The organism is Superficieibacter electus, assembly GCF_002915575.1.
GTDB classification, from domain to species: domain Bacteria; phylum Pseudomonadota; class Gammaproteobacteria; order Enterobacterales; family Enterobacteriaceae; genus Superficieibacter; species Superficieibacter electus.
Map to the genome: position 1 here is coordinate 1 of NZ_PQGD01000023.1, position 57,671 is coordinate 57,671.

50 protein-coding genes, 2 pseudogenes and 1 other annotated feature (1 of these 53 running past the window's edge) are annotated in these 57,671 nt (G+C 51.3%); of the genes and pseudogenes, 36 read left to right on the forward strand and 16 right to left on the reverse strand.

Going from position 1 to position 57,671, the window contains the following annotated elements; all coding sequences use genetic code 11:
• Positions 1-242: 242 nt before the first annotated feature.
• Complete coding sequence (gene rsmC, locus CHU32_RS22500; protein WP_103678376.1) at positions 243-1,271, reverse strand: 16S rRNA (guanine(1207)-N(2))-methyltransferase RsmC; 1,029 nt, start codon at positions 1,269-1,271, stop codon at positions 243-245.
• A 103-nt stretch (positions 1,272-1,374) separates the two neighbouring features.
• Here rsmC and CHU32_RS22505 point away from each other — a divergent pair, with 103 nt between their 5' ends.
• From CHU32_RS22505 to CHU32_RS22540, 8 genes are all read left to right on the forward strand, one after another.
• A complete protein-coding gene (locus CHU32_RS22505) occupies positions 1,375-1,788 on the forward strand; it encodes a DNA polymerase III subunit psi (protein ID WP_103678375.1) in 414 nt (137 codons plus the stop codon).
• On the forward strand, positions 1,757-2,203 hold the full coding sequence (gene rimI, locus CHU32_RS22510; RefSeq protein WP_103678374.1) for a ribosomal protein S18-alanine N-acetyltransferase: 447 nt from the start codon (positions 1,757-1,759) through the stop codon (positions 2,201-2,203). Before CHU32_RS22505 ends, rimI begins: the two co-directional genes overlap by 32 nt.
• A 14-nt stretch (positions 2,204-2,217) precedes the next feature.
• Positions 2,218-2,895: a pyrimidine 5'-nucleotidase gene (gene yjjG / locus CHU32_RS22515; RefSeq protein ID WP_103678373.1), complete on the forward strand. Its 678-nt coding sequence runs from the start codon at positions 2,218-2,220 to the stop codon at positions 2,893-2,895.
• Between the two features lie 94 nt (positions 2,896-2,989).
• Positions 2,990-4,579, forward strand: coding sequence for a peptide chain release factor 3 (prfC, locus tag CHU32_RS22520; protein ID WP_103678372.1), 1,590 nt, complete (start codon positions 2,990-2,992; stop codon positions 4,577-4,579).
• 396 nt (positions 4,580-4,975) lie between these two features.
• Positions 4,976-5,593, forward strand: coding sequence for a molecular chaperone OsmY (gene osmY / locus CHU32_RS22525; RefSeq protein WP_103678371.1), 618 nt, complete (start codon positions 4,976-4,978; stop codon positions 5,591-5,593).
• Positions 5,594-5,718: 125 nt separating this feature from the next.
• Positions 5,719-5,880 (forward strand): DUF1328 domain-containing protein, encoded by a 162-nt coding sequence (locus tag CHU32_RS22530; protein WP_007373037.1) that lies wholly within the window; start codon positions 5,719-5,721, stop codon positions 5,878-5,880.
• A 124-nt stretch (positions 5,881-6,004) separates the two neighbouring features.
• Positions 6,005-7,084, forward strand: coding sequence for a patatin-like phospholipase family protein (locus CHU32_RS22535; protein ID WP_103678369.1), 1,080 nt, complete (start codon positions 6,005-6,007; stop codon positions 7,082-7,084).
• A complete protein-coding gene (locus CHU32_RS22540) occupies positions 7,081-7,860 on the forward strand; it encodes a TatD family hydrolase (protein WP_103678368.1) in 780 nt (259 codons plus the stop codon). Before CHU32_RS22535 ends, CHU32_RS22540 begins: the two co-directional genes overlap by 4 nt.
• On the opposite strand, the gene CHU32_RS22545 is transcribed toward CHU32_RS22540, so the two are convergent.
• Both CHU32_RS22545 and CHU32_RS22550 read right to left on the reverse strand, forming a co-directional pair.
• A complete protein-coding gene (locus tag CHU32_RS22545) occupies positions 7,849-8,718 on the reverse strand; it encodes a YjjW family glycine radical enzyme activase (protein ID WP_103678367.1) in 870 nt (289 codons plus the stop codon). The two genes, CHU32_RS22540 and CHU32_RS22545, sit on opposite strands and share 12 nt — an antisense overlap.
• Positions 8,690-10,240: a YjjI family glycine radical enzyme gene (locus CHU32_RS22550; RefSeq protein WP_103678366.1), complete on the reverse strand. Its 1,551-nt coding sequence runs from the start codon at positions 10,238-10,240 to the stop codon at positions 8,690-8,692. Before CHU32_RS22550 ends, CHU32_RS22545 begins: the two co-directional genes overlap by 29 nt.
• A 250-nt stretch (positions 10,241-10,490) precedes the next feature.
• Here CHU32_RS22550 and deoC point away from each other — a divergent pair, with 250 nt between their 5' ends.
• The 4 genes from deoC to deoD all read left to right on the forward strand — a co-directional run bounded on the left by deoC (position 10,491) and on the right by deoD (position 14,869).
• The gene (gene deoC / locus CHU32_RS22555; protein ID WP_218113794.1) at positions 10,491-11,270 is read left to right on the forward strand and encodes a deoxyribose-phosphate aldolase; all 780 of its coding nucleotides are present in this window, start codon (positions 10,491-10,493) and stop codon (positions 11,268-11,270) included.
• A 150-nt stretch (positions 11,271-11,420) separates the two neighbouring features.
• Positions 11,421-12,743 carry a thymidine phosphorylase gene (gene deoA, locus CHU32_RS22560; RefSeq protein ID WP_103678364.1) on the forward strand — a complete coding sequence of 441 codons (1,323 nt, stop codon included), beginning with the start codon at positions 11,421-11,423 and terminating at the stop codon, positions 12,741-12,743.
• Between the two features lie 50 nt (positions 12,744-12,793).
• Positions 12,794-14,017, forward strand: coding sequence for a phosphopentomutase (gene deoB / locus CHU32_RS22565; protein ID WP_103678363.1), 1,224 nt, complete (start codon positions 12,794-12,796; stop codon positions 14,015-14,017).
• 132 nt (positions 14,018-14,149) lie between these two features.
• Entirely contained in the window at positions 14,150-14,869 is a 720-nt protein-coding gene (gene deoD, locus CHU32_RS22570) for a purine-nucleoside phosphorylase (RefSeq protein WP_049841829.1), read from the forward strand.
• 166 nt (positions 14,870-15,035) lie between these two features.
• Here deoD and lplA read toward each other — a convergent pair whose 3' ends face one another.
• Complete coding sequence (gene lplA / locus CHU32_RS22575) at positions 15,036-16,052, reverse strand: lipoate--protein ligase (RefSeq protein WP_103678362.1); 1,017 nt, start codon at positions 16,050-16,052, stop codon at positions 15,036-15,038.
• A gap of 135 nt (positions 16,053-16,187) precedes the next feature.
• Here lplA and serB point away from each other — a divergent pair, with 135 nt between their 5' ends.
• The 7 genes from serB (at position 16,188) to CHU32_RS22610 (ending at position 25,958) form a co-directional block, all read left to right on the forward strand.
• Positions 16,188-17,156 carry a phosphoserine phosphatase gene (gene serB, locus CHU32_RS22580; RefSeq protein ID WP_103678361.1) on the forward strand — a complete coding sequence of 323 codons (969 nt, stop codon included), beginning with the start codon at positions 16,188-16,190 and terminating at the stop codon, positions 17,154-17,156.
• Positions 17,157-17,165: 9 nt separating this feature from the next.
• Positions 17,166-18,548: a DNA repair protein RadA gene (radA, locus tag CHU32_RS22585; protein ID WP_103678360.1), complete on the forward strand. Its 1,383-nt coding sequence runs from the start codon at positions 17,166-17,168 to the stop codon at positions 18,546-18,548.
• A 78-nt stretch (positions 18,549-18,626) separates the two neighbouring features.
• Positions 18,627-19,859 carry a multifunctional transcriptional regulator/nicotinamide-nucleotide adenylyltransferase/ribosylnicotinamide kinase NadR gene (gene nadR / locus CHU32_RS22590; protein ID WP_103678359.1) on the forward strand — a complete coding sequence of 411 codons (1,233 nt, stop codon included), beginning with the start codon at positions 18,627-18,629 and terminating at the stop codon, positions 19,857-19,859.
• Between the two features lie 389 nt (positions 19,860-20,248).
• Positions 20,249-21,025, forward strand: coding sequence for an ABC transporter permease (locus tag CHU32_RS22595; RefSeq protein ID WP_103678358.1), 777 nt, complete (start codon positions 20,249-20,251; stop codon positions 21,023-21,025).
• A complete protein-coding gene (locus CHU32_RS22600) occupies positions 21,022-21,690 on the forward strand; it encodes an ABC transporter ATP-binding protein (protein ID WP_103678357.1) in 669 nt (222 codons plus the stop codon). The genes CHU32_RS22595 and CHU32_RS22600 overlap by 4 nt, the downstream gene beginning before the upstream one ends.
• 13 nt (positions 21,691-21,703) lie before the next feature.
• A complete protein-coding gene (locus CHU32_RS22605; protein ID WP_103678356.1) occupies positions 21,704-25,147 on the forward strand; it encodes an HAD family hydrolase in 3,444 nt (1,147 codons plus the stop codon).
• A gap of 208 nt (positions 25,148-25,355) precedes the next feature.
• A complete protein-coding gene (locus tag CHU32_RS22610) occupies positions 25,356-25,958 on the forward strand; it encodes an acyltransferase (protein ID WP_103678355.1) in 603 nt (200 codons plus the stop codon).
• An 87-nt stretch (positions 25,959-26,045) separates the two neighbouring features.
• Here the strand turns inward: CHU32_RS22610 and CHU32_RS22615 are convergent, their stop codons facing one another.
• The 5 genes from CHU32_RS22615 to ettA form a co-directional block, all read right to left on the reverse strand.
• Positions 26,046-27,302 carry a capsule biosynthesis protein gene (locus CHU32_RS22615; RefSeq protein WP_103678354.1) on the reverse strand — a complete coding sequence of 419 codons (1,257 nt, stop codon included), beginning with the start codon at positions 27,300-27,302 and terminating at the stop codon, positions 26,046-26,048.
• A gap of 17 nt (positions 27,303-27,319) precedes the next feature.
• Positions 27,320-29,329: a capsular polysaccharide biosynthesis protein gene (locus CHU32_RS22620; protein ID WP_103678353.1), complete on the reverse strand. Its 2,010-nt coding sequence runs from the start codon at positions 29,327-29,329 to the stop codon at positions 27,320-27,322.
• A gap of 21 nt (positions 29,330-29,350) precedes the next feature.
• Positions 29,351-31,021 carry a polysaccharide biosynthesis/export family protein gene (locus CHU32_RS22625; RefSeq protein WP_133159291.1) on the reverse strand — a complete coding sequence of 557 codons (1,671 nt, stop codon included), beginning with the start codon at positions 31,019-31,021 and terminating at the stop codon, positions 29,351-29,353.
• Positions 31,022-31,051: 30 nt separating this feature from the next.
• Complete coding sequence (locus tag CHU32_RS22630; RefSeq protein ID WP_425444907.1) at positions 31,052-32,221, reverse strand: capsule biosynthesis protein; 1,170 nt, start codon at positions 32,219-32,221, stop codon at positions 31,052-31,054.
• A gap of 443 nt (positions 32,222-32,664) precedes the next feature.
• Positions 32,665-34,332, reverse strand: a complete 1,668-nt coding sequence (gene ettA / locus CHU32_RS22635; RefSeq protein WP_103750933.1) for an energy-dependent translational throttle protein EttA — start codon at positions 34,330-34,332, stop codon at positions 32,665-32,667.
• A gap of 199 nt (positions 34,333-34,531) precedes the next feature.
• On the opposite strand from ettA, the gene sltY reads away from it, so the two are divergent.
• Both sltY and trpR read left to right on the forward strand, forming a co-directional pair.
• The gene (gene sltY / locus CHU32_RS22645) at positions 34,532-36,469 is read left to right on the forward strand and encodes a murein transglycosylase (RefSeq protein ID WP_103678350.1); all 1,938 of its coding nucleotides are present in this window, start codon (positions 34,532-34,534) and stop codon (positions 36,467-36,469) included.
• 91 nt (positions 36,470-36,560) lie between these two features.
• Positions 36,561-36,890, forward strand: coding sequence for a trp operon repressor (trpR, locus tag CHU32_RS22650; RefSeq protein WP_103678349.1), 330 nt, complete (start codon positions 36,561-36,563; stop codon positions 36,888-36,890).
• Positions 36,891-36,906: 16 nt separating this feature from the next.
• On the opposite strand, the gene CHU32_RS22655 is transcribed toward trpR, so the two are convergent.
• Positions 36,907-37,830 (reverse strand): Rpn family recombination-promoting nuclease/putative transposase, encoded by a 924-nt coding sequence (locus CHU32_RS22655; protein ID WP_103678348.1) that lies wholly within the window; start codon positions 37,828-37,830, stop codon positions 36,907-36,909.
• Positions 37,831-37,985: 155 nt separating this feature from the next.
• Positions 37,986-38,501 (reverse strand): inosine/xanthosine triphosphatase, encoded by a 516-nt coding sequence (gene yjjX / locus CHU32_RS22660; RefSeq protein ID WP_103678384.1) that lies wholly within the window; start codon positions 38,499-38,501, stop codon positions 37,986-37,988.
• Between the two features lie 52 nt (positions 38,502-38,553).
• Between yjjX and gpmB the strand changes: the two genes are divergently transcribed.
• The gene (gene gpmB, locus CHU32_RS22665) at positions 38,554-39,201 is read left to right on the forward strand and encodes a 2,3-diphosphoglycerate-dependent phosphoglycerate mutase GpmB (RefSeq protein WP_103678347.1); all 648 of its coding nucleotides are present in this window, start codon (positions 38,554-38,556) and stop codon (positions 39,199-39,201) included.
• On the opposite strand, the gene robA is transcribed toward gpmB, so the two are convergent.
• Positions 39,198-40,067, reverse strand: a complete 870-nt coding sequence (gene robA / locus CHU32_RS22670) for an MDR efflux pump AcrAB transcriptional activator RobA (RefSeq protein WP_103678346.1) — start codon at positions 40,065-40,067, stop codon at positions 39,198-39,200. The two genes, gpmB and robA, sit on opposite strands and share 4 nt — an antisense overlap.
• Before the next feature lie 209 nt (positions 40,068-40,276).
• Between robA and creA the strand changes: the two genes are divergently transcribed.
• From creA to creD, 4 genes are read left to right on the forward strand one after another with little or no spacing between them, the layout of a single operon-like run.
• Positions 40,277-40,750 (forward strand): protein CreA, encoded by a 474-nt coding sequence (gene creA, locus CHU32_RS22675; RefSeq protein WP_103678345.1) that lies wholly within the window; start codon positions 40,277-40,279, stop codon positions 40,748-40,750.
• Between the two features lie 12 nt (positions 40,751-40,762).
• On the forward strand, positions 40,763-41,452 hold the full coding sequence (creB, locus tag CHU32_RS22680) for a two-component system response regulator CreB (protein WP_103678344.1): 690 nt from the start codon (positions 40,763-40,765) through the stop codon (positions 41,450-41,452).
• Complete coding sequence (gene creC, locus CHU32_RS22685) at positions 41,452-42,876, forward strand: two-component system sensor histidine kinase CreC (protein ID WP_103678343.1); 1,425 nt, start codon at positions 41,452-41,454, stop codon at positions 42,874-42,876. The genes creB and creC overlap by 1 nt, the downstream gene beginning before the upstream one ends.
• Before the next feature lie 57 nt (positions 42,877-42,933).
• Entirely contained in the window at positions 42,934-44,307 is a 1,374-nt protein-coding gene (creD, locus tag CHU32_RS22690) for a cell envelope integrity protein CreD (protein ID WP_103678342.1), read from the forward strand.
• A 34-nt stretch (positions 44,308-44,341) separates the two neighbouring features.
• Here creD and arcA read toward each other — a convergent pair whose 3' ends face one another.
• The gene (arcA, locus tag CHU32_RS22695; RefSeq protein WP_103678341.1) at positions 44,342-45,058 is read right to left on the reverse strand and encodes a two-component system response regulator ArcA; all 717 of its coding nucleotides are present in this window, start codon (positions 45,056-45,058) and stop codon (positions 44,342-44,344) included.
• A 99-nt stretch (positions 45,059-45,157) separates the two neighbouring features.
• Between arcA and yjjY the strand changes: the two are divergent.
• From yjjY to CHU32_RS22735, 7 genes and pseudogenes are all read left to right on the forward strand, one after another.
• Positions 45,158-45,295: pseudogene (gene yjjY / locus CHU32_RS22700) on the forward strand (YjjY family protein); the annotation flags it as partial.
• Positions 45,296-45,694: 399 nt separating this feature from the next.
• Positions 45,695-46,381, forward strand: coding sequence for a tRNA/rRNA methyltransferase (locus CHU32_RS22710; protein ID WP_103678340.1), 687 nt, complete (start codon positions 45,695-45,697; stop codon positions 46,379-46,381).
• A 211-nt stretch (positions 46,382-46,592) separates the two neighbouring features.
• Positions 46,593-46,658, forward strand: a complete 66-nt coding sequence (thrL, locus tag CHU32_RS22715) for a thr operon leader peptide (protein WP_103678381.1) — start codon at positions 46,593-46,595, stop codon at positions 46,656-46,658.
• Positions 46,594-46,714: a sequence feature (Thr leader region), on the forward strand. (Overlaps the previous gene by 65 nt.)
• A 25-nt stretch (positions 46,715-46,739) precedes the next feature.
• Positions 46,740-49,202: a bifunctional aspartate kinase/homoserine dehydrogenase I gene (gene thrA, locus CHU32_RS22720; protein ID WP_103678380.1), complete on the forward strand. Its 2,463-nt coding sequence runs from the start codon at positions 46,740-46,742 to the stop codon at positions 49,200-49,202.
• 1 nt (position 49,203) lies between these two features.
• Positions 49,204-50,133 carry a homoserine kinase gene (gene thrB / locus CHU32_RS22725; protein WP_103678339.1) on the forward strand — a complete coding sequence of 310 codons (930 nt, stop codon included), beginning with the start codon at positions 49,204-49,206 and terminating at the stop codon, positions 50,131-50,133.
• Between the two features lie 3 nt (positions 50,134-50,136).
• Positions 50,137-51,423 (forward strand): threonine synthase, encoded by a 1,287-nt coding sequence (thrC, locus tag CHU32_RS22730; protein ID WP_103678338.1) that lies wholly within the window; start codon positions 50,137-50,139, stop codon positions 51,421-51,423.
• Positions 51,424-51,633: 210 nt separating this feature from the next.
• Positions 51,634-51,933, forward strand: coding sequence for a DUF2502 domain-containing protein (locus CHU32_RS22735; protein WP_103678337.1), 300 nt, complete (start codon positions 51,634-51,636; stop codon positions 51,931-51,933).
• A gap of 24 nt (positions 51,934-51,957) precedes the next feature.
• On the opposite strand, the pseudogene yaaA reads toward CHU32_RS22735, so the two are convergent.
• Both yaaA and CHU32_RS22745 read right to left on the reverse strand, forming a co-directional pair.
• Positions 51,958-52,730, reverse strand: a pseudogene (gene yaaA / locus CHU32_RS22740) (peroxide stress protein YaaA).
• A gap of 78 nt (positions 52,731-52,808) precedes the next feature.
• Entirely contained in the window at positions 52,809-54,239 is a 1,431-nt protein-coding gene (locus tag CHU32_RS22745; protein ID WP_103678336.1) for an alanine/glycine:cation symporter family protein, read from the reverse strand.
• 203 nt (positions 54,240-54,442) lie between these two features.
• Here CHU32_RS22745 and tal point away from each other — a divergent pair, with 203 nt between their 5' ends.
• Complete coding sequence (gene tal, locus CHU32_RS22750) at positions 54,443-55,396, forward strand: transaldolase (protein WP_103678335.1); 954 nt, start codon at positions 54,443-54,445, stop codon at positions 55,394-55,396.
• A gap of 48 nt (positions 55,397-55,444) precedes the next feature.
• On the opposite strand, the gene CHU32_RS22755 is transcribed toward tal, so the two are convergent.
• Complete coding sequence (locus CHU32_RS22755; protein ID WP_103678334.1) at positions 55,445-56,359, reverse strand: Rpn family recombination-promoting nuclease/putative transposase; 915 nt, start codon at positions 56,357-56,359, stop codon at positions 55,445-55,447.
• A gap of 192 nt (positions 56,360-56,551) precedes the next feature.
• On the opposite strand from CHU32_RS22755, the gene mog reads away from it, so the two are divergent.
• Together mog and CHU32_RS22765 are read left to right on the forward strand one after the other, a co-directional pair.
• Positions 56,552-57,139, forward strand: coding sequence for a molybdopterin adenylyltransferase (gene mog / locus CHU32_RS22760; RefSeq protein WP_103678333.1), 588 nt, complete (start codon positions 56,552-56,554; stop codon positions 57,137-57,139).
• A gap of 117 nt (positions 57,140-57,256) precedes the next feature.
• Positions 57,257-57,671: the beginning of an MFS transporter gene (locus CHU32_RS22765; protein WP_103678332.1), read on the forward strand. Its footprint extends 887 nt past the window's final position; the window shows 415 of its 1,302 coding nt (coding positions 1-415); it begins with the start codon at positions 57,257-57,259; its stop codon lies off the right edge, out of view.

The window sequence follows — 57,671 nt, forward strand, 5'->3', positions numbered from 1 at the left end:
GGGGGACTTGAACCCCCACGTCCGTAAGGACACTAACACCTGAAGCTAGCGCGTCTACCAATTCCGCCACCTTCGCATACCATCGATACTCAAAAAGTATCGTTACCACGGAGGCGCATTCTAGTGGTTTTCAACTTTTCGTCAATAGTTAATTATGGCGCGCGGGCTGATTGCTGCAAAAATGGCCGTTTAAAGACGGTGGCGGAAGGCCGGATAAGCGCTATCCGGTCTTCCTGGCCAGGTTACTTTTTCGCCTGGCGCGTCATGATCGCGCGGTAGACTTTAAAGCGACCCGTCTGAGCAAGTACCTCGTGAAAGCCGAAGGTTTCATCCAGCACCTGCGGATATGGCAGAAAGGCGTTCGCCACAATCCGCAGTTCGCCGCCGCTGTTTAAATGGCGTACCGCGCCGCGAATCAGGGTTTGCGCGGCCTCGAAGCTGGTTTGCATCCCGTCATGGAACGGCGGGTTAGAGATGATCATATCAAAGCGGCCCGTCACCTCTGAGAAGACGTTGCTGGCAAAGACGTCGCCTTCAAGCGCGTTGGCGGCAAGCGTCGCGCGACTGGCTTCCACCGCCGGTGCGCTGACATCGCACAGGGTGAGGCGAACTTTTGGCGAGTGGCTGGCAAGCACCGCTGCCAGCACCCCTGCGCCGCAGCCCACGTCGAGAACCTTTCCTTTAGTATGTGGGGTGAGGGTGGAGAGCAGCAACTGACTGCCGACGTCCAGCCCGTCGCGGCTAAAGACACCCGGTAGCGTTTTGATGGTCAGGCCGTCAAGCGCATACTCGTTCCAGAATTGCATGGCGTCAAAGGTAGGCAGCCTCTCCAGACGACCGTGGTACAGACCACAGCGGCGGGCGCTGTCGATCTTATTGAGCGGAGCCAGGTCAGCCAGCATTTGTTCGGCGCTACGCACGCCACTGCGGTTTTCACCGACCACAAAAATATCGCTACCGACGGGAAGCAGCGAAAGCAGATTCATCAACTGAAACTGCGCTTCCGGCTTATTTTTCGGCCAGTAATAAATCAGCGTGTCGCAGTCGGCTACGTCTGCCGCTTCAGCGACGAGGCTGAAACGTACGCGATCGCCCATCTGGCGATCCAGCGTTTGCCAGTGGTGATACATTTGCGTATGGGCGCGGCTGAGTGCCGTTTCCAGGCGAGCGGGCAGGTCATCCTGCAAATCACCGGCAAAAATTATACGGCTCTGTTCGAAATCGTCACTGTGGCGCAGCAAGACTTCACTTGCCGGGGTAAAAGCAGACATGAAAGGTTCCTCTGTTGTTCCTGGCGGCGATTATAGAGGTTTGTTGGCGCAGTTTCGACGAATTTGCTATATTTGCGCCCCTGACCGACAGGAGCGTTCGATAATGACAACCCGACGAGAGTGGCAATTACAGCAACTGGGTATTACTCAGTGGTCGCTTCGCCGTCCCGGTGCGTTACAGGGCGAAATCGCTATTACGCTTCCGGCGCATGTGCGTCTGGTCATGGCCGGCAACGATCTCCCTGCGCTTCATGAGCCGTTAATCAGCGATATTCTGCGCGCACTAACCCTGACGCCCGATCAGGTGCTGCAACTTGCCCCGGATCGTGTTGCTATGCTGCCGGAAGGGAGTCGCTGCAATAGCTGGCGGCTGGGCACGGATGAGCCGATTCAACTGGACGGGGCGCAGATAGCGACCCCGGCCTGGGCTGATTTACGTACAAACCCGGCGGCCCGCGCCGCGCTATGGCAACAGATTTGCACTTATGAACACGATTTCTTTCCTCAACACGACTGATCTCTCCCGCGCCTGGGAAATTGAAAAACGCGCCCATGCTTTTCCGTGGAGCGAAACCACTTTTGCCAGCAATCAGGGCGAGCGCTATCTCAACTACCAGCTTACGGTTGAAGGAGAAATGGCAGCATTTGCCATCACTCAGATCGTGCTGGATGAAGCCACGCTATTCAATATTGCCGTCGATCCGGCTTTTCAACGCCGCGGATTAGGACGTGAACTGCTGGAACATTTGATTGATGAGCTGGAAAAGCGCGGCGTCGTCACATTATGGCTGGAAGTCCGGGCCTCTAACGCTACTGCCATCGCGCTGTATGAAAGCATCGGTTTTAACGAGGCGACTATTCGCCGTAATTATTATCCCACCGCCGACGGTCGGGAAGACGCCATCATAATGGCGCTGCCAATTAGCATGTAACACAAGGTGAAATAATGAACTGGGACTGGATATTTTTTGACGCTGACGAGACGTTGTTTACCTTTGACTCGTTCGGTGGCTTGCAGCGGATGTTTCTCGACTACAGCGTAACATTTACCGCAGAAGATTTTCAGGATTACCAGGCCGTTAATAAACCGCTGTGGGTGGATTATCAGAACGGCACCATCACGTCACTCCAGTTACAGCACCAGCGTTTCCAGGGCTGGTCGGAACGTCTTAGCGTTCCGGCGGGCGACCTTAATGCCGCTTTTTTGAATGCGATGGCCGAAATCTGTGCGCCGCTACCCGGTGCGGTATCGCTACTCAATGCGTTACGCGGGCAGGCAAAACTTGGCATTATTACCAATGGTTTCACCGCCCTACAGCAAATTCGTCTTGAACGTACCGGGCTGCGCGATTACTTTGATCTGCTGGTTGTCTCTGAAGAAGTCGGGGTGGCCAAGCCAGATACGCGGATCTTTGATTATGCGCTGGCGCAGGCCGGTAACCCGGATCGCGCCCATGTTTTGATGGTTGGCGATACTGCCGAGTCGGATATTCGCGGTGGTATCAACGCCGGGCTGTCAACCTGCTGGCTTAACGCGCACGATCACACTCTGCCGTCGGACCTCAATCCCACCTGGACCGTCACGTCATTACGCGAACTGGAGCAGCTCCTGTGTAAACATTGATTGTCTGACCGATGCACTTGAGTACAATAGCCGCAATTTTCGTATTTTACGCTGCGTGGCCTGCTGCTGCGCACTTACACAGAAGATGTTAACTATGACGTTGTCTCCTTATTTGCAAGAGGTGGCGAAGCGCCGTACTTTTGCCATTATCTCTCACCCGGATGCCGGTAAAACGACGATCACTGAAAAAGTGTTGTTATTCGGACAGGCGATTCAGACCGCCGGTACAGTTAAAGGCCGTGGCTCCAGCCAGCATGCAAAATCTGACTGGATGGAAATGGAAAAGCAGCGTGGGATCTCCATCACCACTTCGGTCATGCAGTTTCCGTATCACGACAGCCTTGTGAACCTGCTGGACACCCCCGGGCACGAAGACTTCTCGGAAGATACTTACCGTACGCTGACGGCGGTGGACTGCTGCCTGATGGTCATCGACGCAGCAAAAGGCGTGGAAGACCGGACCCGCAAGCTGATGGAAGTCACCCGTCTGCGCGACACGCCGATCATTACCTTTATGAACAAGCTTGACCGCGACATCCGCGACCCAATGGAGCTGCTGGATGAAGTGGAAAACGAGCTGAAGATTGGCTGCGCGCCAATCACCTGGCCAATAGGCTGCGGTAAGTTATTTAAAGGCGTTTACCACCTTTATAAAGACGAAACCTATCTCTACCAGACAGGTAAAGGCCACACCATTCAGGAAGTCCGCATCGTCAAAGGGCTGAACAACCCGGATCTGGACGCGGCGGTCGGTGACGATCTGGCGCAACAGCTGCGCGATGAGCTGGAGCTGGTTCAGGGTGCATCGAATGAGTTTGATAAAGAGCTTTTCCTGGCAGGCGAAATCACGCCGGTTTTCTTTGGTACTGCGCTGGGCAACTTTGGCGTCGATCATATGCTCGACGGTCTTGTCGAATGGGCACCTGCGCCAATGCCGCGTAAGACGGACACCCGTATCGTCGAGGCGGCCGATGAGAAATTTACCGGCTTCGTCTTTAAGATCCAGGCCAACATGGACCCGAAGCACCGTGACCGCGTGGCCTTTATGCGCGTGGTTTCCGGTAAATATGAAAAGGGCATGAAGCTGCGTCAGGTGCGCATCGGTAAAGATGTGGTGATTTCAGACGCGCTGACTTTTATGGCTGGCGACCGTTCACACGTTGAAGAAGCATACCCTGGCGATATTATCGGCCTGCATAACCACGGCACCATCCAGATCGGCGATACCTTTACCCAGGGTGAAATGATGAAATTCACCGGTATCCCGAACTTTGCCCCGGAACTGTTCCGCCGCATTCGTCTGAAAGATCCGTTGAAGCAAAAACAATTGCTCAAAGGGCTGGTACAGCTCTCGGAAGAGGGCGCGGTACAGGTATTCCGCCCGATTGCTAACAATGATTTGATTGTTGGTGCGGTAGGTGTTCTCCAGTTTGATGTGGTCGTTGCCCGTCTTAAAAGCGAATACAACGTAGAAGCTATCTACGAATCCGTTAACGTTGCGACGGCCCGCTGGGTTGAAAGCACGGACGTGAAGAAGTTCGAGGAGTTTAAGCGTAAAAACGAACTGCATCTCGCGCTTGATGGAGGCGATAACCTGACGTATATCGCCCCAACGATGGTCAACCTGAACATCACGCAGGAACGCTATCCTGACGTGCAATTCCGTAAAACCCGCGAGCACTAATCGCTACACCTTGTCGGGCGCGGCAGCCGCTGCGCCCGTGACTTTTCCTGCCTTATTAATCCCTTGCGGAAATATCTTAATTCAGCGCTTTTTCGCTTCGAATGTTCTTTTTTTAATCATCTGCACAAGCGGAATTATCATTGTGATCTATATTTAACAAAGTGATGACAAGTTGGCTGGCTGAATGCTCTTTTCAATGCGTGAATAGCAGGTTTATTGGCTAGTTAATTTGTTAATCACAATATTAATAACTGAAGAACGGCGGTCACCACCCACTTCTTATCATTATGGTGAGAACCGGCATTGACTGCTATTAGGTGAAATTTCACCGCTACAGCAAAGCGGCGTTGTGGTCGCAAACGTCCAGAGCATGGACAAACCTACAGGATGAGTTCGATGACTATGAAAAGACTGAAGATTTCTAAATCTCTGCTGGCTGTGATGTTAGGTACTGCGCTGGTAAGCGGTTCTGCCCTGGCGGAAAGCTCCACTGCGGATAAAGCGAAAACGACCACTGACAGCGCAGGGCAAAAAATCGATAGCTCTATGAATAAAGTCGGCAATTTCATGGACGACAGCGCGATTACGGCTAAAGTTAAAGCGGCGCTGGTTGATCACGAATCGATTAAGAGCACCGATATCTCCGTGAAAACCGAGAAAAAGGTGGTCACGTTGAGCGGCTTTGTTGAAAGTCAGGCGCAGGCTGAAGAGGCTGTGAAAGTGACTAAACAAGTTGAAGGCGTGGCGTCTGTTAGCGACAAACTTCATGTCCGTGACAGCAAGTCACAGGGCGTGAAAGGCTACGCGGGCGATACGGCAACGACCAGCGAGATCAAAGCTAAATTGCTGGCCGATGACATTGTCCCGGCACGTAAGGTGAAAGTGGAAACGACTGACGGTGTCGTCCAGCTTTCCGGGACCGTAGATTCCCAGGCACAGATTGATCGTGCTGAAAGCGTCGCCAAAGCGGTTGACGGCGTGAAAAGCGTTAAGAACGACCTTAAAGCGAAGTAAATCGCAGCATACGATCCCCGGATGTTAAGCCGGGGACGTGTAAACTAAAAGTAAACGACAATGCAGTGAGCAGCCTGAGCGCTCATGTTTAGCGGTCGACAATGACTATGGTAAAGGAGAAACGTATGTTTCGTTGGGGCATTATCTTTCTGGTTATCGCGTTAATTGCCGCCGCTCTGGGTTTTGGTGGTCTGGCAGGTACGGCAGCGGGCGCAGCAAAAATCGTCTTTATCGTCGGTATTATTCTGTTCCTGGTCAGCCTGTTTATGGGGCGTCGACGTCCGTAGCAATCTCCCGGACGTGGTAAAAATGTAAAGGCCAGTCTTCGGACTGGCTTTTGCAGTTTAAGCGCAGGGTAAATTGCGCTACCTTAGTCGTATAACTACGAATAAATAAGAACAGGAAAGCAGGGTGGGACAACGAATTCCCGTAACGCTCGGCAATATTGCGCCGTTATCGGTTGAACCCTTTCGTCCTGAACGGCTGGCGCTGGTGTGTGAAGGGGGAGGCCAACGAGGTATTTTTACTGCCGGGGTGCTGGACGAATTTATGCGCGCGCAATTCAACCCCTTCGATCTTTTTCTCGGCACCTCCGCTGGCGCGCAAAACCTCTCTGCTTATCTCTGTAATCAACCCGGCTATGCGCGCAAAGTTATTATGCGCTATACCACCACCCGCGATTTCTTTAACCCTTTACGCTTCGTGCGCGGCGGCAATCTTATCGATCTCGACTGGCTGGTTGATGCCACCGCCAGTACAATGCCGCTGGCGATGGGCTATGCTGCTGAGCAATTCGCGCGCGGCAAGACCTTTTACATGTGCGCCTGCCGACAGGATGATTACACGCCGGGCTACTTTGCCCCTGATGAAAAAAACTGGCTGGATTTAATCCGCGCCTCCAGCGCGATCCCCGGATTTTATCGCAGCGGCGTATTGCTGGATGGCATTAATTATCTTGATGGCGGCGTCAGCGATGCGATCCCGGTGCAGGAAGCGGCGCGACGTGGAGCGACCACCATCGTTGTTATCCGCACTGTACCGTCGCAAATGTATTATACCCCTCAGTGGTTTAAACGGATGGAACGCTGGCTCGGCGAGAGTAGCCTGCAACCGCTGGTCAACGTCGTTCAGCATCATGAAACCAGCTATCGTGCTATCCAGCAGTTCATTGAACAGCCGCCGGACAACCTGCGGATCTTTGAAATTTATCCGCCAAAAGCGCTCAACAGCATGGCGCTGGGCAGTGGATTACCAGCGCTGCGGGAAGACTACAAAACCGGGCGATTGTGCGGGCGCTATTTCCTCGCTACCGTCGGAAAATTGCTGGCGGAAAGCCCGCCGTTACTGCGGCATGCGCCGCGTATTCAGGTACCTGCATCGGCGACAGTGGTGGTGCCGCCTGCGCCCGTGGCTAACGACACGCTGCACAAGCCGCTTGTCGATGCACCGCAGGCCAACGATGCCAGCTTTAATCATGAGGATTTGGCGTGACGGCGCGCTTCATCGATACTCACTGCCATTTCGACTTTCCGCCGTTTACTGGTAATGAATGTGCCAGCGTGGAAAAGGCGAAGCGGGCAGGCGTTGAAAAAATCATTCTCCCGGCGACGCAAGCCGATTATTTTGCCCGGGTCAGCACGCTGGCCCGGCAGCATGAAGCCATTTATATGGCGCTCGGGCTGCATCCGATCGTCATTGAAAAACATACCGATGCAAGTCTCCATCAGATGGAGGACTATCTGCGTGCGCCGTCTGAAAAGCTGGTGGCGATCGGTGAGATCGGACTGGATCTTTACCGCGACGATCCGCAATTTGATCGCCAGGAATGGTTACTGGGCGCACAGCTTACGCTGGCGAAGCGTTACGATCTGCCGGTGATCCTCCATTCGCGGCGCACTCACGATAAGCTGGCAATGCACCTCAAGCGTCATGATTTGCCGCGTACGGGAGTCGTACACGGCTTTGCCGGAAGCCTGGTGCAGGCTGAACGTTTTATTCAGTTAGGCTATAAAATTGGCGTTGGCGGTACGATCACCTATCCGCGCGCCAGTAAAACCCGCCATGTTATGGCTAAACTCCCGTTGAGTGCATTGCTGCTGGAAACTGACGCGCCGGATATGCCGTTAAACGGTTTTCAGGGCCAGCCGAACCGGCCCGAGCAGGTAGCACGAGTCTTTACGACGCTCTGCGAGCTGAGGGCGGAGCCTGCGGAAGTGATTGCTGAGACGATATTCAATAATACCCTCTCGCTATTTTCACGCCTGTAAATAGAGCGCCGGAAGGATCAGATTCTCCACGCCCCGCGCCCGTAATGCTCTGGCAAGCTTATCCACATCCTCTGGCGTGGCACCTGGCCAGCTTTTGGCTTCGCCATACACCCCGTGAGCATGAAAGGCATTGAGGCGCACCGGAACGTCGCCCAGTTGCCTGATAAATGCGGCCAGCGGTTCACAATGCTGAAGATAATCCACCTGGCCTGGGATCATCAGCAACCGCAACTCTGCCAGCTTACCTTGTTTCGCCAGCAGCTGAATACTGCGCTTGATCTGCGCGTTATCCCGCCCGGTAAGCGCAAGATGACATTCGCGGTCCCAGGCTTTCAGATCGACCATCGCCCCATCGCACACTGGCAGCAGTTTCTGCCAGCCCGTTTCGCTAAGCAGGCCGTTACTGTCAACCAGGCATGTTAGCTGCCGCAGTTGCGTATCAGCTTTAATGGCACTGAACAGCGCCTGTAAAAACGGTAACTGGGTTGTCGCTTCCCCGCCGCTGACGGTGATACCTTCAATAAAAAGCAGGGCTTTACGCAGATGAAGGAGCACATCCTCAACGCTCATCGTTTGCGCCATCGGCGTCGCCTGCTGCGGGCACATGTGCAGGCAGGTATCGCATTGCTGGCAGGTCGATTCGTTCCACATTACACGCTCATTTACCATCGACAGCGCCTGGTGCGGGCACTGCGCTACACATTCTCCGCAATAGTTACAACATCCTATAGTCCAGGGATTATGGCAGTTCTTACAGCGCAGATTACAGCCCTGTAAAAACAGAGCCAGGCGACTGCCTGGCCCGTCTACGCAGGAAAAGGGGATAATCTTACTGACCGAAGCGCATCTGCTGTTCATGGCTTATCACGCGAGGTTGACGTTCCAGTATGCGCGTGTTGCGCGCAGCTTCTTCACCGAGCCAGGTGGTATTGATACGCGAGCCTTCCTCCCGGTACTTTTGCAAGTCGGACAGACGCACCATGTAGCCCGTCACCCGCACCAAATCGTTGCCGCAAACGTTAGCAGTAAACTCCCGCATGCCCACCTTAAATGCGCCAAGACAAAGCTGCACCAACGCCTGCGGATTATTTTTGATGGTTTGATCCAACGTCAGAATGTCGCTAATCCCGGCCTGATAATGCGCATGGTGTGGTGCGACAGTTTGCAAGTGGGTGATGGGATCGGGTTCCTCGCCATAGGGCAGACGGGCACCTGGAGTGGTGCCCGAATCCGAGCTGATGCCGGACTGCGCGTGCAGCATGGCCCGGTTTTTCCAGCCATATTTTACCGGCGTATTCTCAACAAAGTCTGCGAGTTGCGTGCTGATACGGTAGCCAAGTTTGTTAGCTTCATCATTATTACCGTAGCGTGCAACGATACCTGCTTTTTCACACAGAATATTGACGGCCTCTGCCAGCGCATAAATACCGAACATGGGGACAAACCGCTGCGGATCGATCAATCCTTCTTTTACCAGGAAACTGCTTTCAAAGAATTGTGACTGCTGATAAAGAAATTCACATCGCGCATTAATAATGGCGATTTGCTGCTGGCAGTAGTAAGGAAGCGTACGCGAAAAGAAATCTTCTACAGACTGGCTGCGCTCCGCGACCGCTTTCAGGTTCAATCTGACCAGGGTGCTGCCGCCGCCCGCTAATGGCAGCGAGTTGTAACAACTGACGATGCCGTATTGTCCTTTTGTGAAAATTCTATCATTTATTGGCCCGTTAGCGACATGCGGCTTACTGCACTCGCAGATATTCTGCGCGACATTGAGTAACAAACTGTCGGGCGTAATCTCAGGATCATAGATAAAAGTCAGATTAGGTGAAACCTGCTTTAACTCAGCATCGGCACGCAAAATGGCGCGGGTAATTGGCGTATCTTCCGGGCCGATATTGGCATGCATAAATGCATCTGGCAGGGTGCGGTCCAGATAGCGCCAAAAACGTTTAAGTCGAATATCGATCTCTTCTTGTGTTAGAATTCTAACAAATGGTTGCAATAACGTATCCAGCTGACCCAAATACACCGGCATGGAGGTCACGGACGGAACATGATGATAAAGAATGGTCAGTAATGAGAGCGCGTCATCGAGATCCTGCGCGCCTTCCAGCTCCAGCCATTCTGAACCTTGGGCAAGAAATCTGGCGTAATCCGGCAGAACGTAACGCGGCTTGAAGGGCGCATGACCTTCAAACATATCGCAAATCACGCCATCCTCCAGTGCCATACGGGCATCTGCCGGGAGGGCGGGAGCGGGCAGCACATTTTCCGCTTCCAGCGCGAGAAAATGACGCTTCTGTTCGGGGCTAAGCGTTGGGCTGGTCACAATTTGCTGACAACGTCGTTGCAGCGCATTTTCGCATGAGGTGGGCATCGTCGCGTCCTTAGTATGCCGTAATGATGCTCTATTCTATGAAAGGGGAGATAAGAGGCTTTTGATCCCGATACCATCGTTGGCAGAAATGTCACGAGGAGAAGTGATGTAGATCTCATTATAGTAATGCAAATTTGTACGAAGTTTTCATTAACTGTGATGTATGTCGATATGTAATCGTGAGTGGATGTTAGAATACTAACAGACTCGCAAGGTGAATTTTTATACGGCGATGCCGTTGGAGAATCAAATGACCGATTTAAAAGCAAGCAGCCTGCGCGCACTGAAACTGATGGACCTGACCACCCTGAACGATGACGACACCAATGAAAAAGTGATCGCGCTGTGTCATCAGGCAAAAACCCCGGTCGGTAATACTGCCGCCATTTGCATCTACCCGCGTTTTATCCCGATTGCGCGTAAGACCCTGAACGCGCAGGGCACGCCGGACATCCGTATTGCAACCGTGACTAACTTTCCGCATGGCAACGATGATATTGACATCGCGCTGGCAGAAACCCGCGCGGCGATTGCCTACGGCGCGGATGAAGTGGACGTGGTATTTCCGTACCGTGCGTTGATCGCCGGCAATGAGCAGGTTGGTTTTGATCTGGTGAAAGCCTGTAAAGAGGCCTGCGCGGCGGCACATGTACTGCTTAAAGTGATCATCGAAACCGGCGAGTTGAAAGAAGAGGCCTTAATTCGTAAAGCCTCCGAAATTTCCATTAACGCCGGTGCGGATTTTATTAAAACGTCGACCGGTAAAGTGCCGGTAAACGCGACCCCGGAAAGTGCGCGCATCATGCTGGAAGTGATCCGCGACATGGGCGTGGAAAAAACCGTTGGCTTTAAACCGGCGGGCGGCGTACGCAGCGCGGAAGATGCGCAGCAATTCCTTGCCATCGCCGATGAATTGTTTGGCGCAGACTGGGCCGATCCTCGCCACTACCGCTTTGGCGCATCCAGCCTGTTGGCAAGCCTGCTGAAAGCGCTGGGTCACGGCGACGGCAAGAGCGCCAGCAGTTACTAAACCAGGCATGGCCGGATGGCGCTTTGCTTATCCGGCTGACAGGCCCGGTTCAGGCCGGATAAGCCGCCAGCTGACATCCGGCAACATGTCCGGTGGTGCTGGTGCTTACCGGCCAACCATTGACCTTCTACTCTTTTCCCCGGAGGTACCTTGTTTCTCGCACAAGAAATTATTCGTAAAAAACGTGATGGTCATGCATTGAGTGACGAAGAGATCCGTTTTTTTATTAACGGTATTCGTGATAACACCGTCTCTGAAGGGCAGATTGCCGCCCTGGCGATGACCATTTTCTTCCACGATATGTCTATGCCTGAGCGTGTCTCGCTGACCATGGCAATGCGTGATTCAGGTACCGTTCTGGACTGGAAAAGCCTGAATCTGAACGGGCCGATTGTGGACAAACATTCCACCGGCGGCGTAGGCGATGTTACCTCGCTGATGCTTGGCCCGATGGTAGCGGCCTGCGGCGGCTACATTCCGATGATTTCCGGGCGCGGCCTCGGTCACACCGGCGGTACGCTCGACAAACTGGAAGCTATTCCGGGGTTTGATATCTTCCCGGACGACAATCGCTTTCGCGACATTATTAAAGATGTGGGGGTGGCGATTATTGGACAAACCAGCTCGCTTGCCCCGGCAGACAAACGTTTTTATGCCACCCGCGACATTACCGCAACGGTGGACTCTATCCCGCTGATTACCGGTTCTATTCTTGCCAAAAAACTGGCGGAAGGTCTGGATGCGCTGGTGATGGATGTGAAGGTGGGCAGTGGCGCGTTTATGCCAACCTATGAGCTTTCAGAGGCGCTTGCTGAAGCGATTGTCGGCGTTGCCAACGGCGCGGGCGTGCGTACCACGGCGCTGCTGACCGATATGAATCAGGTCCTGGCCTCCAGCGCGGGCAACGCGGTAGAAGTGCGCGAAGCCGTGCAGTTCCTGACCGGTGAACACCGTAATCCGCGTCTGTTCGACGTCACGATGGCGCTATGCGTTGAGATGCTCATCTCCGGTAAACTGGCTCAGGACGACGCTGAGGCACGCACGAAGTTGCAGGCAGTACTGGATAACGGCAAAGCGGCGGAAATTTTTGGCCGGATGGTTGCCGCGCAAAAAGGGCCAGCTGACTTTGTGGAAAACTACGCTAAATATCTGCCGACAGCGATGCTCAGCAAAGCGGTCTATGCCGACACCGAGGGTTTTGTCAGCGCGATGGATACCCGGGCGCTGGGCATGGCGGTGGTGTCGATGGGCGGTGGTCGCCGTCAGGCATCGGACACCATTGATTACAGCGTCGGCTTTACCGATATGGCCCGTCTGGGCGACAGCGTTGACGGCCAACGTCCGCTGGCAGTCGTTCACGCTAAAGATGAAGCCAGCTGGCAGGAAGCGGCGAAAGCGGTGAAAGCGGCAATTATCCTTGACGATAAAGCCCCGAAAAACACACCGACGGTCTATCGTCGTATCACTGAATAGCAGTATACTGATCTGATCGCTTTTTTATGAGCACTACGTACGGAGAAACTATGAAACGTGCATTTATTATGGTGCTGGACTCTTTCGGCATCGGCGCTACAGAAGACGCGAAACAATTCGGGGACGCAGGTGCCGATACCCTGGGTCACATTGCAGAAGCCTGCGCCAAAGGCGAGGCAGACCATGGCCGCAAAGGCCCACTCAATTTGCCTAACCTGACCCGTCTGGGGCTGGCAAAGGCGCACGAAGGTTCTACCGGTAAAATCGCCGCTGGTCTGGATGGTAACGCGCAAGTCATTGGTGCATATGCCTGGGCGCATGAGCTTTCTTCCGGTAAAGATACGCCGTCAGGCCACTGGGAAATTGCCGGCGTTCCGGTACTGTTCGACTGGGGCTACTTCAGCGATCACGAAAACAGCTTCCCGCAGGAACTGCTGGATAAACTGGTCAAACGTGCAAACCTGCCGGGCTACCTCGGTAACTGTCACTCTTCCGGGACCGTGATTCTGGATCAGCTTGGCGAAGAGCATATGAAAACCGGCAAGCCGATTTTCTATACCTCTGCGGACTCGGTATTCCAGATTGCCTGCCATGAAGAAACCTTTGGCCTGGATAAACTTTACGAGCTGTGTGAAATCGCACGTGTTGAGCTGACCGAAGGTGGTTACAACATTGGCCGCGTTATTGCCCGTCCTTTTGTCGGTGATAAAGCTGGTAATTTCCAGCGTACCGGTAACCGTCACGACCTGGCCGTTGAACCGCCAGCGCCGACCGTGTTGCAGAAACTGGTTGATGAGAAAAACGGTCAGGTGGTTTCTGTCGGTAAAATCGCGGATATCTACGCCAACTGTGGCATCACCAAAAAAGTGAAAGCAACCGGGCTTGATGCGTTGTTCGACGCCACCGTTAAAGAGATGAAAGAAGCGGGTGATGAGACGATTGTCTTTACCAACTTTGTTGACTTCGACTCGTCCTGGGGCCATCGCCGCGATATCGCCGGTTATGCCGCCGGTCTGGAACTGTTTGATCGCCGTCTGCCTGAGCTGATGGAACTGGTGGGGGAAGATGACATACTGATCCTCACTGCTGACCACGGCTGTGACCCGAGCTGGACCGGGACCGATCATACCCGTGAACACATTCCGGTGCTGATCTACGGCCCGAAAGTGAAGCCGGGATCGCTGGGCCATCGCGAGACCTTCGCGGATATCGGCCAGACCGTGGCGAGCTATTTCGGCACGTCGCCAATGGAATACGGCAAAAACATGCTGTGATGCAAAGCCCGGCGGCGCAAGCTTACCGGGTCTGACAAGCTGTAGGCCGGGTAAGGCGTAGCCGCCACCCGGCATTATCACGTCCGGGGTCGACGCTTCCCCAACGAATCCATAATGAATAAGGACTTAAAAATGGCTACTCCTCACATTAATGCAGAAATGGGTGATTTCGCTGACGTCGTATTGATGCCGGGCGACCCGCTGCGCGCAAAGCATATCGCTGAAACCTTTCTCGAAGACGTACGTGAAGTGAACAACGTGCGTGGCATGCTGGGTTTTACCGGCACGTACAAAGGCCGCAAGATCTCCGTTATGGGGCACGGGATGGGCATTCCATCTTGCTCTATCTATACCAAAGAGCTGATCACCGACTTCGGTGTGAAAAAAATTATCCGCGTCGGCTCCTGCGGCGCGGTGCGTGCCGACGTGAAACTGCGTGACGTGGTCATCGGCATGGGGGCCTGTACCGACTCCAAAGTAAACCGTTTGCGTTTTAAAGATCATGACTTCGCGGCAATTGCCGATTTCGGCATGGTACGTGACGCGGTTGATGCGGCGAAAGCACTGGGCGTTGACGCGCGTGTGGGCAATATCTTTTCCGCCGACCTGTTCTACACCCCGGACCCGTCCATGTTCGACGTGATGGAAAAATACGGCATTCTGGGTGTGGAAATGGAAGCGGCAGGCATCTATGGCGTGGCGGCAGAGTTTGGGGCCAAAGCGCTGACCATCTGCACCGTTTCTGACCATATCCGCACGCATGAACAGACAACGGCGGCTGAGCGTCAGACGACGTTCAACGACATGATTAAAATCGCGCTGGAATCGGTACTGCTGGGCGATAAGGCGTAAGTGTTTAACTCAGTTTACTGACAAACATTATACCGTGGCGTTACGCGTGGCGGCGCTTCGCTTGCACAGGTCTGCGGGTTACGCTTAACGTATTGATATTAAAAATTTGTTTGCCGGATAAGGTGTTAGCCGCTATCCGGCTTTTTTTCGCAGAAAGGAAAGGCTGTCACCTCACTGCGCGTACCATCCATGCCGACAGCTCCCGCAGTTCTTTTTCCTGCTCCGGGAAATCGACCTGCAGAGCATCGCATTCCTGCTGTAGCATATCGGCGCGATACAGGCAGCCTTGCAGGCGGCCCGCCAGCGCCTCCAGCGGCGCAGGGTTCAGGCTATCGGTAAATACCTGTGCACGGGTAATATGCCCCTTCTCGACGTCAAAATGCAGCTCCACGCCACCCCACGTAAAACGCTCGTCAAGCAGATGCGAAAACGCCGGAGCCTGACCGAAGTTCCACTCCCAACTACTTTGGCGGGCAAAGGTTTCGGCAAAATTAGGCAGATCCGGCATGTTCTGCGGCGAGATGATCTCAGCTTCAACGCGTTCGCCAAAGTGGTTAAAAAAGGCGTCAATGACAGCATTGCATATTTGTTGATGGGTAATCCCTGGTAATAATTCCACGAGGTTGGCGACCCGACCGCGAACGGAAGTAATGCCTTTGGCTGCCAGTTTCTTTTTATCCGGATTTAAATAATTCGCCAGACGGCTAAGATCGGCATTGAGTAGCAGGGTACCATGGTGAAAACCGCGATCTTTAGTTTCGCGATAGGCCGAGCCGGATACTTTACGATCGCCTTCAGCGGTTTTTACCACCAGATCATTACGCCCGGAGGCTTCTGCCATAACGCCAAGCGCGTTTAACGCATTGAGTACAATAGAGGTTGAAACCGTTTTATCATACTCCGGTTTGCCGGCCATAAAGGTAAAGCAGGTGTTGCCGAGATCGTGAAATACCGCGCCGCCGCCGCTACTGCGTCGCGCCAGACGTACATTATCGTCTTCCATCCGGCGGGTATTGCACTCTTTCCATGGATTTTGCGCCCGGCCAATGACCACTGTGTCGGCATTGCGCCACAGAAACAACACGCGCTGAGTGGCTGGCATCTGGCGAAAAATAGAGTCCTCAACGGCCAGGTTAAACCAGGGGTCGTGTGAGTCAGAAAGAAGCAGGCGTAACGTCGACATTAAAATATCCTTTTTATCACCGCTTTGCGGCAAATGAGCGCCAAATTGCGGAAAATTGTGTTTTCTATATTGCCAGAAGCGCTATTGTCGCGGTAGCCTCATGCGTCGTTTTAGCCCTGATATACAGGAGTTGTAATGCCCAACATTACCTGGTGCGATCTGCCCGATGATGTGTCTTTATGGCCTGGTTTACCCCTCTCACTGAGTGGTGATGAGGTGATGCCGCTGGATTATCATGCAGGCCGTAGCGGCTGGCTGCTGTATGGTCGTCACCTGGACAAGCAACGCTTAACTCAGTATCAGCGTAAACTGGGCGCGGCAATGGTGATCGTTACCGCATGGTGTGTGGAGGATTATCAGGTCATTCGGCTGGCCGGATCGCTGACTGCTCGCGCTACGCGTCTGGCGCACGATGCAAATCTGGACGTTGCGCCGCTGGGGAAAATTCCCCATTTGCGTACGCCGGGCCTGCTGGTAATGGATATGGACTCTACCGCCATCCAAATCGAATGTATTGATGAAATCGCCAGACTGGCTGGCACCGGTGAAATGGTAGCGGAAGTGACCGAGCGTGCAATGCGCGGCGAGCTGGATTTTACTGCCAGCCTGCGCAGTCGTGTGGCGACCTTAAAAGGCGCTGACGCTAATATCCTGCATCAGGTTCGCGAAAACTTGCCGCTAATGCCGGGCTTAACCCAACTGGTGCTTAAACTGGAATCACTGGGCTGGAAGGTGGCAATTGCTTCTGGTGGCTTCACATTTTTTGCTGAATACCTGCGTGATAAACTTCGTTTGTCGGCGGCGGTCGCCAACGAGCTGGAAATGCGGGACGGCAAATTCACTGGCAATGTGGTTGGTGACATCGTCGATGCGCAATATAAAGCCATGACGCTGGTGCGTCTGGCGGAAGAGTATGGCATTCCCCATGCGCAAACCGTTGCCATTGGCGATGGAGCAAACGACCTGCCGATGATTAAAACCGCAGGGCTGGGCATTGCCTATCATGCGAAACCAAAAGTTAATGAAAAGACGGAAGTGACTATCCGTCATGCTGACCTGATGGGCGTGTTTTGCATCCTGTCCGGCAGCCTGAACCAAAAGTAGAGGTAAAACGTGGCGAAAGCTCCAAAACGCGCATTTGTCTGTAATGAATGTGGTGCGGATTATCCGCGCTGGCAGGGGCAGTGCAGCGCCTGCCATGCCTGGAACACCATCACCGAAGTGCGTGTTGCGGCATCGCCCACGGTAGCACGTAATGAAAAACTGAGCGGCTATGCCGGAAGCGCGGGCGTATCGAAAGTCCAGAAACTGTCTGACATCAGCCTTGAGGCGCTGCCACGCTTCTCCACCGGTTTTAAAGAATTCGACCGTGTTCTCGGCGGCGGTGTGGTACCAGGTAGCGCGATCCTGATTGGTGGTAATCCCGGTGCAGGTAAATCGACGCTACTGCTGCAAACCCTGTGCAGACTGGCGGAACAGATGAAAACGCTGTACGTCACCGGGGAAGAATCCCTCCAGCAGGTTGCCATGCGTGCGCATCGTCTGGGGCTGCCGACCGCCAATCTGAACATGCTGTCGGAAACCAGCATTGAGCAGATCTGCATGATTGCCGATGAAGAGCAGCCAAAGTTGATGGTTATCGACTCCATCCAGGTGATGCATATGGCGGACATTCAGTCGTCGCCGGGCAGCGTGGCGCAGGTACGTGAAACCGCCGCCTACTTAACGCGCTTCGCCAAAACGCGCGGTGTGGCAATTGTGATGGTCGGCCACGTGACCAAAGACGGCTCGCTGGCCGGGCCAAAAGTGCTGGAGCACTGCATTGACTGCTCGGTGCTACTGGACGGTGACGCCGATTCGCGCTTCCGCACCCTGCGCAGCCATAAAAACCGCTTCGGCGCGGTGAACGAACTTGGCGTTTTCGCCATGACCGAACAAGGGCTGCGTGAAGTCAGCAACCCATCCGCTATCTTCCTCAGCCGTGGCGATGAGGTCACTTCAGGCAGTTCGGTGATGGTGGTCTGGGAAGGAACGCGTCCGCTGCTGGTAGAGATTCAGGCACTGGTCGATCATTCGATGATGGCGAACCCGCGTCGGGTGGCGGTAGGGCTGGAGCAAAACCGTCTGGCGATCCTGCTGGCGGTATTGCATCGTCACGGCGGGCTACAGATGTCCGATCAGGATGTGTTTGTTAACGTGGTGGGCGGCGTGAAAGTCACCGAGACCAGCGCGGACTTAGCTTTACTGCTGGCCATGGTTTCCAGCCTGCGCGATCGCCCGCTACCGCAGGATCTGGTCGTCTTTGGCGAAGTGGGGCTGGCGGGCGAAATCCGCCCGGTACCGAGCGGCCAGGAGCGTATCTCTGAAGCAGCAAAACATGGCTTCAAACGCGCCATTGTACCTGCCGCTAATGTGCCGAAAAAAGTTCCGGAAGGCATGCAGGTATTCGGCGTGAAAAAACTTGCCGATGCGCTGGGTGTCTTTGACGATTTATAACCTTACCCGTCATACTTCACCTCTCAGGGCCCGGCTGGCATTATGCCATCGGGCAGTTTCCCGTAGCAGGAGGCTCTTTTGTCATCATTCGACTACCTAAAAACCGCAATCAAACAAAAAGGCTGCACGTTACAGCAGGTGGCGGACGCCAGCGGTATGACCAAAGGCTATTTAAGCCAGCTTCTGAACGCCAAGATCAAAAGTCCCAGCGCGCAGAAACTGGAAGCGCTGCATCGCTTCCTCGGGCTTGAGTTTCCGCGTAAACAAAAGAGCGTTGGTGTGGTGTTCGGTAAATTCTATCCGTTGCATACCGGGCATATCTACCTTATCCAGCGCGCCTGTAGCCAGGTCGATGAGTTGCATATCATCATGGGCTACGACGAGACGCGCGACCGTCAGTTATTCGAAGCCAGTGCGATGTCACAGCAGCCGACGATATCCGATCGCCTGCGCTGGCTGCTTCAGACTTTTAAATACCAGAAGAACATTCGTATTCATGCTTTCAATGAAGAGGGAATGGAGCCTTACCCGCACGGCTGGGATGTCTGGAGCCGGGGCATTAGTACCTTTATGGAAGAAAAGGGGATTCAGCCGAACTGGATTTACACCTCTGAAGAGGTGGATGCGGCCCAGTACCCGCAACATCTCGGTATTGAGGCGGTACTAATCGACCCTAAACGCACCTTTATGAATATTAGCGGGGGGCAAATTCGCGCCAATCCCTTCCGCTACTGGGAATATATCCCGACCGAAGTGAAACCGTTCTTTGTGCGAACTATCGCGGTGCTGGGCGGTGAATCAAGCGGCAAATCGACGCTGGTCAATAAGCTGGCTAACATCTTCAATACCACCAGCGCCTGGGAGTACGGACGTGACTACGTATTCTCGCACCTGGGCGGCGACGAGATGGCGCTGCAGTATTCTGATTACGATAAAATTGCGTTGGGTCAGGCGCAATATATTGATTTTGCAGTAAAGTATGCCAACAAAGTTGCGTTTATCGATACGGATTTTGTGACCACTCAGGCGTTTTGTAAAAAATACGAAGGCCGTGAGCACCCCTTTGTTCAGGCGCTGATTGATGAGTATCGCTTTGACCTGGTGATCCTGCTGGAAAATAATACTCCATGGGTGGCCGACGGTTTGCGTAGCCTCGGCAGTTCGGTGGATCGCAAAGAGTTCCAGCGCCTGCTGGTGGCGATGCTGGAAGACAATAATATCGGTTTCGTTCATGTGGAAGAGCCGGACTACGATTCGCGTTTCTTGCGTTGTGTGGAACTGGTGAAGCAACTTATGGGTGAAGCCGGTTAAAATGGCGGCGGCAGGTAAGAGATAATTAACTGCCGCCAATCATTTCTATTATTGTTATAAAAAATAAATATACATAATAACAATCTTTATTAAAGATATATTGATGCCATAGATTTAAGTTAAACTAATTTTATTCTTTAGTTTATATTGAAAGATTGTAATAGGAAGTTTCCCTTTTTAGGTCTAAATTACTCATGTTGGGGTATTCCTCATTTATATACATCAAGGGAATGATGTACATTTATTAATTGCGATGAAAAATGGAATTCATGCGCAATCTCTCTCATTCCCCCCTGGTTTCATCCCTCACACACCCTTACTCATTACCGGCACTCTGGCAGCCTGAAGCCAGGGGCGGTAGCGTGCCTGATTCAACTATCGGATACACCATGGCCAGAAGTGGTATTGAAGTTCAACGAGCTGCCGTTAGCGCGCTCTTCCTGCGTGAAATTAAGACCCGATTTGGGAAATATCGCTTAGGTTATTTTTGGGCGGTACTGGAACCGGCCGCGCATATGCTGGTGATGCTGGCGGTATTTGGTTTTATTATGCACCGCACAATGCCGGACATCTCTTTCCCGGTATTTCTTATCAACGGCATCATCCCGTATTTCCTTTTCAGTAATATTACTACCCGTTCAATAGGTGCCATCGAAGCAAACCAGGGGCTATTCAACTATCGACCGGTAAGGCCGGTGGACACCATCATTGCCCGCGCACTGCTCGAAAGCCTGATTTACGGCTGCGTTTATATCGTACTTATGGCAATTGTCGGCTTTGCCGGTGAAACATTTGCGGTGACCCGTCTGGTGACGCTGATACTCACCTGGCTGCTACTGGTGATTTTTTCCTGCGGCGTGGGGCTTATTTTTATGGTGATTGGCAATGCTTTCCCGGAGACGGAGAAGTTTTTACCGATCCTGATTAAACCGCTCTACTTTATCTCCTGCATTATGTTTCCGCTGCACGCGATACCGCGCGACTACTGGCCGTATCTGCTGTGGAACCCCATCGTTCATATTGTTGAGCTGAGCCGCGAGTGCGTGGTAGCGAACTACGTCAGCGAGGGCGTTAATCTGCCCTACCTGGCATTTTGCACGCTGCTGGTATTGTTTCTGGGACTGGCGGTTTATCGCCGCAATGAAGAGGCGATGCTGACATCATGATCCGTATCGAGAACCTGTCAAAATCCTACCCAACCCCGCAGGGTCGGCATTACGTCTTTAAAGATCTCAACATCGAACTGCCCAGCGGCAAAAGCGTGGCAATTATTGGCCGCAACGGCGCGGGGAAATCGACGCTGCTGCGCATGATTGGCGGGATCGACCGCCCAGACAGCGGGCGGATTATCACCGACAGCACGATTTCATGGCCAGTTGGTCTGGCTGGCGGCTTTCAGGGCAGCCTGACCGGACGTGAGAACGTGAAGTTTGTGGCGCGACTGTATGCGCAGAAAGGTGAGCTAAAAGAGAAGGTTGCTTTTGTCGAAGAGTTTGCCGAGCTGGGAAAATACTTTGATATGCCGATCAAAACCTATTCTTCCGGGATGAAGTCTCGCCTGGGGTTTGGGCTGAGTATGGCGTTCAAGTTTGACTATTACCTCGTGGATGAGGTGACAGCAGTAGGGGATGCGCGGTTTAAGCAGAAGTGCGCGGCGTTGTTTAAAGAACGACACAAAGAAGCGAGTTTTTTGATGGTGTCGCACAGTTTGAACTCATTGAAAGAATTTTGCGACAATGCCTTATTAATAGATAGAAATAATAGGGTTACATACTATGAAAATATATCGTATGCAATAGATCAATATAATCATAGTGAAAAATTGATATAAAAATGGAATTTTTATGAATATTTTATTTTTTTTAGAACCTTCAATTGAATTAAGTAATCCAGCGTTTAGATACGCAACGCTGAGAAATTCCTTTATTCCTCAAGTAAAATATCTTCGTAGTAATGGACATAATGTCATTGTTTTTATAGGAGAGCCTGTTGCATCCAAATGTCTTGAGGAAAATAAACTAGATGATATAGGCGTGATAGCTGTTGTTGATCCCCTTGAATGGACTAATGGTGAGGGTTATTTTTCACGCTCTATGCGTCATCAAAATAAGGAATATAATGTAGGCGAAATTGAAGATATAAGTAGGAAAATAAAAAAAGCAATTGATAATCCTTTGTTTTCCCCCGATTTAATCATTTCGTGGGAATCGCCAATCTATTATATGGAAAAAATATATCCTAAGGTGAAAGTGATTTATCAAATGCCTGGGGTATTCTCCCGGCCACCTTTCGCCAATTTGGTGTCATTTGATACTGGCCTACTCTCAGAATGTTCAGATATAACTGATTATATTCCATCTGCAGACGAACTAAAATCATTTGATTATCTCCGCTCGGTAGATGATGAATTTATATCTTCAATCAATCCGACAAGTCATATGCTTGACAAGATTAGGAAAGATTATTCTAAAATAATTTTATTTCCCCTGCAGATCGATAACTATTTTATGATATCTTCTGTGATTGGTCATGGGGTGACACAATTTGATATTTTAGCAGATCTATTAAGACAAACACCAGAAAATGTTGCAGTACTAGTTACAAATTATATATCAAAGGATACTCAGAGCGCTGTTTTAAACCGGAAATTGATTGATTACCTACGGCAAAAATATAGCAATTTCAAATTCTTCGAAGAGACCGATCATATTCCTTGTGTTTCACAATATATGATTAAAGATGTTGATGGTGTTATTACAATATCCTCATCTTTAGGATATCAGGCGGCTTTTTGGAAAAAACCTCTTTTAGCCATCGGGAAAAGTCATATATCAACATTTTCTACAGCACAAAGCTATGAAGAGTTAATAGCTCAAATTTTTACGAATCAACATTTTTCTCAAGACGCCAAGCTTATATCTTTAATTAAAGATAAAAATTTACCGCAAGATTGTTTTTCAAACAATAAGTATTCTGACTGGCTTGATAATTTTGTCGCGGAAGGAAAATTCACACAATGGTGTAATGATGTTGGTACTGAACTTCTCAATAGAAGGAGGGAAGGGGTTGCGTTAGAATCCCTTGTTCCGTATGTTAATAAATTTGGTGTTAATAGTGACTATCATTGCCGCGAGCTAGTTCAACAAATAAAACGTTATGAAATAATTTCCTTTGATATATTTGATACATTGCTGTTTAGGCCATTTCGGCACCCAAGTGATTTATATGATCTCATGGAAAAGAAAGCCCGTGAAATTACCGGTATATCGCATCTAAAGTTTAAAGAAGAAAGAAGGAAAGCTGAAAAAATAGCTTTTGAGACTGCGATTGAAGCAGGCTGTGGCGAAACAACGATTTATAATATTTACAGTGTCTTAAGCGAAAATGTGAATCTGAGTGATGAATGCCGTGACATCCTTATGCAATATGAGATGCAAACGGAATATGAGCTTTTATATCCAAGAAAAACCGGTTATCGAGCTTATCTTGAAGCTAAACAACTTGGCAAAAGGATAATTCTCGTATCTGATATGTATCTTCCCGCTGAGTTTTTGGCTAAGGTTCTTGATAAAAATGGCTACAATGAATATGAAAAACTTTATGTTTCATCTTCAATTGGTTTAAAGAAACATAGTGGTGCACTTTTTGACTATGTGTTAGACGATCTCCAGGTTTCTCCTAATATGGTTTTACATATAGGTGACAATGTTGATGCTGATGTAAAAAAAGCAAAGGAAAAGGGAATAAAGCCGTTCCATTTAATGAAGGCTTATGAAGAATATATCTCATGCTCTGATTATACTATACCTTGGTCGCGTGATGAAAAGAGACATTCACTTGATTGGTCTATGTTACTTACCATAGCCGGGAATCATCTTCATGACAATCCATATTTACCTTTCAGAAAAAATACACTTTTTGGTGGTTCACCTACTAAGTTAGGATATTATGGATTTGGCTTTTTGTTAATTGGTTATGCAAAATGGTTAATTGAAAATGCTATCAAAGATAATATAGATAGACTTTATTTTCTATCCAGAGATGGAAAGATCATGAAGCACGCTTATGATATTGTTGCAAGATTGTATGACAATGCTCCAAAGTCCCATTATTTATTATGTTCGCGCCGTGCAGTTAATCTTGCGAAAGTTAAGAGCTGTGATGATATAATTGACCTTGTTAATGTTGACTATGCAAATAATGTGAGGTTATCTCATTTATTGTTGAGTCGATTTGGTTTAGATATTAACAATATTCATGAAGAAACGCTCATAAAATATGGGTTCAATAAAAACTCTAAATTAACAGATAAAGACACTAGCCTTCTTCAGGATTTGTTAATTGATTTGAAAGATGATGTATTGTTGGTGGCAGAGAATGAAAGATCTACATACCTTCAATATCTCCATCAGGAAGGAATGTATGATGATGGTAATGTCTCTATTGTTGATATTGGCTATGCAGGTACTATGCAACAATCATTATATCAATTATCTCCAAATAATAAAAAAATAGGAGGGTATTATTTAATAACATTCAGAACGGCATTAAAAAGAATCTCAGAAAACAATCTTAATATAAAGGGTTATTTAGCTGATTTTATTGATCGTCATGACACCTATCATAATTTTTGCCGCCATGTCCCGTTGTATGAAACGTTATTTAGCGCATCTGATACAACTTTCGTCAGAATGTCAATTGACTGGAGTAACAAGCTAACCCCTGTATTTATGGATAATTCATCTATCGAAGATAAGAGAGTGAAACTTGTTGAAGAGATACAAAGTGGTGCCATCAACTATATCGAAGAAGTAATACGTATATTAGGGAAGAGATTTCTTTCTCTTGATATTGAACCAAATAAAACATTACGCAATCTGGATACTTATTTTAGTAAACCTCACCCAAGAGATGCTAAAATATTAGCAGGTATTGTATTTGAGGATGCTTATGGTGGCACACAGTATAAAACAATTTTACCTGAACTGGAAAATATAAATGTACCATGCGTGTGGCAGCAAGGTAAAGCAGCACTGTTAAGTGAACAGAAAAATAAAAGCCCTGTTGAAAAAAATCGACCAATAAACGTAAAAGTAAGCCCTTGTCATAATGAATTACATGAAAGTGAGATAAGAAATAATACCTTAAATAAAAAGCTAATTTATTTTATCTTAACTAAGACGCTATCAGATAAAAAAAAGGATAAATTTATAAAAAATCCATGGCTTTTCTTTTCAGATTCTAAAAGCAAGATGATTAAGAAAATAGGCGTGGTTTACATGTCATAAATAAATATATTTTTTTGTTTTTATTACTGCAATGGCACATTCTTTAGTATTGGTAGCGTAGCTATTGGTTAGTATAACAATAATGCTGATGGGCATTCTTGATAAGGGGGGGGGGAGATACTGAACGAAAGTAAGAGTATCTCTTTAAGTTTGTAACCCCCTTTTCAAGTTTATTATTTAAATTTACATTTAATCTCAAGAGGGATAAGTGGATAAAATATTTAATTCCTTTTCTGAACGTGCAACTATTAATGTTGCGACAACGGCACATATAGCTGAAACAGTAAATTTTAATATTGAAGGGCAGGGGCATAGAATAAATATTGAGGATGGTGTCATTCTGAGAAATATAACTATTAATATGTCTGGGGAAAATGGTTATTTACATATAAAGAGGAGCTGTAATTTAAGAGGTTCTATTCATATAAGGCAAGAAAATTCAACCATTGTAATCGGTCAAAGAACAACTTTCGTTGCTGCTCACTTATTTGCACTTGAAGGTTGTTCAATAGTTATTGGCGATGATTGTATGTTTTCTAGTGGGGTTATCATTAGAACGTCGGATGAACACTCTATCATCGACCTGGAAAATAATGTACGAGTAAATAAAGCAAAAGATATCTTTGTTAAAGATCATGTTTGGATCGGTGAGGGGGTAACCTTAAATAAAGGCTCTGAAATACCGCGTGGTTGTGTTATTGGAGCAAAGTCTTTGGTTTTAGGAAGGTTAGATGAAGAGTCTTCAGTATATGCTGGATGCCCAGTAAGGTTTTTAAAAGGAAATATTATTTGGGATCGCAAACTAATTTAATTATAAAAATATTAAATTAGTTGCAATTTTACGCATATTTTTGTGATAAGTTTAATAGCCCTCATTAAATACTAATGCAATAAGACTTTATTTGGGCTTATAAATTACTGTTTTCGAAGTTGACTCGTCAAACTGGTTTGCTTTATTAACCATTATCCTTCCATAATTTTCATTCCCATAAAACACCGCATTAATCTGCGTAGTCTCCAGCAAATACCCGCGGAACTTCGTCAGTAACTTCATATCCGGCTTAAAATCCGCCATCCAGAACTGGTGCAGATGCCCCTGATACGTTAATCCTTTCATATCGTACAGGGCATCGCCCATCACCTTCAGCGGTTTGTTATGAATTAACGCAGACAAACCCGCCGTGCTGTTAATTGTCACCACGGCTTTCGCGTGCTTGAGCATCTCCGGCATTGGTAAATCATGCACATAAATCACCCGGTTACGAATCCCATATTTTTTACTGAGCTTATTGATCAGGGGCCGATACAGACGGTGGCCCCGATCCATGGGATGGTGCTTGAATACCAGAAATTTAGTTGCAGGCGCTTTGGTCGCAAAGGAGTACATCACATCATTGATATAATCACGTACGTCGGCATAGCCGCTGTGGTTGCGGATCTGACTGTCGTTATATACCTGCAAAATAGCAAGATAATAGCGTTTATCCAGCTGCGTTTGCAGCCGTGGCAACACGCTATGTTCCTTCAGCGCGTACCAGTGTTTACGCCGCCAGGCGCGGAGCCAGCAACGCATTTCATACCACGGTGAGAATGATTTGTGGTGGCGGTAAAGCGGGTAATGGCGGCGATGAAACCAGCCTTCCAGGTAATACCATGTTGCATGCCAGTAGCGTAACCAGGTCGAAGGCTTTAGCGGCTGGATAGGGCGCTGCGGCACGTCCGGCAGGTGGCGATAAAACTCCGGGTCACGAGGCAGGGAGGAATACGCGTTTACGCCGCCTTCCTCCAGGGTAATAAAGTGTGGGCGCAGGTAGCCTTCCTCAAAAGCCAGAAAACGCAGCCCTTTGGCCTGCGCCCATTGACGAGCTGCCTGGTGAAGGGGACGGCAATCGCCAAAGCACACCAGCGTATCGAAGGGGTATTTTTTCCACGTTTCTTTCAGCCAGTGGGCAAAATGTTCGGGAGTTTGGTTATAGTGCAGCATTGGCCGGCGGCGGCAATAAAAGCGATCGCCACCGTTAAACACAACGTTTACGGCTTCACGGCCTTTGCTCTCCAGCCACTCGGCCAGATCGGCAAAAAATGGTCCCATTGGCCCTTGTAAAAGCAGATAACGCTTACCTGCCAGTAATTTGCTCATTGCTGTGCTGTCCATGCCTCAGCCCTCGCTTATTAATTGAGTATTACCCGATAAAGATTCGTGGCCTTACGCCACCATCTGGTGATGCGATGTGTTTTTTTTCCTGGCCTCGTCTGCGCCATGAGCCACTGAGCTGCCGCTTCCACAGGGATCACGCGCTTCTCCTGCGGATGGATGTAGATGGGGTAAACTATTAGTGTCTGATAGATCAGGTCGGCCAGCGCCAGCTTGCGGTTGCGGCGCGGGCAAACATATTCATCCTGCGTTAAGCCCCATCCCGCATAAAACGGCAGGCCGTAGCAGTGCACGGTTTTGCCATGCATTAGTGCTTCAAACCCTGAAAGTGAGGTCATCGTGTGCAGCTCATCGCAGCTGATAATGCAGTCGATGATGTCGGCATCCATTGCCACACAATCTGACAGCCGCGCCATTTCACTGGCGTCAATGTGGCCGGGACGATTACCTGCCAGTACATCCGGGTGCGGTTTATAGATGATGAAGGCATCCGGGTTGCGCTCACGCACGGTGCGCAGTAGCGCCAGATTGCTTTGAATGCCGACGGTGCCCGTAGCTATGGAAGCGTCGTTTTCAACCTGGCCTGGCACCAGCAGAATGCGCTTTCCAGTCGCCGCAGAGGGGCATCGCCATTGTTTACCCAGGTTATATTTGCTGAGCTTGCTGTTCACCAGCGTTTGCTGAAGTGCAAGTGCCCGGGCGTGCTCGACGGCACACAGCGTTGAGTGATTAAGCAACGTTTCGAGATCGCTGGCGCGTCGGGCATCGTAGTAGATCCCGGTTTTATCCAGCACCAGAGAAAGTGGCATCAGCAGGTCTGAACCTAAGCCGGACGAACGTAAAAAACCGTCTTCCATACGCCAGATCGGAATGTTTTGTACGTGCGCCGCCTGATTGAATCGCGCTTCACCGTTGACGCCCCACACTACGCAAGCGGTGGCTGTAGGAGATTGTTTGTTGAAACTCACCCGGTTTTGTGGCGTATTCAGGAAGGTTTGCATGAGCGCCCTCTTCCATAGCGTCAGCCCGGGGGCCCAAAGATGCCCGCTGCATGAAATCATATGCTGGCGCTGCAGTTGTAACGTCTGCAGCACGTCAAACAGCGTGCCTCGCTTACGGGTAGTGGGGTTGATATAGTGGCAGTAACGTAGCAGCGCCGCGCCGACCAGTTGTAGGAGCGTTGCGTGGCCACGCCTGCTCGCAAGCGACTCTGCCAGAGGATGACGATCGTCGGTTAACCCCCAGCCGGCATACCATGGCAGGCCGAAGCAGGTGACGGTTTTCCCGGCCATCAGGGCTTCAATACCGTACTGAGAGGAAACCGTATAGACCCGTTTAGCGTAGCGCAGCAGTGACTGGGGGCTGACATCCTGCGAGAAAAGACGGATACGCGGTTCGCTGAAATTGCCCAAAAAGTGCCCCTGCTTTTTACCGCTCAGAACGTCGGGATGCGTTTTAACCCAGATCTCGTCATTGGGGTTTTCTTCACAGGCAGCGGCGAGCATATCGTGAAAGCTTTTCACTGATGCTCCGCCCAGGGTTATCGAGACATCACCGTGCGTCTGGTCTACCACCAGTACAAAGGGTTGCTGGTGACTGGCGGCGGAGAAGGGTTGTGCATGGTTATATTTTGAGAGATCGCCAGCCACGATCACGTTAATAGCCGATTGCGCCTGTTGCGAACAGGCGTTTTCATGGACTTCTTGCTGGATTAATTTCTCCAGTCGGCTGGGGTGGCTGGCATCATAGTAAATCCCTAAATCATCAACTACCATGGAGAGCGGTGGATGACCGTTGACGCCCAGTCCGGAAGAGCGAATGAAGCCATCCTCCAGGCGCAGAAGCGGCACATTCGCCGCCCGTGCTTTTGCTGCAGGCAGAGCGGTATTCTCCTTCATCCCCCATACGGCAATGGCGACTACGTCGCCGGGAACCGCGCTGCGAACCGAGAGCTTACAACACGGTCTGCCAATGAGCTGATTCAGGTGGGGGATTTTCCATATCCCCCCGGAATAGACACCGATCATAATGCTCCCTGCATATGTACGTTAGAGATCGACGATGACTTTCGCCGCGACCGCCAGTTGGTAAAGGATGGTCGAAATGCCGCGCGTCACTTCGATGTTCTTGGACTCATATTTCGGCAGAACCATGATTTCGTCACCCGCAGCCAGCGCATCGACATCATCAGCATCCATGGCAGAACCATCCTGGTGGATAACGATGATTTTCGACTGCCCGGATTTTTGTGTCAGGCCGCCGCATTTTTTGATGTAGTCGTCGACATCGAGTTTTTCTTCCCAACTGATGGCGTTGGGGAATAGCACTTCGCCGTGCACCATCACCAGCGACGTTTTCTCCGGAATGCTAATCACGTCACCATCTTCCAGCAGAACGGAATCGAGATTCTTCTCGTTGAGCACCACCTGGCCTTTTGGCACGACCTGACGTGCTTTAGTGACAAAGCGGCTCACCAGTTGCGCTTCCTGCATGCGAAGCTGTGCTTCTTCCTGAGTAGACGACTGTGAAGACAGCGAAGCCTGCTCCAGCTTTTGCAGTTCAAGATTGAGCATTTCTTTTTGCCGGAGGGCGACAGAGTGGCGATAAAGCTGAATACTGTTCATCTGCGACATGCTGTTTGGCCGCAGCTGTGTCAGGACCTGCTTCATGGTGGCACCGTAAGGTAATACCAGCGCGTGCTCACCGGAGTGTGCTCCCTCAATACGTACCTGAATGGTGCCAGCATAGCGATCGGAGCTAACAATAAGTTTGTCGCCATCCTGCAAGGTTCGCCCGGAGGAGCTGCTTAGCGGGTAATACTCCGTGCGTTTCATGGTGCCCTGCTGGCGCACGATGGTGAAGTGGGTTGCACCAGGTTTAGGTCGCGCCCAGCTTAATGCTTCGTCAACCGGGATGGCGCTACTGGCAAATTCAAAGTCATAACTGTTATAGACGTCGCCCTCCACGCTGAAGGTGTATTTACGCGGGCCGACGACGATAGTATCGCCATCAGCGAACTGCGACAGACTCAGTGTGCCGTTGAGCAGGAAGTCATAAAGGTTAATGCGCGCGCGGGTGGATTTTCCGCGTTTAATAGTGATGTCAACGTAGCTGCCACGTTCGCTGTCCACGCCACCCGCTTTGCTCAGATAAGAGAGCAGAGAGTCAGATGCCACGCCACCGTAAAGGCCGGGATTTCTGACATAGCCCGTAACAAAGACCTTGACCGGCTGCGCCTGCAGCAGAGAGGCATACACGTTAACGTTGGATTGATAAACCTCTTTGACTTTAGCGGTGACCAGCGCGTTAAGCTGACCGTTCGGCACCCCGGCCACTTTCAGTGGCCCGATATTTGGCACAAAGATATTGCCCTTTGGGTCAACCGGCAGCGCGCCGTCAAAGTTAAACGCGCCCCACAGACGTACCTGAATGGTATCGCCCAGCGAAACCACATAGCCCGGGTTAAAGCCGATGGTGGCTCCACTGTCAGCAGTACTACCGTTAAAAAGCTGCGCACCAAACATCCGGCTCATTACCGGTGCTTCAAGGGCAGGAGGCGTATTGTCAAAACCATTATTGGCCTGCGCCGCTTTTTGCCCGATGAGTAAAGGAGATAGCGGGGCTGCACCAGTCAACTGCGGGTCACCGGTCACTTCAATAGCTAAAGCCTGCCCAACGTGAAACAATGCGAGCAGAAATATGGATTTCATTAATTTCATAATGCACTCTGTTAAAAATGGCCCACGACGTCAGTCTTTATGGTCTTCAATGATGCCCAGTAGCAGTTTGGCGGTACCAAACAGCAGCCCGCATACCAGTAACCAGCTGATCAATAAATAAGGTACATTGGGAAACGATGACTCCTGTGGACGCTGCGGTGAGCTGATCACTGCCAGCGTTTTCAGCTTGCGCGAGCTCTCCATTCGGGTTTTCTCAAGCGCTTTTAGCGCCAGCGCGTAGAGATCGGTATCAAAGGCGACCTTGCCTTTTATCTCTTCAAAATCCACGGCCATGCTGTTGAGCTTTTTGCCCTCCGGTGCAGTAATTTTGCTTTGTTCTTCATCGATTTGAGACTGAAGGGATTTAATCGCGTTTTTAGTACTGACAACTTGTGGCGCATCAGCCCGTAAATAGGTCAGCAGGTTGCGCAGGTCGGCTTCCATCTCGATTTTCTTCGCAATCAGCGTATTGACCAGCGTGGTGGCTGCCTCGGCAGAGGCCGTGGGGTCGAGAATATTGTTTTTATTCTGATAGGCGAGAAGCTGTTTTTTAGTTTCATTTAGCCGCTCACGAGTTTCTTGCACCTCGTCTTCCGCAAACTGCATTTGCTCGCGAGAAATGCGGTGAGAAAGTTCATTAATAAAGCGCTCAGACTCTTTCAGTACGGCAAGGTTAAACGCCTGGGCAAACTCCGGGGTAAAGCCCTGTGTCTGGATATCCAGCAGGCCTGATTTCTCGTCATAGGCGATAGAAATACGACTGCGGTAGTAGTCGAGAAACTCTTCCGTAGTGGCATCGTCCGGGAGGTGGTAAAAAAGGTCCCATCCGCTCTGGCTGAAGGCCTGATGGAAATTCAGGTGTTTATCCAGCGCCATCAGCATATCGGGTGAATTGATATATTCTTTCAAATAGAGGGAATCTTCTGCGGAGGAGGGGTTAGTCGCACCCAATAGCAGACCCACATTCAGGCTGGAACTATCGATTTCATTCGGCCGCTTTACCGCAACTTTAGATTCGCTCATATAACGTGGCTGGCTAAAGATCACCAGATAAAGAATGAGCAGACACATTGGTGTGGCAATAATCATTTTCCACAGCTGGCGCTGCAAATTGATTTTCCACACGTTGTTCAGGAGGGTGCGCAGAGTAGTACGTATTTTACTACATGCCTGCGCAGGAACCGCACGTTTTATATTCATGAGCTATATTTAATGCCAAATTAATTGTCATAATGAATGAGAGGCAATTTATGCAACTCATTCACTTTTTTGTGGTGCGCATGAAGCGAGGTGTAATACATCATCTCATTCCCTATATATTCTGGTGCGCGATAATTTCCATTCCATAGATAATCGCCATTAATAAATTTCTGCCGTGGTATGGTCAAGGAGAGGTGCCAAAATAATATTATTTTGTAAGGACGCGGTATTTCTAACACAACCTATAAGGCTTCTCAATAACAATGAGTGCACTAATTTTTACAGGCATGAGTTACATTTGCAGCTGAAATAGCAATAGCATGAAACACAGCATTAAGTATAAATAATGTGCTGTGTGATTATGCTGGGGAATATTATTAAATTTGTTGAAATGATTTTGAAGGAATTATAATGCGAGTGGCAGAGCCACTCGCTTATAGCAACTACTTCGCGATGCGTTTGTACTTGATACGTTTCGGCTCAAGCGCGTCCGCGCCAAGCGTGCGTTTCTTATATTCTTCGTACTCGGTAAAGTTACCTTCAAAGAATTCGACTTTACCTTCATCCTGGTAATCCAGAATGTGAGTCGCGATACGGTCAAGGAACCAGCGGTCGTGCGAGATCACCATCGCGCAGCCCGGGAATTCCAGCAGGGCGTTTTCCAGCGCGCGCAGGGTTTCAATGTCCAGGTCGTTGGTCGGTTCATCGAGCAGCAGCATGTTGCCGCCAACCTGCAGCAGCTTAGCCAGATGCAGACGACCGCGCTCACCGCCGGACAGCTCGCCCACGCGTTTACCCTGATCAACCCCTTTGAAATTAAAGCGACCAACATAGGCACGGCTTGGCATTTCGGTATTGCCGATCTTCATGATATCCAGCCCGCCGGAGACTTCTTCCCACACAGTTTTGCTGTTGTCCATCGCATCACGGAACTGATCAACGGATGCCAGCTTGACGGTGGCGCCGAGGGTAATGGTGCCGCTGTCAGGCTGTTCCTGGCCGGACATCATGCGGAACAGGGTCGATTTACCCGCGCCGTTCGGGCCGATGATGCCGACGATAGCGCCTTTCGGCACAGAGAAGCTCAGATCGTCAATCAGCAGGCGCTCGCCGTAGGATTTACGCAGATTACTGACTTCAACTACTTTGTCGCCCAGACGCGGTCCAGGTGGAATAAACAGTTCGTTGGTTTCGTTACGTTTCTGGTATTCGGTGCTGTTCAGTTCCTCAAAGCGTGCCAGACGGGCTTTGCCCTTAGACTGGCGGCCTTTTGCACCCTGACGCACCCACTCCAGCTCTTTCTCAATGGATTTACGGCGCGCCGCTTCCTGAGAGGCTTCCTGCGCCAGACGCTGATCTTTCTGCTCCAGCCAGGACGAGTAGTTACCTTCCCACGGAATACCTTCGCCACGGTCAAGTTCCAGAATCCATCCAGCGACGTTATCGAGGAAGTAACGGTCGTGGGTGATCGCCACGACGGTGCCTTCAAAGTCGTGCAGGAAGCGTTCCAGCCAGGCCACGGATTCTGCATCCAGGTGGTTGGTCGGTTCGTCGAGCAGCAACATGTCAGGTTTTTCCAGCAGCAGGCGGCACAGCGCTACGCGACGGCGTTCACCACCGGAAAGATTGGCGATTTTGGCATCCCAGTCCGGCAGACGCAACGCATCGGCAGCGCGCTCTAGCTGGACGTTCAGGTTGTGGCCGTCGTGCGCCTGGATAATCTCTTCAAATTTGCCCTGCTGTGCCGCGAGCTTGTCGAAGTCCGCATCCGGCTCGGCGTACATCGCGTACACTTCATCCAGACCTTTGAGCGCGTTAACCACTTCGGCAACCGCTTCCTCAACGGATTCACGAACGGTATGTTCCGGGTTTAGCTTCGGTTCCTGCGGCAGGTAGCCAATCTTAAGACCAGGCTGCGGGCGCGCTTCGCCTTCAATGTCGGTATCAATACCGGCCATGATGCGCAGCAGAGTGGATTTACCGGCACCGTTCAGGCCCAGTACACCAATTTTTGCGCCGGGGAAGAAGCTCAGAGAGATGTTTTTCAAAATATGACGTTTCGGCGGAACCACTTTGCCGACACGATGCATGGTATAAACGAATTGAGCCACGTTGGACTTCGCCTCTTTTATGGTAATGAGTTCAAAGGCGAAGTGTAGCCGTTTTCCTGACTGAATCCCAGCGCACCAGCCTGTAGTGCGAAAGTAAAAAATTGTCCGGAACGTGGCGGAATACGCAATGTCTGATTAGCATAAACAGTTTACGCGGCACGATGCTGCCTGAGTAATTCATTAAAAAGAGGAAGAGCTTGTGAAGAGAGCCAACGATGTAGCCTGGCGTCTTCTGGCGGTTAGCGCTTGCCTGATGAGTGCCAGCTACCAGGTCCACGCTGATTCACTGGATGAACAGCGTAACCGCTATGCCCAGGTGAAACAGGCATGGGATAATCATCAGATGGATACCGTCAACCAACTGATGCCCACCTTACAGAGCTATCCGCTTTATCCTTACCTTGAGTACCGCCAGATCACCGACGATCTGCAAAACCAGACGACGATTGCGGTCAGCAATTTTGTTAAGGCCAATCCTACCTTACCGCCTGCCCGCACATTACAATCGCGCTTCGTGAATGAACTGGCGCGGCGTGAAGACTGGCGCGGGTTGCTGGCCTTCAGCCCGGATAAACCCGGGACCACTGAGGCGCAATGCAATTATTATTATGCGAAATGGAATACCGGACAGGCACAGGAGGCCTGGGACGGCGCAAAAGCGTTGTGGTTAACCGGAAAAAGCCAGCCAAACGCCTGCGATAAACTGTTTGGTGCATGGCGGGCATCGGGAACGCAGGACCCGCGTGCGTATCTGGAGCGTATTCGTCTGGCGATGAAAGCCGGGAACACCGGACTGGTGAATGTGCTCGCCGGACAGATGCCATCTGACTATCAGACCATTTCGACTGCCGTGATGTCTCTGGCAAACGCGCCGGACAGTGTATTAACGTTCGCTCGTATGACCGGGGCGACCGATTTCACGCGGCAAATGGCTGCAGTGGCATTTGCCAGCGTTGCGCGTCAGGACGCCGAAAATGCACGTCTGATGATCCCGTCACTGGTGCAGGCTCAGGAATTGAATGAAGAACAGACTCAGGAGTTGCGCGATATTGTCGCCTGGCGGCTGATGGGCAACGATGTCACTGATGAGCAGGCGCGCTGGCGCGATGATGCCATTATGCGTTCGCAGTCGGTTTCGCTGCTGGAGCGCCGCGTGCGGATGGCACTGGGCACCGGCGATCGTAAGGGGCTTAATACCTGGCTGGCACGCTTGCCGATGGAAGCGAAAGAGAAAGATGAATGGCGGTACTGGCAGGCTGATTTACTGTTGGAGCGCGGACGGGATACGGAAGCCAAAGAGATCCTGCATTCACTGATGCAGGAACGCGGATTCTACCCTATGGTCGCTGCTCGCCGGCTGGGTGAAGCATATCAACTTAAGATTGATAAAGCGCCGGGAAATCTTGATAACGCTGTGGTTCAGGGGGCAGAAATGGCCCGGGTACGCGAGTTGATGTACTGGGGACTGGATAACACCGCTCGCAGCGAATGGGCAAATCTGGTCAGTAGCCGGACGAAAACAGAACAGTCTCAACTGGCCCGTTATGCGTTCGACCATCAATGGTGGGATCTGAGCGTGCAGGCAACCATTGCCGGCAAATTGTGGGATCAACTGGAAGAACGTTTCCCGCTGGCGTGGAAAGAACTCTTCGCCCGTTATACCAGCGACAAAGCAATCCCACAAAGTTACGCGATGGCCATTGCCCGTCAGGAGAGCGCCTGGAATCCGAAGGCCCGCTCCCCGGTCGGTGCGTCCGGCCTGATGCAGATTATGCCTGCAACGGCCACGCATACGGTGAAAATGTTTTCTATTGCAGGTTATAACAATCAGGGTCAGTTGCTGGACCCGGAAACCAACATCACTATTGGCACCCGCTATCTTCAGTATGTCTATGAGCAGTTTGGCAATAACCGTATTTTTGCTTCAGCCGCCTATAACGCAGGGCCAGGACGTGTGCGTACCTGGGTAGGTAATAGCGCCGGGCGTATTGATGCGGTGGCTTTTGTGGAAAGCATCCCATTCTCTGAAACACGTGGCTACGTGAAAAACGTGCTCGCCTATGACGCTTACTATCGCTACTTTATGGGGCAGAAACCGGACATTCTCAGCGATGATGAATGGGAACATCGTTACTGATCCCAGTGAGGTATGTTATGCTTGTACTCGTTTAAGAGTACATCAGGCAAGAGGTGCTTTGGCATCTCTTGCTATAACAAGGCGGCGTGACATGACTCAGCAATCACCTTATTCTCCGGCTCTGGCCGAGCAGCGCAATCAGGAGTGGCTTCGTTTTGTGGAGCTGCTTCAGCAATCCTGCACGGAAAATTTGCATATCCCCCTTCTGCAATTGATGCTGACGCCCGATGAACGCGAAGCACTGGGCACGCGGGTTCGTATTATTGAAGAGTTGTTGCGCGGCGAAATGAGTCAGCGTGAGCTGAAAAATGAGTTAGGCGCGGGTATTGCCACTATCACACGCGGATCTAACAGTCTTAAATCCGCGCCGTTGGAATTGCGCCAGTGGTTAGAGGCTACCTTATTAAAAAACCAGACCTGACGCTGCGCGTGGCAGGCTAGCGCCAGAGCTGCTCTGCTTCCTCGGCAGATAATTTTGTCAGCTCTGCGACTACCGCGCGTTCCATTCCATTAGCCAGCATCCGACGGGCGATTTTAACGCGCTCGGCAGACTCGCCCTGCTGACGGCCTTCCTGGATACCTTCCTGAATCCCTTTCTGCTGTCCGTTTTGTTCAAACCATTCGGCGAGCGTCATCATAGATCCTCCTTGCGGCGTTTTAGTCGCCAGTTCGCGATAAAATAGCTGTGGTTCCTCGGTGTGCCCGCTACAGATCATATAGTGTAACAGCGAGCGTAATTGTTCATCCGTAGTGTACTCCAGCCGCAAAAGCGTGACCAGTTGCTCAAGTAGCAGCATGAGATCCCGCTGGCGAATATGTTTTTGCAGAAGCTCAAGAATGGCAATGCGTCGATGCGACATAATTTCATCATCAGGCATTACGGTAATGTCCACCAATGGAAAATCGCTACTGTATATTTCTCTTGCAAGCTGTGGGTCAGGAAACATATCCAGCCAGCACATTGAGTAAGGCAAGGGCGAACGCGGTCCCTGATAAAACAGGATTGGAATAACCAGAGGCAACTGCTCATAACCGGCATCAAGGTGGTGCTGCATGGCGGCAATAGCATAACGCATTAACCGATACGGCATCCGTTTATCAGGTGAACTTTGATGTTCAATGAGAACGTGAATATAAACCGTGTTGCCCTGCATTTTTAACGAATAGAGGATGTCGGAATAATATGCTCTCAGATCTTCTTCAATAAAATTGCCGGACTCAAGTTGTATTGAATTAAGGTCGCAAATGGCGCGCAGTTTTGCCGGCAAGTGAATGTCCAGGAAATCGCGGGCCGTTTCCGGGTGCATTAAAAACTGTTTAAAAATAGCATCGTGGGGTGTGACTGTGGCTTTTGTTGTCATCCTGACCTGCTCCGTTTCTCCTGGCAGGTCAAGTCTGAAACGCTTAATCACTTTCGTCAGCCGTGCATTGCTGGCTCTGCGAGCCTTGCCGAAAGGTTTTTTATGCGCGTGTTGCATCAGCCATTTTTTTGCGTAGCGGCTCGCAAAGCGAGGGGTTACCGGTATACCGCATTGTGAAACGGGCTTAGCGCCAGAATAACCGCCTGATGGTAAACACTGCTACGGGTCAGTTTTCCGGCGGTAAACACCCCGATCGCGCCCTCTTTACGGCCAATCTCATCAATGCCGGTATAGTGTGACATCACCGGACCCAGCGCTGCCCCGGCCCGCACTTTTTCAAGGATTACGGCGGGCAGCGGAAGGGTGGCAGAGCGCGCTTCCCCGCGCAGAGTACGACTCTCGATTACCACCCAGCTAAAAGTGCTGTCCTCGTCAATGCCAGCTTCAATAGCCACCCAGAAGTCGGCGTCAGGATGCTGTTGGCGAGCATTGCTCACCCGGTTCCTCGCGCCCCGGCGCGTTTCTTCGCTACCGAAAGGTTGCTCGGGCACGCCGCTGTCAACGACAGCGGATTCCATGTGACACATGCTTTCGCCGAAGATCTCGTTAAATGCCTGGAGAATTGCCTGAATTTTGGCGGGATTAGTGGTAGCGACGACAACATTGTGCATAATCATCATTAACTCTTAATAAAATATCATCGCAGTATAACGGATAAACAACATGTTACAGGTATACCTTGTTCGCCACGGTGAGACGCAGTGGAACGCCGAGCGGCGTATTCAGGGCCAGTCTGACAGTCCGCTCACTGAGAAGGGCGAACAACAGGCCCGTCAGGTGGGAGAACGTGCGAAAGCGCTGGGCATCACTCACATCATTTCCAGTGATTTAGGTCGTACTCGCCAGACTGCAGCCATCATTGCTGAGGCCTGCGGCTGTGAAATTACACTGGACGCTCGTTTACGCGAGCTGGATATGGGCGTGCTGGAAGAGCGGCACATTGATTCGCTGACCAGTGATGAAGAGGCGTGGCGTCGCCAGTTAGTCAACGGGACGTCGGACGGACGGATACCGGACGGCGAATCGATGCAGGAGCTGAGCGATCGCATGCACGCGGCGCTGGCAGAATGCCTGGAATTACCGGAAGGGAGCCGTCCGCTGGTGGTCAGCCACGGGATGGCACTGGGCTGCCTGGTCAGTACTATTCTCGGCCTGCCGGCCTGGGCGGAACGTCGTCTGCGCCTGCGTAACTGTTCAATCTCGCGCATTGATTACCAGCAAAGCCCGTGGCTGGCATCGGGCTGGGTCGTTGAGACGGCAGGGGATGTCTCACATCTTGACGCCCCTGCGCTGGATGAATTACAGCGTTAACGGCGGATCGGAATCAGGTATTCGCAACGGATCTGAATGGGCGGCTCCTGATTCCGCGCTTCGTCCTGCGGGAAAAAGCGTTCGATATCCTGTCCTTTACGGCGGGTCAGATTCAGCATTGGCATACAGGTGCCGTAAACGGTAAGGATAAATTCCTGCAAGCCAGTCCCCGGGCCATCATAGGTAAACTGAATGTACTCGCCGCCTTCCAGCTTCACCGACTGCCCGTTATGCAAATGACCATTGGCCATATCAGCGGTTAATGCTGTGGTATAGAACACTTCCTGTTCGTCGTCCTTTTCCATACTAGGTCGTGGCTCATGCAGGCCGTACAATATGCGTGGCAAAGAGGGCGCGTTGCCTAAAAATTCACGCCAGAACTGAATACGCATCTGATTGCGGAAGTCTGAAATCTCTTCCAGTTTACAGGTATAGCTCTGTGTTACCCCTACCAGCTCAGTCGGCTCCAGCGTTACAAACTCATAGTGAGGCATGCTAAATTCAGACAGGCGCAGCGGTGGGCGCATGCCGAATGAACTCCAGTCCGGCGAGCGACGGTAAAGTGCAGGCGTCAGGGTAAACTGCTTTTTAAACGCGCGGGTGAAAGTCTGCTGCGAATCGAAGCGGTACTGAAGCGCAATATCAAGAATTGGGCGTGCGGTCAGGCGCAAGGCGACGGCAGATTTGGACAGACGGCGCGCACGAATATAGGCACCGATGGCATGGCCGGTCACTTCTTTGAACATCCTTTGCAGATGCCACTTGGAATAGCCAGCTTTTGCCGCCACATTATCGAGTGCCAGGGGCTGGTCAAGATGACCCTCCAGCCAGGTAAGCAGATCGCGAATGATCCCAGCCTGATCCATACAATGTCCTCATCCATAAATGCAGGTGCCTGATACTAAGGTAGCGGATGATAGCATTTTTTGATGTTTTAGCATTCAGTGTTTTTTTTGCGATTAAGTGCGATTGTAGATAGCCAGAAAAGATGATCTTTCTAATCCTGTGATCTATAAACAGTTTCTTTAGAAAAGTTGAATAATCACGCAGTTAAATCTTTGGAAAAAGTAACAATATGAAATACAAGAGCTTAGTTCTTACCCTGCTGCTGGCCACCGCAGCACCGCTGACGCACGCTGAAGAGGTGGGTTCGGTCGATACCGTCTTCAAAATGTTTGGCCCCGACCATAAGATCGTGGTGGAAGCATTTGACGATCCGGATATCAAAAACGTGACCTGTTATATCAGCCGTGCGAAAACCGGCGGTATTAAAGGGGGCCTCGGCCTTGCAGAAGACACCTCTGATGCGGCAATTTCCTGCCAGCAGGTCGGGCCGATTGAGCTGAGTGATAAAATTAAATCCGGCAAAACGCAGGGCAATGTGGTATTCCAGAAGCGGACCTCGCTGGTATTTAAGAAACTCCAGGTGGTACGCTTCTACGATGCGAAACGTAACACCCTGGCTTATCTGGCGTATTCTGACAAAGTGGTTGAAGGTTCGCCGAAAAACGCACTGAGTGCGGTGCCGATTATGCCGTGGAGAGAATAACAGGAACTCTGTATGCAGCAACCGTTGATCTGGTTAGTTGAAGACGAAGTCAGCATTGCGGAAACGCTTATTTATACGCTGCAACAGGAGGGCTTCGCCGTTCAGGCATTTGAACGCGGGTTACCTGTACTGGATGCCGTGCGCCATCAGATGCCGAGTCTGGCCATTCTGGATATTGGCCTGCCGGACATTAGCGGTTTTGAATTATGCCGTCAGCTTCAGACTCACTATCCGGCGTTGCCGATACTATTTCTGACCGCCCGCAGCGAGGAAGTCGATAAGCTGCTGGGGCTGGAAATGGGGGCTGACGACTATATCGCCAAGCCATTTTCACCCCGCGAGGTATGCGCGCGAGTACGCGTCGTGCTGCGGCGTTTGCAAAAAAGCAGTGAGCCATCGCGCGTGCAGCGCGTTGGCCTGTTCGAACTCAATGAAACGGGTGCCCAAATTCGCTGGTGTGACCAAACGCTTCACCTCACACGCTATGAATATTTGCTGTTGAAAACATTGTTAAAATCGCCAGGTCAGGTTTTCTCCCGACAGCAACTGATGGATAAAGTGTGGGTTGATGCGCAGGAAAGTTTTGACCGCACCGTCGATACCCACATTAAAACGCTGCGCAGCAAACTTCGCGCTATTAATCCCGATCTTTCTCCTGTTAATACTCATCGTGGGCTTGGCTACAGCCTGGGGAGCTATTAATGCGCATGGGAATGCGTTTACTGCTGGGCTATTTTCTGATAGTTGCTGTGGCGGGCTGGTTTGTATTTTCTATTTTTGTACAGGAAGTAAAACCTGGCGTACGGCGTGCCATGGAAGGCACGCTGATTGATACAGCCACGCTGCTGGCTGAGCTGGGAAAAGAGGATTTGCTCTCCGGCAATGCGCAGGAAGGGCGTCTGGCGAAAGCGTTTACCGATCTCCACTATCAGCCGATTAATGCCAGTATTAGCGGCATTAATAAAGTGCGCAATGAATACCACGTCTACATGACCGACGCGCAGGGAAAAGTCGTGTTTGATTCCGCCGGGCAGGCGGTCGGTAAAGATTATTCCCGCTGGAATGACGTCTGGCTGACGCTAAGAGGAAAATATGGCGCGCGCAGTACGCTGTCCGATCCAGATGACGCTGACAGTACGGTGATGTATGTTGCCGCCCCGGTGATTAACAATGGCAAGATTATTGGGGTACTGAGCGTCGGTAAAGCCAATAATACCATGACCCCGGTGATTAAACGCAGCGAACGCCGCATTCTATGGGCCGGCGGCGCGCTGCTGGGGATCGCATTACTCATCGGCGGCGTGATGGTATGGTGGATCAATCACTCCATCGGCAAGCTGGTTCGCTATGCTGATTCCGTGACCCTTGAGCAGCCCGTACCGCTGCCGGACCTTGGCAGCAGCGAACTGCGTAAGCTGGCCACAGCGCTGGAAAGCATGCGCGTGAAGCTCGAAGGGAAAAAGTATATTGAGCATTATGTTCACGCGCTGACGCATGAGCTAAAAAGCCCGCTGGCCGCCATTCGTGGCGCGGCGGAAATCCTTCAGGAAAATCCCGCGCCGGAAGTTGCCGCGCGTTTTACCGGTAATATTTTGACCCAGAATGCCCGGATGCAGGCGCTGGTCGAAAAACTCCTGCTCCAGGCAAAAGTAGAAAGCCGGCTGGAAGTTCCGTTAACCGCCGTGTCAGTGAACGCTCTCTTTGTTGCACTGCGTGAAACCCGGGGGATTCAGATCGCGCGCAAAGGGATCGAGCTTCAGTGCAATGAAACCGATCTTCTGGTCACTGGCGAAACGGAACTGCTGGAAGAAGCACTGGGGAATCTGCTGGACAATGCCATCGATTTTACTCCCGCAGGCGGCGTGATTTCTCTCACGGCGCACGCGCAGGATGCGCAGGTGTTTATTCGCGTGACGGACAGCGGCAGCGGCATTCCTGATTATGCGCTCGACCGTCTTTTCGAACGCTTCTACTCCTTAGCGCGTGAAAATGGCCATAAGAGCAGCGGACTGGGGCTGGCTTTTGTGCGTGAAGTGGCACGCCTGCATCGGGGTAGCATTCGGTTGATTAACCTCTCACCAACGGGCGCAGAAGCCACACTGACACTTCACCGTCACTTCACATAGCTTCAACGTCACCACACATAGCGGTTTTATTCTCTGCACATCACAGAGGAGAACGCCATGTTGAAATCACCCATTTTTATCAAAATCCTCACCCTGAGCGGGTGCATGTTGCTGTTACTTGTCCCGCTCATGCTGCTGCATAGTGTCATTGTCGAGCGCGCTAATTATCGCGATGACGTTGAGGCGACGCTGCGACAAAGCACCAGCGGCCCGCAGAAAATGGTCGGTCCGCTGATCGCGATTCCGGTAACCGAGATTTATACCGTCATGCGTCCCCGTGATGATGGCACTGGCGAGCAGGTGCAGGAAAAGCGCACCACGCTACATTACTGGCTTCCCGAATCGCTGATGGTTGAGGGGAATCAGGACGTGGAGACGCGGCAGATCGGCATTTACGACGGTAACGTCTGGCATGGTGATTTCTCGCTGAAGGCGGAGTTTGATCCGGCCCGGCTTAAGGATATTGTCAACAGCGGAACGATTGCCGGTGAGCCGTTCATCGTGCTGAGCGTCGGGGATGCGCGAGGGATTGGGCGGGTGGAGCCAGCCAGGGTGAATGGTGAGCAATTTAATGCGGAACCTGGCCCCGGTATGTTGATTGAAAATAATGAGCAGGGAATTCATATTCCGTTGCCAGCAACGGTAATGAGTGAAAAAAGCCTGAGCGTTGAACTGGCGGTAAATCTCAGCGGCAGCGGGACGCTGGCAATGGTGCCGGTTGGCAGAAACAGCGAGTTTTCACTTATCGGCAACTGGCCACATCCTGGCTTTAGCGGCGACTATCTGCCGGCAAAACGCGAGATTACCGCCAGCGGTTTTCAGGCCCATTGGCAAAGTTCGTGGTTTGCTAATAACCTCGACAGCCGATTTCTGCGCAGCAGTGACGAGCGCTGGACGTCCCTGCCTGCCTTTAGCGTTAATATCGCGACACCTTCAGATCAGTATCAGCTTACCGATCGCGCCACCAAATACGCCATTTTGCTGATTGGTCTGACATTTATGGCGTTCTTTGTGTTTGAAACGTTGACTGCGTTACGGCTGCATCCGGTGCAATATTTGCTGGTCGGGTTGTCGCTGGTGATGTTCTATCTGATTTTACTCGCGCTTTCCGAGCATATCGGCTTCACATTGGCCTGGATCTGCGCCAGTCTTGCCAGTGCGACGTTGAATGCGTTCTATCTGCACGCGGTGCTGAGGGGGTGGCGCAATAGCGTGTTGTTTACCGGCGGGTTACTGGCGCTGGATGGCATCATGTGGCAACTATTACGTTCTGAAGAGAATGCGCTGTTACTGGGAAGCGGGGTGCTGTTTATTGCGCTGAGCGCCATCATGCTGCTGACGAAAAATGTCGACTGGCATAGCGTTTACGGGCGCAGGAAAAAAACGGTACAGCCAGAAATGGCCGACGATGAACTCAGGTTGTGGAAATAAAAAAGCGGCGCTATGCGCCGCTTTTCTGATTCAATTATTCCTGCAATTCACCGCAGAAGCGGTAACCTTCGCCATGAATGGTGGCGATGATTTCCGGCGTATCCGGCGTCGATTCGAAATGTTTACGAATACGGCGGATAGTCACATCCACGGTACGGTCATGCGGTTTCAGCTCGCGACCGGTCATTTTTTTCAGCAGCTCGGCACGCGACTGAATTTTACCCGGGTTTTCACAGAAATGGAGCATCGCACGGAATTCACTGCGCGGCAGCTTATACTGATCGCCGTTAGGGCTTACCAGTGAGCGGCTGTTAATGTCCAGTTCCCAACCGTTAAACTTATAGCTTTCCACGCTGCGACGCTCTTCTGTGACGGTACCCAGATTCATGGTACGAGACAGCAGGTTGCGCGCGCGGATAGTGAGTTCACGCGGGTTAAATGGCTTAGTGATATAGTCATCGGCACCAATTTCGAGACCGAGGATTTTGTCCACTTCGTTATCACGGCCGGTCAGGAACATCAGGGCAACGTTCGCCTGCTCGCGCAATTCACGCGCCAGCAACAGGCCATTTTTGCCCGGTAGATTGATATCCATAATCACCAGGTTGATGTCGTACTCGGAGAGGATCTGATGCATTTCCGCGCCATCGGTGGCTTCGAAAACATCATAACCTTCCGCTTCGAAAATACTCTTCAACGTGTTGCGTGTTACCAACTCGTCTTCAACGATCAGAATGTGCGGGATCTGCATGGTTTGCTACCTAAATTGCCAACTAAATCGAAACAGGAAGTACAAAAGTCCCTGACCTGGCTGATGCATGCCGAAAATTAACATGCGCAGCATAACAAGACTAAAGTACGTAATTGCGTTCTTGATGCACTTTCCATCAACGTCAACAACATCATTAGCTTGGTCGTGGGTACTTTCCCTCTGAACCCGACAGTGTCAAAAACGGCTGTTATCCTAACCATTTTAACAGCAACATAACAGGGCAGGAGACAGCTGACACCCAATAAAACTACGCTTCGTTGACATATATCAAGTTCAATTGTAGCACGTTAACATTTTGCAGAAATTCTTGCAGCGAAATGCTAGCGTCTATCACAATCTATCAACAACTCAACTAGTTACCTATGATTATTTATAAATTTGGTGAATTTAAATTAGTGCATACATACAAAATATAAATACCAATAGTAAACATGGAGATAAGCATGTTCTGTTAACATACTACACTCGCTAACCGCTTTAAAACAGTTTAGCGCCTTTTAAGAGTGGTAAAAGGCAGTGATAGTGACGTATGTTGAAATTTTGTAAATTCTCGATGCGAAATAAGTGAGGCGTGTCACTTCGTTTGGCGCGAAATTAGTTAACAAGAGATTATAAATGCGATTAACAATTGTACTGGTATCCCCCGCCAGGGCAGAAAATATTGGCGCAGCGGCGCGCGCGATGAAAACGATGGGATTTAGTGAATTGCGGATTGTCGACAGCGACGCGCATTTACAGCCAGGGGCGCGTCGTGTCGCCCATGGTTCCACCGATATTCTGGATAACCTGACAACGTATCCGACCCTTGACGCGGCGCTGCACGATGTGGATTTTACCGTCGCGACCACTGCCCGCAGCCGGGCAAAATTCCACTACTACGCAACACCGGTGGAGCTTGTTCCGCTGCTGGAAGAAAAAGCAGAGTGGCTAAATCATATTGCGCTGGTCTTCGGGCGGGAAGATTCCGGCTTAACCAATGAAGAGCTGGCGCAGGCAGACATTCTCACCGGTGTGCCAATGGTGGCGGATTATCCTTCTCTCAATCTCGGCCAGGCAGTAATGGTTTTCTGCTATCAATTAGCGTCATTAATACAACGGCCCGACACAGCAGCCAGACCAGGTGATGAAAATCAATTACTGGCGTTACGTTCGCGCATTTTCAGTCTGCTTCAAACGCTGGGCGTGGCAGATGATGAAAAATTAGCCGACTGGCTACAGCAGCGTATAGGTCTGCTGCAACAGCGTGATACGGCTATGCTGCATCGTTTACTCCACGATATCGAAAAAAAACTCGCAGAGTAATAATCTGTTTATTTTTATTTATTTAGTTTATTAGTCCAATTAATTCGGCTCTGTATCGCGTTTTTTATTAAAAAATGCGGCCGTAACAGACTGATGGCGAGCCAGGTAAAAATGTGACCAGTTTAAAAATTCATTGACTTAGATGGCCAGATACTTTAACCAATATAGGCATACAGGACAGACAGATAACAATGACAGAGCAAACAACATCATGATCCGCATCAGCACAACCACCATTACCACCATCACAATTACCACAGGTAACGGTGCGGGCTGACGCGTACAGGAAAAACAGAAAAAAGCCCGCACCTGAACAGTGCGGGCTTTTTTTTCGGGTAAAAATCAAGGGGTCATTACCATGCGAGTGTTGAAGTTTGGCGGTACATCAGTGGCAAATGCAGAACGATTTCTGCGGGTTGCCGATATTCTGGAGAGCAATGCCAGGCAGGGGCAGGTTGCGACCGTCCTCTCTGCCCCGGCAAAAATCACTAACCACCTGGTAGCAATGATTGAAAAAACCATTGGTGGGCAAGATGTACTTACCAATATCAGTGACGCCGAACGTATTTTCGCCGAACTTCTTCAGGGGCTTGCCGATGCCCAGCCCGCTTTTCCCCTCGCTCAGCTCAAAACCGTTGTCGAACAGGAGTTCGCGCAGATCAAACATGTTCTGCACGGTATCAGCCTGCTAAACCAGTGTCCGGATAGCGTCAATGCCGCGCTGATTTGCCGCGGTGAAAAACTTTCTATTGCGATTATGGCCGGTCTGTTGCAGGCACGCGGGCACAAGGTAACGGTTATTGATCCAGTTGAAAAACTGCTGGCGGTGGGCCACTACCTTGAATCAACCGTTGATATCGCTGAGTCCACGCGGCGTATCGCGGCCAGTCAAATTCCGGCCGATCATATGATCCTGATGGCGGGTTTTACGGCAGGGAATGAAAAAGGCGAGCTGGTGGTGCTGGGTCGTAACGGCTCCGATTATTCGGCGGCGGTGCTGGCGGCCTGTCTGCGTGCAGACTGCTGCGAGATCTGGACCGATGTCGATGGCGTTTATACCTGCGATCCGCGTCAGGTGCCGGATGCGCGTCTGCTTAAATCGATGTCTTACCAGGAAGCGATGGAGCTTTCCTACTTTGGCGCGAAAGTGCTGCATCCACGCACCATCGCGCCGATCGCCCAGTTTCAGATCCCGTGCCTGATTAAAAACACCGGTAATCCCCAGGCTCCCGGTACGCTTATCGGGGCCAGTAGCGATGAAGACGGCCTGGCAGTGAAAGGGATCTCCAATCTGAATAACATGGCGATGTTTAACGTCTCCGGTCCGGGAATGAAAGGCATGGTCGGCATGGCGGCCCGCGTATTCGCCACCATGTCCCGCGCCGGGATCTCGGTGGTGTTAATCACGCAATCGTCCTCTGAATACAGCATCAGCTTTTGCGTGCCACAATCCGACTGTGCTCGCGCGCAACGGGCGATGGCTGATGAGTTTTATCTTGAGCTGAAAGAAGGGTTGCTGGAGCCGCTGGCTATCATGGAGCGTCTGGCGATCATTTCAGTCGTCGGCGACGGAATGCGCACGCTGCGTGGGATCTCCGCCAAGTTCTTTGCCGCGCTGGCGCGCGCCAATATCAACATCGTGGCGATTGCCCAGGGGTCTTCCGAGCGCTCCATTTCGGTGGTGGTCAGTAATGACGACGCCACCACTGGCGTGCGTGTCACCCATCAGATGCTGTTTAACACCGATCAGGTGATTGAAGTGTTCCTGGTAGGCGTTGGGGGCGTTGGCGGCGCGCTGCTGGAGCAGATCAAACGCCAGCAGGCGTGGCTGAAAAGCAAGCATATCGATCTGCGGGTTTGCGGCGTGGCGAACTCAAAAGCCTTGCTGACCAACGTGCACGGTCTGAATCTTGAAAACTGGCAGAATGAGCTGGCGGAAGCCAACGCGCCGTTTAATCTTGGCCGGTTGATCCGCCTGGTAAAAGAGTATCACCTGCTAAACCCGGTGATTGTTGATTGTACCTCCAGCCAGGCAGTGGCCGATCAGTATGCCGATTTCTTGCGTGAAGGCTTCCATGTGGTCACGCCGAATAAAAAAGCCAACACCTCATCCATGGATTACTACCATCAGTTGCGCCACGCGGCGGGGCATTCACGGCGTAAATTCCTTTACGATACCAACGTTGGCGCGGGCCTGCCGGTCATTGAAAACCTGCAAAACCTGCTTAATGCCGGCGATGAACTTCAGCGTTTCTCCGGCATCCTGTCCGGCTCTCTGTCTTTTATTTTTGGCAAGCTTGATGAAGGAATGAGTCTCTCGGAGGCGACCCGTGTTGCCCGGGAAATGGGCTATACCGAACCTGACCCCCGTGACGATCTCTCGGGGATGGATGTCGCACGTAAACTGCTGATCCTGGCGCGTGAAACCGGGCGTAGTCTTGAACTGAGCGATATCGTGATTGAGTCCGTGCTGCCGGAGAGTTTTGACGCATCTGGCGATACCGACAGTTTTATGGCACGCCTGCCGCAGCTTGATGATGAGTTTTCCGCCCGCGTGGCGAAAGCGCGTGATGAAGGTAAGGTTCTGCGCTATGTTGGCAATATTGAAGAAGACGGCGTATGCCGGGTGAAAATCGCGGAAGTGGACGGTAACGATCCGCTGTATAAAGTTAAAAACGGCGAAAATGCGCTGGCTTTTTACAGCCATTATTATCAACCGTTGCCGCTGGTACTGCGCGGTTATGGTGCGGGCAACGACGTAACGGCGGCAGGGGTGTTTGCCGATTTGCTGCGCACACTTTCATGGAAGTTAGGAGTCTGACATGGTTAAAGTTTATGCCCCGGCGTCCAGCGCCAATATGAGCGTCGGCTTTGATGTGCTGGGCGCGGCAGTCACGCCTGTTGACGGGGCGCTGCTGGGCGATACCGTTGCTGTCGAGGCCGCCGATCGTTTCAGCGTGGAAAATAAAGGCCGCTTTGCCAGCAAACTGCCAACCGAACCGCGTGAGAATATCGTTTATCAGTGTTGGGAGCGGTTTTGTCAGGAGATCGGCAAAACCATTCCGGTGACCATGACGCTGGAAAAAAATATGCCGATTGGCTCCGGACTTGGTTCCAGCGCTTGTTCCGTGGTGGCTGCGCTGGTCGCCATGAATGAATATTGCGGCAAACCGCTGAATGACACGCGGATGCTGGCGCTGATGGGGGAGCTGGAAGGACGGATCTCCGGCAGCGTTCACTACGATAATGTCGCGCCTTGCTTTCTCGGCGGCATGCAGTTAATGATCGAAGAAAACGGCATTATTAGCGAGCAGGTGCCAGGCTTTGATGAGTGGCTCTGGGTACTGGCTTATCCAGGAATTGTGGTTTCGACCGCGGAGGCCCGCGCCATCCTGCCTGCGCAGTATCGCCGTCAGGATTGTATCGCGCATGGTCGCCACCTGGCAGGATTTATTCATGCCTGTTATTCACGCCAGCCACTGCTGGCGGCGAAACTGATGAAAGATGTGATTGCTGAACCGTACCGTGCGAAATTACTGCCGGGATTTAATGAAGCGCGTCAGGCGATAGCAGAAATGGGTGCACTGTCCTGCGGGATTTCCGGTTCCGGGCCAACCTTGTTTGCCCTGTGCGACAAAACTGACACCGCACGGCGTGTGGCAGACTGGCTCAGTAAACACTATCTGCAAAATCAGGAAGGCTTTGTTCATATTTGCCAGCTGGATACGGCGGGCGCACGCGTAGTGGGATAACCAATGAAACTCTATAACCTTAAAGATCACAACGAGCAGGTCAGCTTCGCACAGGCGGTTACGCAGGGCCTGGGCAAACAGCAGGGACTATTTTTTCCGCACGATCTACCTGAATTCAGCCTGACCGACATTGACGAGATGCTGGAGCAGGATTTTGTCAGTCGCAGCGCAAAAATCCTCAGCGCATTCATTGGCGATGAAATCTCACCAGATGAGCTTAAAAAGCGTGTAGGGGCAGCGTTTGCCTTCCCGGCTCCCGTGAAACCAGTCACGCAAGATATCGGTTGTCTGGAACTGTTCCACGGTCCTACGCTGGCGTTTAAGGATTTTGGCGGGCGCTTTATGGCGCAAATGCTGACTCATATCAGTGGTGATAAGCCGGTCACTATCCTCACTGCGACCTCCGGTGATACTGGCGCGGCCGTCGCCCATGCGTTTTACGGTCTGCCCAATGTACGCGTGGTTATCCTGTATCCGCGCGGCAAAATCAGCCCGCTTCAGGAAAAACTGTTCTGCACCCTCGGTGGCAATATTGAAACCGTCGCCATTGATGGTGATTTCGACGCCTGCCAGGCGCTGGTAAAACAGGCGTTTGATGATGAAGAGCTGAAAGCGGCGCTGGGGCTGAACTCTGCTAACTCCATTAATATCAGCCGTCTACTGGCGCAAATTTGCTACTACTTCGAGGCGGTAGCGCAACTGCCGCAGGAAGCACGCAACCAGCTGGTTATTTCCGTACCCAGCGGTAATTTTGGCGATTTGACCGCCGGGCTGCTGGCGAAATCCCTTGGCCTGCCGGTGAAGCGCTTTATTGCCGCCACGAATGCCAATGATACCGTACCGCGCTTCCTCAATGGCGGTAAATGGGAGCCAAACGCCACGCAGGCTACGCTTTCTAATGCGATGGATGTCAGCCAGCCGAATAACTGGCCGCGCGTGGAAGAGATTTTCCGGCGTAAAATCTGGCGGCTTAATGAGCTGGGCTACGCGGCGGTGGATGATGAAACGACCAAAGCCACGATGCGTGAACTTCAGGATATTGGCTACGTGTCTGAACCACATGCGGCCATCGCTTACCGGGCGCTGCGCGACCAGTTGAAGCCGGGCGAATACGGTGTGTTCCTCGGCACTGCTCATCCGGCAAAATTCAGAGAGAGCGTGGAAGCCATCCTTGGTAATACGCTGCCGCTGCCAAAAGAACTGGCAGAGCGCGCGGATCTGCCGCTGCTGTCACATTCGCTGCCAGCGGACTTTGCTGCCCTGCGCCAGTTAATGATGGCGCACGGATAACGCGCGTAGCTCCACAGATGCCGGGTAGGCGTTAAAGCTACCCGGCTTTTTTATGGAGAAATTAAGGAGAAAAAAAGCAGGTAAAAAGGAGAAATTCTCAATAAATGCGGTAACTTAGAGAATAGGATTGCAGAGAATAACAACCCGCATCCCGCTCACGTAATCTCCTGACATCGGCCCATATTGGGCAAGAATGAAAAGGAGTCACCGATGTCCCGACTAAAACCTGTTCTGCTGGCACTTTCGATGCTGCTGGTCGCGCCCATGGCGGTACACGCGGCAGAGATCACCCTTATTCCGGCTGTCACGCTGCAAATCGGCGATCGTGATAATCACGGCAACTACTGGGATGGCGACCGCTGGCGGGATCATGGCTGGTGGGAAAAACATTACGACTGGCGCGAAAACCGCTGGCAGCCCCATGGCCCCCATGCCGGGCCGCACCATGATAACCGTCCTGACGATCGCCGCGATGATTATCGTCCGGGGCCGGACGATCGCCATCGCTAACGTAAAGCGCCTGTGGGCGCTTTCTCACTGCTCATGACGTTTAAACACCAGCTCGCCATTCCCTGACGCGTCTTCGTCAAAGAAATACCCTTCGCTGTTAAAGGCCTTAAGCTGTTCCGCCGTCGTCAGGCGGTTTTCAATGATATAGCGGCTCATCAGACCACGCGCTTTCTTGGCGTAGAAACTGATGACTTTGAACTTGCCGTTTTTCTCATCGAGGAAGACGGGTTTAATCAGCTCAGCATTCAGTTTTTTCGGCTTGACCGCTTTAAAATATTCCTCTGATGCCAGATTAATCACCACGCGATCGCCCTGGGCATCAAGGGCTTCATTAAGCTTATCGGTAATGATATCCCCCAAAACTGGTAAAGATCTTTACCACGGGCATTCGCAAAACGGATACCCATTTCCAGACGATAGGGCTGCATCAAATCCAGCGGGCGCAGCACACCGTATAGCCCGGAGAGCATTCGCAGGTGCTGCTGCGCAAAATCAAACTCTGCTTCGCTGAACGTTTCGGCCTGAAGCCCGGTATACACGTCGCCTTTAAAGGCCAGAATCGCCTGACGGGCGTTTTCTGGCGTAAAATCGGGCTGCCAGTCGTGAAAACGAGTGGCGTTCAGGCTGGCCAGCTTATCGCTGATGCTCATCAGGCTGGCGATTTGTGGAGCGGTCAGTTTACGCGCTTCCTTAATAAGCTGCTGCGAATGGTCCAGTAGCTCAGGCCGCGTAAAGCGTGTCGTGGCGAGTGGACTTTGGTAGTCCAGCGTTTTAGCGGGAGAAATCAGAATCAGCATAGTTAATCCTTGCGGCTGGTTATTTTGCGACTGTAGCAAAAAAAGCGGTTGATGTGGGCGATGACTGCGATTGTCGCCTCAATGCTGCGGCGGATCGTCCCACGTATCCGGCATTAACTGTCGCTGGAGGTCCGGGTAGCGTTGCGGGTTAAATACCGGACGTACCCCTAATTTGCGTTGACGTAAATAATCGCTGGCAATAAGTTTCACCACTGGCGATAGCAGCAGAATGGCCGTCAGGTTGGTGATTGCCATTAATGCCATCACAATATTTGCCAGTTGCCATACCACCGGAAAACTAAGCAGTGAGCCTGCCACTACCATCAATGCTGTCGCTGCACGTAATGTCCAGCGCGGCCATCGCGTATTAAGCCGCAGGAAAATCAGGTTGTTTTCCGCATACAGATAATTTCCCACGATAGAGGTAAAGGCGAACAGGACGACAACGATGGCAACCAACCCGGCACCCGCATTGCCGATGAGCATCTGCATCGCCTGCTGTATTCGTTGAATTCCTTCCAGGCTCGTAGGGTAATTATTTATTCCTGCCAGCATGACAATCAGTGCGCTGCAGGTAGAGATAATAAACGTATCGATAAACACGCCGATCATCTGCACGATCCCCTGTGCTGCAGGATGCGGCGGCCATGAGGATGCAGCAGCAGCGGCATTGGGCGTCGAACCCATTCCGGCTTCATTGGAAAACATGCCACGCTGAAAACCGCTGGTGAGTGCCTGGCTTACGGTATAGCCCGCAGCACCCGATGCCGCTTCTTGCCAGCCAAAGGCGCTTTTTACAATCGCAGTGAGCGCCGCGGGTAGCGCCGTGATATGCCAGGCGCTAATCAGAAGACTGGCGGCAATCCAGATAATCACCATCACCGGTACCAGCCATTGCATCATCCGGGCGACACCGCGAATCCCCCGTATTATTGTCAGCCCTATCCCTGCTGCAAGCAGTATACCGGTTGCCAGCGAAGGGACCGAGAAAGCGTAGCTGAGCGCGTTGGCCACCGAATTCGCCTGTACCGTATTAAATACCAGCCCATATGAGAGCAATAAAAACAGGGAGAACAACACGCCCATCCAGCGCATTCCCAGACCGCGATCCATATACCACGCCGGTCCGCCGCGAAATTGCCCTGTGGCATCGCGTTGTTTATAAAGTTGGGCAAGCGAGCATTCGGCAAAACTGATTGCCATCCCGGTTAAGCCGCAGATCCACATCCAGAAGATAGCGCCGGGGCCGCCTGCGGTGAGGGCCAGTGAAATACCCGCCAGGTTTCCGCTACCTACTCGTGCGGCAAGACTGGTACACAAGGCCTGAAAAGAGGTTAAGCCACCGGGCTGGGGCGAGAGGCTATTTTTCAGGCTTTTGCCGTAATGACGAAGATAGCGAAACGGGATGAACCCTGTACGCCAGATGAACCATATCCCTGCGCCTGCCAGGAGATAAATCATCACCGAACCCCAAATGACGTCACTCATGAATTGAAGAAAATCAGGCATTAAACGTCCTCTTGTTTATGCCGGTGCACCAATGTAAGCGCTACCACTTACAGGATAAACGATTACCGTCAGGCAATCTGTCGCAGGAGTCTATCATACTCCGGGTGGGTATACCGTCGCGGTTGCGCTAAGAGTGGGGCGTGATATTATCAGGGCAGACCGGTTACATCCCCCTAACAAGTTGTTTAAAGAGAAACACGATTATGACGGATAAATTGACTTCTCTGCGCCAGTACACCACCGTGGTGGCTGACACCGGAGATATCGCGGCCATGAAGCTGTATCAGCCGCAGGATGCAACAACCAACCCTTCTCTGATCCTTGGCGCAGCACAAATCCCTGAATACCGTAAACTGATTGATGATGCTATTACCTGGGCACGCAGCCAGAGTGGCGACCGCGCACAGCAAATCGTCGATGCCAGCGATAAACTGGCTGTTAACATCGGACTGGAAATTCTCAAGCTGGTTCCAGGCCGTATTTCGACTGAAGTTGATGCGCGTCTTTCCTATGACACCGACGCTTCCATCGTTAAAGCGAAACGCCTGATCAAGCTATACAACGATGCTGGCATCAGCAACGATCGCATTCTGATCAAACTGGCGTCAACCTGGCAGGGTATTCGTGCCGCGGAACAGCTGGAAAAAGACGGTATCAACTGTAACCTGACGCTGCTGTTCTCTTTTGCCCAGGCTCGTGCTTGCGCAGAGGCTGGCGTTTATCTGATTTCTCCGTTTGTTGGCCGTATTCTTGACTGGTACAAAGCCAACACCGATAAGAAAGAGTATGCCCCTGCAGAAGATCCGGGCGTAGTATCGGTCACAGAAATCTACGAATACTACAAACAGCATGGCTATGAAACCGTGGTGATGGGCGCAAGCTTCCGTAACCTGGGTGAAATCCTTGAGCTGGCGGGATGCGATCGTTTAACTATCGCCCCGGCGCTGCTTAAGGAGCTGGCAGAAAGCGAAGGCGCAATTGAGCGTAAACTGTCTTTCAGCGGCGAAGTAAAAGCCCGTCCGGAGCGCATCACTGAAGCAGAGTTCCTGTGGCAGCACAACCAGGACCCGATGGCGGTTGATAAGCTGGCGGACGGTATCCGCAAGTTTGCCGTTGACCAGGAAAAACTGGAAAAAATGATCGGCGATCTGCTGTAATCATTATGGCCGGTAGCTTGCTACCGGCTATTTTATTTGCAAAAAACCTCAATGACGGAGCTGCTGAAGCTCTTCTTCTTTAATACCCGTCATGTTAACGATCGCCCGATCGTCTAATCCGTTCTCCAGCATCGCCTGCGCAATTTGTAACCGCGCCTGGTGTTCGCCGGTAATTTTGCCTTGCTCGATGCCTTTCATGAGACCGATATTTTCCAGTTGCTCTGCCATCGTCATCAGTTTATCTCCGTGTCGGGGTACGCGTTGTGCAAGCTTACGCAAAAACAGCGTGGCATTTTGTGTTTCGCTAGTTTGCAGCATGTAGTTTACCAGGGCAACTACCTGCGGCTCACTAATGTGCTCCATTATTAGCAGGCTGGCGAGCTTATCCAGCAACTCAGCTAAATCGCGCTGGCGGATATGCTTCTGAATAAGTGTCAATGCCGCCATACTTCGATGCTGCATGATGTCTTCATCAGGAATCGTCGTGATATCCACCAGCGTGAAGTCCTGGCTATAGACCTGGCGGGCAAGTTGCGGATCGTTGAAGCCGTCCAGCCAGTTCAGCGTCCAGGGATAAGGGCTTCTGCGGCCCTGGTAAAAAAGAATGGGGATCACCAGTGGCAGAGCCTCATGTCCAGCATCAAGATGACGTTTCATGGCGGCTATCGCATAGCGCATGAGGCGAAACGCCATATGTTTGTCCGCTGAGCTTTGATGTTCAATGAGAACATGAATATAGCCCGCTCCGCTGGTCGTTTTCAGCGAGTAGAGCATGTCGCTGTAGTAGGGCCGTAAATCCTCTTCGAGAAAGCTTCCGGACTCCAGCTTTAACGTATTGAGATGGCAGAGGCGAAGGAGGGCCGGTGGCAGGTGCAACTGAATAAAATCGCGCGCCGTCTCAACGCGGGAGAGAAACGTTTTGAATATAGCATCGTGCGGCGATGACGCCGTTTTTTCACACATGATAAACCGTCCATGGAATGAGCTGGCAATATCCTGTCACTGGTGAAGGTCAGGCGATAGTGGAAATAAAAAAAGGATCGGTAGTTTGCGTGCACGCTCGTAAAACGCAGTATGTCCGTTGCGCGGATGCGTCGAATTACGTGACGTTCGCGTGTATTATTCCTGGAAATAGCATCCTTGAAGGGAATAATCATGAATACCTTACGCATTGGCTTAGTGTCCATCTCCGATCGCGCCTCCAGCGGCGTTTATCAGGACAAAGGCATCCCTGCACTTGAAGACTGGCTGAAAAAAGCGCTCACGACTCCTTACGAAATTCAGACCCGTTTAATTCCCGATGAGCAAAGCATCATTGAGCAAACGCTGTGCGAGCTGGTGGATGAAATGAGCTGCCACCTGGTGCTGACCACCGGCGGGACCGGTCCGTCGCGTCGTGATGTGACCCCGGACGCGACGCTGGCCGTGGCCGATCGTGAGATGCCCGGTTTTGGCGAGCAGATGCGGCAAATTAGCCTGCAATTCGTGCCGACCGCCATTCTTTCCCGTCAGGTGGGCGTTATCCGCAAGCAGGCACTCATCCTCAATTTGCCGGGGCAGCCTAAATCTATTCAGGAAACACTGGAAGGCGTTAAAGACGCTGAGGGTAACGCTATAGTGCCAGGTATTTTCGCAAGCGTACCGTATTGTATACAGTTGTTGGAAGGGCCTTATATTGAAACCGACTGCCGGGTCGTGGCGGCGTTTCGCCCGAAGAGCGCAATACGCGATATTACAGTCTGATACGGATTTAACAACCTGGGTTATGAAGAGTCTGCATTGTAGCGATTTATTTACTATACAGTAATTTTTAATTTACATAGTATGGTAGGCCTGTTTTCCTGCTAAGAATGGCCGGTTATGTCTACAAACGCACGGACTCTGAATCGCCAGGATTATAAAACGCTGACGCTCGCCGCCCTTGGTGGCGCGCTGGAGTTTTATGATTTTATTATTTTTGTTTTCTTTGCTGCGGTTGTCGGCGATCTTTTCTTTCCTGAACATATTCCTGAATGGCTGCGCCAGGTGCAGACATTTGGCATCTTTGCTGCCGGTTATCTGGCGCGGCCGCTGGGTGGAATTGTGATGGCCCATTTCGGCGATTTGGTTGGCCGTAAAAAGATGTTCACCCTGAGCATTCTGCTAATGGCGGTGCCGACGCTGGCGATAGGACTGCTGCCTACTTATGCCACAGCGGGGCTGGCCGCACCGGTGCTCCTGCTGCTCATGCGCATTCTGCAAGGGGCCGCCATCGGGGGAGAGGTGCCGGGGGCAT

Bases quoted from the DNA above. Each gene is read 5' to 3' on its own strand.
- tal (WP_103678335.1), top strand. From the start codon at position 54,443: ATGACGGATAAATTGACTTCTCTGCGCCAGTACACCACCGTGGTGGCT.
- CHU32_RS22600 (WP_103678357.1), top strand. From the start codon at position 21,022: ATGATCCGTATCGAGAACCTGTCAAAATCCTACCCAACCCCGCAGGGT.
- gpmB (WP_103678347.1), top strand. From the start codon at position 38,554: ATGTTACAGGTATACCTTGTTCGCCACGGTGAGACGCAGTGGAACGCC.
- serB (WP_103678361.1), top strand. From the start codon at position 16,188: ATGCCCAACATTACCTGGTGCGATCTGCCCGATGATGTGTCTTTATGG.
- CHU32_RS22745 (WP_103678336.1), bottom strand. From the start codon at position 54,239: ATGCCTGATTTTCTTCAATTCATGAGTGACGTCATTTGGGGTTCGGTG.
- thrC (WP_103678338.1), top strand. From the start codon at position 50,137: ATGAAACTCTATAACCTTAAAGATCACAACGAGCAGGTCAGCTTCGCA.
- CHU32_RS22625 (WP_133159291.1), bottom strand. From the start codon at position 31,021: ATGAAATTAATGAAATCCATATTTCTGCTCGCATTGTTTCACGTTGGG.
- CHU32_RS22550 (WP_103678366.1), bottom strand. From the start codon at position 10,240: ATGCCCACCTCATGCGAAAATGCGCTGCAACGACGTTGTCAGCAAATT.
- trpR (WP_103678349.1), top strand. From the start codon at position 36,561: ATGACTCAGCAATCACCTTATTCTCCGGCTCTGGCCGAGCAGCGCAAT.
- CHU32_RS22545 (WP_103678367.1), bottom strand. From the start codon at position 8,718: ATGAACAGCAGATGCGCTTCGGTCAGTAAGATTATCCCCTTTTCCTGC.
- CHU32_RS22655 (WP_103678348.1), bottom strand. From the start codon at position 37,830: ATGACAACAAAAGCCACAGTCACACCCCACGATGCTATTTTTAAACAG.
- CHU32_RS22505 (WP_103678375.1), top strand. From the start codon at position 1,375: ATGACAACCCGACGAGAGTGGCAATTACAGCAACTGGGTATTACTCAG.
- CHU32_RS22630 (WP_425444907.1), bottom strand. From the start codon at position 32,221: ATGAATATAAAACGTGCGGTTCCTGCGCAGGCATGTAGTAAAATACGT.
- creC (WP_103678343.1), top strand. From the start codon at position 41,452: ATGCGCATGGGAATGCGTTTACTGCTGGGCTATTTTCTGATAGTTGCT.
- CHU32_RS22710 (WP_103678340.1), top strand. From the start codon at position 45,695: ATGCGATTAACAATTGTACTGGTATCCCCCGCCAGGGCAGAAAATATT.
- CHU32_RS22615 (WP_103678354.1), bottom strand. From the start codon at position 27,302: ATGGACAGCACAGCAATGAGCAAATTACTGGCAGGTAAGCGTTATCTG.
- rsmC (WP_103678376.1), bottom strand. From the start codon at position 1,271: ATGTCTGCTTTTACCCCGGCAAGTGAAGTCTTGCTGCGCCACAGTGAC.
- thrB (WP_103678339.1), top strand. From the start codon at position 49,204: ATGGTTAAAGTTTATGCCCCGGCGTCCAGCGCCAATATGAGCGTCGGC.
- arcA (WP_103678341.1), bottom strand. From the start codon at position 45,058: ATGCAGATCCCGCACATTCTGATCGTTGAAGACGAGTTGGTAACACGC.
- thrA (WP_103678380.1), top strand. From the start codon at position 46,740: ATGCGAGTGTTGAAGTTTGGCGGTACATCAGTGGCAAATGCAGAACGA.
- CHU32_RS22530 (WP_007373037.1), top strand. From the start codon at position 5,719: ATGTTTCGTTGGGGCATTATCTTTCTGGTTATCGCGTTAATTGCCGCC.
- CHU32_RS22735 (WP_103678337.1), top strand. From the start codon at position 51,634: ATGTCCCGACTAAAACCTGTTCTGCTGGCACTTTCGATGCTGCTGGTC.
- CHU32_RS22755 (WP_103678334.1), bottom strand. From the start codon at position 56,359: ATGTGTGAAAAAACGGCGTCATCGCCGCACGATGCTATATTCAAAACG.
- rimI (WP_103678374.1), top strand. From the start codon at position 1,757: ATGAACACGATTTCTTTCCTCAACACGACTGATCTCTCCCGCGCCTGG.
- yjjX (WP_103678384.1), bottom strand. From the start codon at position 38,501: ATGCACAATGTTGTCGTCGCTACCACTAATCCCGCCAAAATTCAGGCA.
- osmY (WP_103678371.1), top strand. From the start codon at position 4,976: ATGACTATGAAAAGACTGAAGATTTCTAAATCTCTGCTGGCTGTGATG.
- mog (WP_103678333.1), top strand. From the start codon at position 56,552: ATGAATACCTTACGCATTGGCTTAGTGTCCATCTCCGATCGCGCCTCC.
- creB (WP_103678344.1), top strand. From the start codon at position 40,763: ATGCAGCAACCGTTGATCTGGTTAGTTGAAGACGAAGTCAGCATTGCG.
- CHU32_RS22620 (WP_103678353.1), bottom strand. From the start codon at position 29,329: ATGATCGGTGTCTATTCCGGGGGGATATGGAAAATCCCCCACCTGAAT.
- deoB (WP_103678363.1), top strand. From the start codon at position 12,794: ATGAAACGTGCATTTATTATGGTGCTGGACTCTTTCGGCATCGGCGCT.
- creD (WP_103678342.1), top strand. From the start codon at position 42,934: ATGTTGAAATCACCCATTTTTATCAAAATCCTCACCCTGAGCGGGTGC.
- deoD (WP_049841829.1), top strand. From the start codon at position 14,150: ATGGCTACTCCTCACATTAATGCAGAAATGGGTGATTTCGCTGACGTC.
- yjjG (WP_103678373.1), top strand. From the start codon at position 2,218: ATGAACTGGGACTGGATATTTTTTGACGCTGACGAGACGTTGTTTACC.
- deoC (WP_218113794.1), top strand. From the start codon at position 10,491: ATGACCGATTTAAAAGCAAGCAGCCTGCGCGCACTGAAACTGATGGAC.
- creA (WP_103678345.1), top strand. From the start codon at position 40,277: ATGAAATACAAGAGCTTAGTTCTTACCCTGCTGCTGGCCACCGCAGCA.
- CHU32_RS22595 (WP_103678358.1), top strand. From the start codon at position 20,249: ATGGCCAGAAGTGGTATTGAAGTTCAACGAGCTGCCGTTAGCGCGCTC.
- prfC (WP_103678372.1), top strand. From the start codon at position 2,990: ATGACGTTGTCTCCTTATTTGCAAGAGGTGGCGAAGCGCCGTACTTTT.
- robA (WP_103678346.1), bottom strand. From the start codon at position 40,067: ATGGATCAGGCTGGGATCATTCGCGATCTGCTTACCTGGCTGGAGGGT.
- lplA (WP_103678362.1), bottom strand. From the start codon at position 16,052: ATGTCGACGTTACGCCTGCTTCTTTCTGACTCACACGACCCCTGGTTT.
- CHU32_RS22605 (WP_103678356.1), top strand. From the start codon at position 21,704: ATGAATATTTTATTTTTTTTAGAACCTTCAATTGAATTAAGTAATCCA.